Annotated in this window: 48 protein-coding genes (2 of these 48 only partly in view); 30 read left to right on the top strand and 18 right to left on the bottom strand. The window is 73.4% G+C overall.

Features of this window, described 5'->3' with window-relative positions; genetic code table 11:
- From gmd to ACFSBI_RS01300, 4 genes are all read left to right on the top strand, one after another.
- A protein-coding gene (gene gmd, locus ACFSBI_RS01315; protein WP_377931383.1) for a GDP-mannose 4,6-dehydratase crosses the window boundary here: on the top strand, positions 1-76 show its 3' portion. It extends 989 nt beyond the left edge of the window; only the last 76 of its 1,065 coding nucleotides appear in the window; the start codon falls outside the window, past its left edge; its stop codon occupies positions 74-76.
- Complete coding sequence (locus ACFSBI_RS01310) at positions 73-1,056, top strand: GDP-L-fucose synthase family protein (protein WP_377931382.1); 984 nt, start codon at positions 73-75, stop codon at positions 1,054-1,056. Before gmd ends, ACFSBI_RS01310 begins: the two co-directional genes overlap by 4 nt.
- Before the next feature lie 98 nt (positions 1,057-1,154).
- A complete protein-coding gene (locus ACFSBI_RS01305) occupies positions 1,155-2,150 on the top strand; it encodes a glycosyltransferase (RefSeq protein WP_377931381.1) in 996 nt (331 codons plus the stop codon).
- A 71-nt stretch (positions 2,151-2,221) separates the two neighbouring features.
- On the top strand, positions 2,222-3,331 hold the full coding sequence (locus ACFSBI_RS01300) for a glycosyltransferase family 4 protein (protein ID WP_377931380.1): 1,110 nt from the start codon (positions 2,222-2,224) through the stop codon (positions 3,329-3,331).
- Positions 3,332-3,341: 10 nt separating this feature from the next.
- Here the strand turns inward: ACFSBI_RS01300 and ACFSBI_RS01295 are convergent, their stop codons facing one another.
- The 6 genes from ACFSBI_RS01295 to ACFSBI_RS01270 are packed head-to-tail and all read right to left on the bottom strand — an operon-like array spanning position 3,342 to position 11,027.
- On the bottom strand, positions 3,342-4,820 hold the full coding sequence (locus tag ACFSBI_RS01295; RefSeq protein WP_377931379.1) for an oligosaccharide flippase family protein: 1,479 nt from the start codon (positions 4,818-4,820) through the stop codon (positions 3,342-3,344).
- Positions 4,817-6,388 carry a GMC oxidoreductase gene (locus ACFSBI_RS01290; RefSeq protein ID WP_377931378.1) on the bottom strand — a complete coding sequence of 524 codons (1,572 nt, stop codon included), beginning with the start codon at positions 6,386-6,388 and terminating at the stop codon, positions 4,817-4,819. The genes ACFSBI_RS01295 and ACFSBI_RS01290 overlap by 4 nt, the downstream gene beginning before the upstream one ends.
- On the bottom strand, positions 6,385-7,173 hold the full coding sequence (locus ACFSBI_RS01285) for an aldo/keto reductase (protein ID WP_377931377.1): 789 nt from the start codon (positions 7,171-7,173) through the stop codon (positions 6,385-6,387). Before ACFSBI_RS01285 ends, ACFSBI_RS01290 begins: the two co-directional genes overlap by 4 nt.
- On the bottom strand, positions 7,170-8,258 hold the full coding sequence (locus ACFSBI_RS01280) for a glycosyltransferase family protein (RefSeq protein ID WP_377931376.1): 1,089 nt from the start codon (positions 8,256-8,258) through the stop codon (positions 7,170-7,172). Before ACFSBI_RS01280 ends, ACFSBI_RS01285 begins: the two co-directional genes overlap by 4 nt.
- On the bottom strand, positions 8,255-9,610 hold the full coding sequence (locus tag ACFSBI_RS01275) for an O-antigen ligase family protein (protein WP_377931375.1): 1,356 nt from the start codon (positions 9,608-9,610) through the stop codon (positions 8,255-8,257). Before ACFSBI_RS01275 ends, ACFSBI_RS01280 begins: the two co-directional genes overlap by 4 nt.
- 43 nt (positions 9,611-9,653) lie before the next feature.
- Positions 9,654-11,027, bottom strand: a complete 1,374-nt coding sequence (locus tag ACFSBI_RS01270) for a tyrosine-protein kinase domain-containing protein (RefSeq protein ID WP_377931374.1) — start codon at positions 11,025-11,027, stop codon at positions 9,654-9,656.
- A gap of 228 nt (positions 11,028-11,255) precedes the next feature.
- On the opposite strand from ACFSBI_RS01270, the gene ACFSBI_RS01265 reads away from it, so the two are divergent.
- On the top strand, positions 11,256-12,422 hold the full coding sequence (locus ACFSBI_RS01265; RefSeq protein ID WP_377931373.1) for a glycosyltransferase: 1,167 nt from the start codon (positions 11,256-11,258) through the stop codon (positions 12,420-12,422).
- On the opposite strand, the gene ACFSBI_RS01260 is transcribed toward ACFSBI_RS01265, so the two are convergent.
- The 3 genes from ACFSBI_RS01260 to ACFSBI_RS01250 all read right to left on the bottom strand — a co-directional run bounded on the left by ACFSBI_RS01260 (position 12,419) and on the right by ACFSBI_RS01250 (position 16,667).
- Positions 12,419-13,258, bottom strand: a complete 840-nt coding sequence (locus ACFSBI_RS01260; protein ID WP_377931372.1) for a glycosyltransferase family 2 protein — start codon at positions 13,256-13,258, stop codon at positions 12,419-12,421. The genes ACFSBI_RS01265 and ACFSBI_RS01260 overlap by 4 nt on opposite strands.
- Positions 13,255-14,376, bottom strand: a complete 1,122-nt coding sequence (locus ACFSBI_RS01255; protein WP_377931371.1) for a glycosyltransferase family 4 protein — start codon at positions 14,374-14,376, stop codon at positions 13,255-13,257. The genes ACFSBI_RS01260 and ACFSBI_RS01255 overlap by 4 nt, the downstream gene beginning before the upstream one ends.
- 191 nt (positions 14,377-14,567) lie before the next feature.
- Positions 14,568-16,667, bottom strand: a complete 2,100-nt coding sequence (locus ACFSBI_RS01250) for a hypothetical protein (protein WP_377931370.1) — start codon at positions 16,665-16,667, stop codon at positions 14,568-14,570.
- A 140-nt stretch (positions 16,668-16,807) separates the two neighbouring features.
- Here ACFSBI_RS01250 and ACFSBI_RS01245 point away from each other — a divergent pair, with 140 nt between their 5' ends.
- On the top strand, positions 16,808-17,551 hold the full coding sequence (locus ACFSBI_RS01245; protein ID WP_377931369.1) for a GDSL-type esterase/lipase family protein: 744 nt from the start codon (positions 16,808-16,810) through the stop codon (positions 17,549-17,551).
- Between the two features lie 17 nt (positions 17,552-17,568).
- On the opposite strand, the gene ACFSBI_RS01240 is transcribed toward ACFSBI_RS01245, so the two are convergent.
- Entirely contained in the window at positions 17,569-18,558 is a 990-nt protein-coding gene (locus ACFSBI_RS01240) for a glycoside hydrolase family 6 protein (protein WP_377931368.1), read from the bottom strand.
- Between the two features lie 229 nt (positions 18,559-18,787).
- Between ACFSBI_RS01240 and ACFSBI_RS01235 the strand changes: the two genes are divergently transcribed.
- Genes ACFSBI_RS01235 through pelF form a run of 3 tightly spaced genes read left to right on the top strand, consistent with a single transcriptional unit; the run spans position 18,788 to position 22,541 of the window.
- Positions 18,788-20,122 carry a hypothetical protein gene (locus ACFSBI_RS01235; RefSeq protein WP_377931367.1) on the top strand — a complete coding sequence of 445 codons (1,335 nt, stop codon included), beginning with the start codon at positions 18,788-18,790 and terminating at the stop codon, positions 20,120-20,122.
- Positions 20,119-20,868 (top strand): hypothetical protein, encoded by a 750-nt coding sequence (locus tag ACFSBI_RS01230; RefSeq protein WP_377931366.1) that lies wholly within the window; start codon positions 20,119-20,121, stop codon positions 20,866-20,868. Before ACFSBI_RS01235 ends, ACFSBI_RS01230 begins: the two co-directional genes overlap by 4 nt.
- On the top strand, positions 20,865-22,541 hold the full coding sequence (gene pelF, locus ACFSBI_RS01225) for a GT4 family glycosyltransferase PelF (protein WP_377931365.1): 1,677 nt from the start codon (positions 20,865-20,867) through the stop codon (positions 22,539-22,541). Before ACFSBI_RS01230 ends, pelF begins: the two co-directional genes overlap by 4 nt.
- Before the next feature lie 3 nt (positions 22,542-22,544).
- Here the strand turns inward: pelF and ACFSBI_RS01220 are convergent, their stop codons facing one another.
- Both ACFSBI_RS01220 and ACFSBI_RS01215 read right to left on the bottom strand, forming a co-directional pair.
- On the bottom strand, positions 22,545-22,682 hold the full coding sequence (locus tag ACFSBI_RS01220) for a hypothetical protein (RefSeq protein ID WP_377931364.1): 138 nt from the start codon (positions 22,680-22,682) through the stop codon (positions 22,545-22,547).
- Positions 22,683-22,797: 115 nt separating this feature from the next.
- Positions 22,798-23,673 carry an endo alpha-1,4 polygalactosaminidase gene (locus tag ACFSBI_RS01215; protein WP_377931363.1) on the bottom strand — a complete coding sequence of 292 codons (876 nt, stop codon included), beginning with the start codon at positions 23,671-23,673 and terminating at the stop codon, positions 22,798-22,800.
- 295 nt (positions 23,674-23,968) lie between these two features.
- Between ACFSBI_RS01215 and ACFSBI_RS01210 the strand changes: the two genes are divergently transcribed.
- Genes ACFSBI_RS01210 through ACFSBI_RS01175 form a run of 8 tightly spaced genes read left to right on the top strand, consistent with a single transcriptional unit; the run spans position 23,969 to position 32,330 of the window.
- Positions 23,969-24,589: a hypothetical protein gene (locus ACFSBI_RS01210; RefSeq protein ID WP_377931362.1), complete on the top strand. Its 621-nt coding sequence runs from the start codon at positions 23,969-23,971 to the stop codon at positions 24,587-24,589.
- On the top strand, positions 24,586-25,497 hold the full coding sequence (locus ACFSBI_RS01205) for a glycosyltransferase family 2 protein (protein WP_377931361.1): 912 nt from the start codon (positions 24,586-24,588) through the stop codon (positions 25,495-25,497). Before ACFSBI_RS01210 ends, ACFSBI_RS01205 begins: the two co-directional genes overlap by 4 nt.
- 47 nt (positions 25,498-25,544) lie before the next feature.
- Complete coding sequence (locus tag ACFSBI_RS01200) at positions 25,545-26,546, top strand: WecB/TagA/CpsF family glycosyltransferase (RefSeq protein ID WP_377931360.1); 1,002 nt, start codon at positions 25,545-25,547, stop codon at positions 26,544-26,546.
- Entirely contained in the window at positions 26,539-27,666 is a 1,128-nt protein-coding gene (locus ACFSBI_RS01195; RefSeq protein ID WP_377931359.1) for a glycosyltransferase family 4 protein, read from the top strand. Before ACFSBI_RS01200 ends, ACFSBI_RS01195 begins: the two co-directional genes overlap by 8 nt.
- Positions 27,663-28,589 carry a glycosyltransferase family 2 protein gene (locus tag ACFSBI_RS01190; protein ID WP_377931358.1) on the top strand — a complete coding sequence of 309 codons (927 nt, stop codon included), beginning with the start codon at positions 27,663-27,665 and terminating at the stop codon, positions 28,587-28,589. The genes ACFSBI_RS01195 and ACFSBI_RS01190 overlap by 4 nt, the downstream gene beginning before the upstream one ends.
- Entirely contained in the window at positions 28,589-30,025 is a 1,437-nt protein-coding gene (locus ACFSBI_RS01185; protein WP_377931357.1) for an O-antigen ligase family protein, read from the top strand. Before ACFSBI_RS01190 ends, ACFSBI_RS01185 begins: the two co-directional genes overlap by 1 nt.
- On the top strand, positions 30,022-31,500 hold the full coding sequence (locus tag ACFSBI_RS01180) for an O-antigen ligase family protein (RefSeq protein ID WP_377931356.1): 1,479 nt from the start codon (positions 30,022-30,024) through the stop codon (positions 31,498-31,500). Before ACFSBI_RS01185 ends, ACFSBI_RS01180 begins: the two co-directional genes overlap by 4 nt.
- A complete protein-coding gene (locus ACFSBI_RS01175; protein ID WP_377931355.1) occupies positions 31,497-32,330 on the top strand; it encodes a WecB/TagA/CpsF family glycosyltransferase in 834 nt (277 codons plus the stop codon). The genes ACFSBI_RS01180 and ACFSBI_RS01175 overlap by 4 nt, the downstream gene beginning before the upstream one ends.
- A 24-nt stretch (positions 32,331-32,354) precedes the next feature.
- Here ACFSBI_RS01175 and ACFSBI_RS01170 read toward each other — a convergent pair whose 3' ends face one another.
- Positions 32,355-32,477 (bottom strand): hypothetical protein, encoded by a 123-nt coding sequence (locus tag ACFSBI_RS01170; protein WP_377931354.1) that lies wholly within the window; start codon positions 32,475-32,477, stop codon positions 32,355-32,357.
- Between the two features lie 351 nt (positions 32,478-32,828).
- Between ACFSBI_RS01170 and ACFSBI_RS01165 the strand changes: the two genes are divergently transcribed.
- From ACFSBI_RS01165 to ACFSBI_RS01155, 3 genes are all read left to right on the top strand, one after another.
- Entirely contained in the window at positions 32,829-34,211 is a 1,383-nt protein-coding gene (locus ACFSBI_RS01165) for an oligosaccharide flippase family protein (RefSeq protein WP_377931353.1), read from the top strand.
- Positions 34,208-35,092: a hypothetical protein gene (locus tag ACFSBI_RS01160; RefSeq protein ID WP_377931352.1), complete on the top strand. Its 885-nt coding sequence runs from the start codon at positions 34,208-34,210 to the stop codon at positions 35,090-35,092. Before ACFSBI_RS01165 ends, ACFSBI_RS01160 begins: the two co-directional genes overlap by 4 nt.
- 187 nt (positions 35,093-35,279) lie before the next feature.
- Positions 35,280-37,127, top strand: a complete 1,848-nt coding sequence (locus ACFSBI_RS01155) for a tyrosine-protein kinase domain-containing protein (RefSeq protein WP_377931351.1) — start codon at positions 35,280-35,282, stop codon at positions 37,125-37,127.
- A gap of 4 nt (positions 37,128-37,131) precedes the next feature.
- Here ACFSBI_RS01155 and ACFSBI_RS01150 read toward each other — a convergent pair whose 3' ends face one another.
- A complete protein-coding gene (locus ACFSBI_RS01150; protein ID WP_377931350.1) occupies positions 37,132-38,223 on the bottom strand; it encodes a hypothetical protein in 1,092 nt (363 codons plus the stop codon).
- Between the two features lie 132 nt (positions 38,224-38,355).
- Between ACFSBI_RS01150 and ACFSBI_RS01145 the strand changes: the two genes are divergently transcribed.
- Positions 38,356-39,159 carry a hypothetical protein gene (locus ACFSBI_RS01145; RefSeq protein WP_377931349.1) on the top strand — a complete coding sequence of 268 codons (804 nt, stop codon included), beginning with the start codon at positions 38,356-38,358 and terminating at the stop codon, positions 39,157-39,159.
- On the opposite strand, the gene ACFSBI_RS01140 is transcribed toward ACFSBI_RS01145, so the two are convergent.
- Positions 39,090-40,301: a glycosyltransferase family 4 protein gene (locus ACFSBI_RS01140; RefSeq protein ID WP_377931348.1), complete on the bottom strand. Its 1,212-nt coding sequence runs from the start codon at positions 40,299-40,301 to the stop codon at positions 39,090-39,092. The two genes, ACFSBI_RS01145 and ACFSBI_RS01140, sit on opposite strands and share 70 nt — an antisense overlap.
- 258 nt (positions 40,302-40,559) lie before the next feature.
- Here ACFSBI_RS01140 and ACFSBI_RS01135 point away from each other — a divergent pair, with 258 nt between their 5' ends.
- From ACFSBI_RS01135 to ACFSBI_RS01110, 6 genes are all read left to right on the top strand, one after another.
- Complete coding sequence (locus tag ACFSBI_RS01135) at positions 40,560-41,714, top strand: glycosyltransferase (RefSeq protein WP_377931347.1); 1,155 nt, start codon at positions 40,560-40,562, stop codon at positions 41,712-41,714.
- Between the two features lie 68 nt (positions 41,715-41,782).
- Positions 41,783-43,078 (top strand): polysaccharide biosynthesis protein, encoded by a 1,296-nt coding sequence (locus tag ACFSBI_RS01130; protein WP_377931346.1) that lies wholly within the window; start codon positions 41,783-41,785, stop codon positions 43,076-43,078.
- Positions 43,075-44,652: a flavin-containing monooxygenase gene (locus ACFSBI_RS01125; protein ID WP_377931345.1), complete on the top strand. Its 1,578-nt coding sequence runs from the start codon at positions 43,075-43,077 to the stop codon at positions 44,650-44,652. Before ACFSBI_RS01130 ends, ACFSBI_RS01125 begins: the two co-directional genes overlap by 4 nt.
- Before the next feature lie 48 nt (positions 44,653-44,700).
- A complete protein-coding gene (locus ACFSBI_RS01120) occupies positions 44,701-46,290 on the top strand; it encodes a right-handed parallel beta-helix repeat-containing protein (RefSeq protein WP_377931344.1) in 1,590 nt (529 codons plus the stop codon).
- A 79-nt stretch (positions 46,291-46,369) separates the two neighbouring features.
- Positions 46,370-46,588, top strand: coding sequence for an acyl carrier protein (locus ACFSBI_RS01115; protein ID WP_377931343.1), 219 nt, complete (start codon positions 46,370-46,372; stop codon positions 46,586-46,588).
- Between the two features lie 2 nt (positions 46,589-46,590).
- The gene (locus tag ACFSBI_RS01110; protein ID WP_377931342.1) at positions 46,591-47,595 is read left to right on the top strand and encodes a 3-oxoacyl-ACP synthase III family protein; all 1,005 of its coding nucleotides are present in this window, start codon (positions 46,591-46,593) and stop codon (positions 47,593-47,595) included.
- A 174-nt stretch (positions 47,596-47,769) separates the two neighbouring features.
- Here the strand turns inward: ACFSBI_RS01110 and ACFSBI_RS01105 are convergent, their stop codons facing one another.
- Both ACFSBI_RS01105 and ACFSBI_RS01100 read right to left on the bottom strand, forming a co-directional pair.
- On the bottom strand, positions 47,770-48,921 hold the full coding sequence (locus ACFSBI_RS01105) for a hypothetical protein (protein ID WP_377931341.1): 1,152 nt from the start codon (positions 48,919-48,921) through the stop codon (positions 47,770-47,772).
- 83 nt (positions 48,922-49,004) lie between these two features.
- Positions 49,005-50,282, bottom strand: a complete 1,278-nt coding sequence (locus tag ACFSBI_RS01100) for an acyltransferase family protein (RefSeq protein ID WP_377931340.1) — start codon at positions 50,280-50,282, stop codon at positions 49,005-49,007.
- Between the two features lie 185 nt (positions 50,283-50,467).
- Between ACFSBI_RS01100 and ACFSBI_RS01095 the strand changes: the two genes are divergently transcribed.
- The 3 genes from ACFSBI_RS01095 to ACFSBI_RS01085 all read left to right on the top strand — a co-directional run bounded on the left by ACFSBI_RS01095 (position 50,468) and on the right by ACFSBI_RS01085 (position 56,812).
- Positions 50,468-52,780: a glycosyltransferase family 2 protein gene (locus tag ACFSBI_RS01095; protein WP_377931339.1), complete on the top strand. Its 2,313-nt coding sequence runs from the start codon at positions 50,468-50,470 to the stop codon at positions 52,778-52,780.
- Positions 52,777-54,312 (top strand): chitinase, encoded by a 1,536-nt coding sequence (locus ACFSBI_RS01090; RefSeq protein WP_377931338.1) that lies wholly within the window; start codon positions 52,777-52,779, stop codon positions 54,310-54,312. Before ACFSBI_RS01095 ends, ACFSBI_RS01090 begins: the two co-directional genes overlap by 4 nt.
- Positions 54,313-54,736: 424 nt before the next feature.
- Positions 54,737-56,812: a galactose oxidase-like domain-containing protein gene (locus ACFSBI_RS01085; RefSeq protein WP_377931337.1), complete on the top strand. Its 2,076-nt coding sequence runs from the start codon at positions 54,737-54,739 to the stop codon at positions 56,810-56,812.
- Between the two features lie 28 nt (positions 56,813-56,840).
- Here the strand turns inward: ACFSBI_RS01085 and ACFSBI_RS01080 are convergent, their stop codons facing one another.
- Positions 56,841-56,971, bottom strand: partial view of a C1 family peptidase gene (locus ACFSBI_RS01080; protein WP_377931336.1) — the final stretch only. Its footprint extends 1,591 nt past the window's final position; 131 of the gene's 1,722 nt are visible here — the last part of the coding sequence; its start codon lies beyond the right edge, outside the window; its stop codon occupies positions 56,841-56,843.

Below are 56,971 nucleotides of genomic sequence, written 5' to 3'. Positions count from 1 at the left end.
CCGGCCCTGGATCGACACCGTGAAGCTCGACTCCTGGAACTCCAAGCGCAACGCCGCCCTCGGGGTCGGCGCATGACCGACCTGAAGGACGGGCGCGAGTTCGTCCCCGGGCGGCTCGACCGCGACGCGCGCGTGTACGTCGCGGGACACCGCGGGCTGGTCGGCTCCGCGATCGTGCGGAAGCTGGAGGCGGAGGGCTTCACCGACGTCGTCGGCCGCTCGTCGGCGGAGCTCGACCTGAAGGACCGCGACGCGGTCTTCGCGTTCTTCCGCGAGGTGCGGCCGGACGTCGTGGTGCTCGCCGCAGCGAAGGTCGGCGGCATCCTCGCGAACTCGACCTACCCGGTCGACTTCTTGTCCGACAACCTCCGCATCCAGACGAACGTCATGGACGCGGCGCTGGAGCAGCGGGTCGAGCGGTTCCTGTTCCTCGGCTCGTCGTGCATCTACCCGAAGTACGCAGACCAGCCGATCCACGAGGACAGTTTGCTCACGGGTCACCTGGAGCCGACCAACGACTCCTACGCGATCGCGAAGATCGCCGGGATCCTCGGCGTGCAGGCGGTGCGTCGTCAGTACGGGCTGCCGTGGATCAGCGCGATGCCGACGAACCTGTACGGCCCGAACGACAACTTCTCGCCGAAGGGCAGCCACGTGCTGCCGGCGCTGATCCGCCGCTACGACGAGGCGGCGGCGTCCGGCGCTGCGTCGGTCACCAACTGGGGGACCGGGAGCCCGCGGCGCGAGTTCCTGCACGTCGACGACATGGCGGACGCCTGCCTGCACCTGCTCGAGCACTACGACGGTCCGCAGCAGGTCAACGTCGGCACCGGCAAGGACGTGACGATCCGCGAGATCGCGGAGACCATCGCCGAGGTCGTCGGCTTCGAAGGTGCGACCGATTGGGACACGACCAAGCCCGACGGCACCCCGCAGAAGCTGCTCGCCGTCGACAAGCTGGCCGACGCCGGCTGGACCGCGCGGATCGGGCTGCGCGAGGGCCTCGAGCACACGGTCGCCTGGTACCGCGAGCACGCAGGTGCGCTCCGGCGATGACCGGAAGGGCTTCGGCCGTGATCGCGGAGCAGAGCGGCGACGAGGGGCAGGACCCGCTCGTCGTCCTGCACCTGCTCGGAGCGCTGCGACCGAGCGGCATGGAGCGGATGCTCGTCTCGGCGCTGAGCGCCTTCGGCGCAGTCGGCGTGCGCGGTGTCGTAGTCGGGCAGGGCTTGGAACACCCCTATGCCGATGACCTCCGGGTCGCGGGCTACGAGGTCCGCCTGATCCCGTCCGTGCGGTCGGTCGACGGGCTGCGGCACCTGTACCGAACCATCAGGTCCATTCGTCCCGACGTCGTCCACGTGCACACCGAGGGTGTCTTCCTCGCGACCGTTCTCGTCAGCGTGATGGCGACGCGGTCCCGCCGAGTCGTCCACACCGTCCACAACGTGTTCGACGGAGGTCCGGCTTGGAGGATTCGGCGCCGCCTCTCGCGAGCGGTCGCCGATCGGTTCCTCGAACGGGTCGTCGTCTGCTCTCCGGACGTGGCGGAGAACGAGCGCCGCTTCGGCAGGCGGTCGACCCTGATCTACAATTGGGTCGACGACCGGTTCTTCGAGCTGCAGGGACAGCGTCGGCCGCCGCGGGGAGACGAGGACCACGTCCTCCTCCTGGGGAACTGCGGGCCGGCCAAGAACCACGAGATGGCGCTGCGAGCGGTGCTGTCCTCGAACAGTGTCGTCTCCCACGTCGGTGGCGAGGGATCGGCGTCCGAGGGGGAACGGGACATGCTCGACAGACTGCAAGCCGCCGGGCGGCTGCGACGACGCGGGGCGGCGGTGCCCGATGCGGCGCTGCTCGAGGCGACCCGGTTGCTCATGCCGAGTCGGAACGAAGGTATGCCCGTCGCGCTCGCAGAGGCGCTGACGATCGGGCTGCCAGCCGTGATCGCGGACGCACCGGGACTGCGCTGGGCCGCAGGCCAGCACGGGATCACCGTGGTGCCGCTGGAGCAGGACGGCTGGACCCGGGCGCTGAAGGGCACAGCCGTGCCGGCCGCTACCGCCCCGCCCATCGACTTCTCGGCGGAACGTGGGGCGGCCGAGTACACCGCGGTCTATCGGGCAGCTGCCCGGACTCGTCAAAGGTGATGCATGTCGCCATCGTCGGACCTGCGGAACCTCCTGAGCTGCACCGGGACCTGGGCCTGGAGCGGGACGAGGTGCCCTCCGGCCTGAACGGCACGACCGTCAACCAGCTGGTCCGCAGCCTGCTCGACCTCGGGCATCGGGTGACTCTCATCACCGCGGGATCCAGTCGCCGCGAGACCTGGCGCGCTGAGCGCGGGCGCCTCTCGGTCGTCGTCGTGCCCTACCGGGCCCGGGCCCGGGCCCGCTTCCTCGACCAGTACCGGCAGGAGCGCAGGGCGCTTGCCGCGGAGGCCGCCCGCGTCGATGCAGACGTCTTCCACGTCCACTGGACGTACGAATTCGCCGCAGGCGCCCTCGCGTCCAAGCGTCGCCCGCTCCTCGTCACGGCGCACGATTCGCCGTGGACGATCCTGCGCACCGTGCCGGACCTCTACCGGCTGGGGCGTCTCGTGCTCGCGCTCCGGGTGCGGCCTCGGATCCGGCGACTCACGGCGGTGTCGCCCTACCTCGCCGAGCGCTGGCGCTCCACCATGTTCTACCGCAGGCCGATCCGGATCGTGCCGAACGCCGTGCCGCAGCTGCGGATCGACGTCGCGGCACGCGATCTCGATGGCCCGCTGGTGCTGCTCGAGATCGCGGACGACTCGAAGCGCAAGAACATCCCCGGGCTGCTCGAGGCGTTCTCGCTCGTCCGGCAGGCGCTTCCCGACGCGCGCCTGCGGCTGATCGGAGCCGGACTCGAGGACGGCGGGCCGCTCGCGGCGACGGCGCGGGCGAACGGGCTCGCGGAGGGGGTCGCGTTCCTCGGCACCATGGATCGTCGGGACGTCGCGGCCGAGCTGGGAGCGGCGACGCTCTTCGTGCACGCGTCCCTCGAGGAGTCCCAGGGGCTTTGCATGCTCGAGGCGTTGCAGGCGGGACTCGCCGTGGTCGCCGGCGCCGACTCAGGTGGTGTCGCGTGGACCATGCTCGACGGCGAGGCGGCGCGCCTCGTCGACGTGAAGGACCCCCGTGCATTCGCCGACGCGGTGCTGATGCTGCACGCGGACCGCGGTGAGCAGCGGCGCCTCGTCGAGGCGGGGCAGGCCGCCCTCGCGACGCGCTACGCCCCGGAGGTCGTCGCCGGTGAGTACCTCCAGGCGTACGCCGCCGCGATCGACGACCACGCGGCTCGACGCTGACCGGGCGCGATCAATTCCGCTGTCGGCCAGGCAGCAGGCCGTAGCGGCCGATGAGCGCGATGACGGGCAACCTGCTGAGCGGGCGGCGCAGCAGGACCGCGGTGACGAGCACGACTAGGAGGCAGGCGACCGTGGCGGGAAGCGTCGGTCCTACGACCTGCAGCGCACCGGCGAGAACCCCGTAGAGTCCGACCGCCACGACCGTCGTGATGATCGAGCTTCGGAGCAGGCGTCTCCCGTCCAGGTAGCCGGCCCGGCTGCACACGACGCCCTGCCAGACCTGGCGCGCGATGCTGGTGAGCAGCACGCCGGCGACCGTGATCACCAGGGAGTGGGTGAGGACGATCGACGCCGCGATGCCGATCTGGAGCACGAGCAGGACGATCTGCGTGGTCCACACCCATCGGAAGCGACCGATGGCCTCGATCGCGGCGGCGAGCACGGTGCCGACGGCCTGCACGGCGCCGGCGAACATCAGCAAGGGCACCAGCTGCCGCGCGACCTCCCATTGCGGGCCGAGCAGGATCAGCACCAGCGGCGGAACGGCGATCGAGCCGATGACAGCGACGGCCATCAGCACCGCGCCCATCACGACGAGGAGATCGGTCCACACGCGTCGCGCCCGTTCGCTCCCCTCGCGGTCGTGTCGGAACTCGGGATAGATGGTCTGGATGAGCGCCGTCTGCAGCTGCTGGAACGGGATGATGGAGACGACCTCGGCGCGATTCCAGTATCCGAGCGCGGAGGCGCCCAACACGTTCGTGGCGACGATCCGCGACACGTTGCCGACGCCGTAGGAGAGCAGACTCGCCAGCGTCAGCTGCGCGCTGAAGGCGAGTTCGCCCACGGCGCTGCGGATCCGCCCGAGGCCCAGGTACCGACGAGCACTCCATGCGCAGAACAGGGTCGTCAGCAGCGAGCCTGCGATGGGGGAGACGAGCAAGCTCTCGGCGGAGCGGAACAGCACGACCGAGACGACGCCGAGGACCATGCCCAGCAGCGTGCCGACCAGCTGCTGCGCCGCGAGCAGGCGGAACAGCCCGAGCCTGCGGACGAGGCCGGTGACTAAGCCGTAGAACGGGGCCACGAAGGCGCTGATCGCCATCACGGCCACCGCGCTGCTGGCGGACGGGGTCGACCACAGCGCGGCCCAGAGCGGCGCACCGAGCCCGAGCGCCGCGGCGGACGCGAGTCCCAGGAGCAGAGCGAGCGTGCAGAGGGCCCGAACGGTGGCCGGGACCACCTCATGCATCCGGCCGATCGTCTGTCCGAGGCCCCCCGTGGCGATGAGGGTGACGAGCGCCGTGATCGCCAGCGTGATCGCGTAGACGCCGAAGGATCGTGGGTCGACGAGCCGGCTCGTGACCGCGGCGTAGCCGAACTGCGCGACGACCGCGACCAGCTGGCTGCCGTAGGTCCACGCGGCTCCGCTCGCGAGCCGACGAGCCGAGACGGGCGCGTCCGGGGCCGATTCCTCCGGGGTCGTCATCGGGTGCCGAGGTGATCGGCGAGCCGACACGCGAGCGCCACGATCGACAGAGTCGGGTTGCAGTGGCCGCTCGTCGGGAAGACGGCGGAGCCCGCGACCCAGAGGTTCGTCGTCCCGTGCACCCGGCAGTCGGCGTCGACGACGCTCGTCACGGGGTCCTCGCCCATCCGGGTCGTGCCGATGTGGTGCGCGTTGGAGTTGAATCCGCCGAACATGTCCCTCGCGAATGCACGCATGACTGTGGCGGGATCCTGCGTCGATCGATAGCCGAGCCGGCCGAGGAAGCGATGCATCGCCTCGACGAAGACCTCGATCGTCTCGAAGTCGGTCCGATGGAAGTCGACGTCCGTTTCGAGCAGCGGCACGCCGTACCGGTCGGTCTGCGACGACAGCAGGACGCGGCTCTCGGGGTGGGGGAGGTGCTCGGCCTGCACCGTCAGGTGGTGGACCCGTGCATCACGGGGCGGTAGCAGCATCGGCAGCCGGTGCCGGGAGCGGCGACGGACCGCCTGCACCACGACATTCGGCCAGAAGCGCGGGGGTGCGGTGAGCAGCACCCGCCCGTAGACGGCGAGCTCACGGGCCGCGCGTCGAACGGTCCGAGGGGAGCGCACGAGCCGTCGCACCGCCTTGGCCGCCTCCGCCAGCGCAGTCAGCGGGTCGAGGTGCACCGACAGCCCGTGCGCCGGCGGTCGTGCGATGAAGCCGATGACGTTGCCCACCTCGGACTGTCGCTGCGCCTCCGGCGTCAGCTGCCAGCGGTGCCGCCCGTAGGTGCGCCCGAGCCGGAAGAAGCCCGTCGCCCTGGGCAGGGCCGGGCCCGTGTAGGAGACATGACTCGCGAAGACGTGGCTCATGTAATAGCGCCCCAGGGCGGGCAGCGTCGGAGCCAGCACCGAGTCGAGCAGCAGACGCGCGTTCTCGAGTGCACCGGCGGCCAGCACGAAGCGCGCTCCCTCGATGCGGACGCGTTCGTCGCCCCGCCTGCCCTGCAGGGCGACGACGCCGCCCTGCTCGTCGATCTCGAGGCCTGTGACGTGCGTGTCCTGCAGCACCGTCAACCGCGGATGTGCGGCCTTCAAGCGGGCCAGCAGGCGAGCGACGTTGGTGGGCGGGCTCCAGAGCTCGATCGGCCGGCCGTCCACCGTGCCGTCGGTCGAGAGGATCGGGTCCGGTTCGGCCCGATGGAACGCCATTGCGGGTACCTCGAGCAGCCGCGCGGCTTCGGGCAGCCAGCGCGCGTACTCGGCGTAGGAGATCGGCCAGCCGCTGTGAGGGACCCAGTCGCGCTGCTCGAAGTCGATCGGGTCGAGCGGGATGCACCGGCCGCCCCAGGCGGTGCTCGTCCCGCCGAGCACCCTCCGCCGGTTCTCCGTCAGCGGGTCGTGCCCCCACACTCCACGGGGCTCGGCGCCCTCGCTCAACTCCCGGTCGCGATCCCGCTCCCGCGCGACGCCGCCTTCGACGAGGAGGACCTCGTGCCCGCGGCGCAGGAGGCCCTCGGCGACGGCGACGCCCGCGGGCCCGGAGCCGAGCACGACGACCGGTCCGGCGCCGCCGCTCGTCATGCCACCGCCTCGACGGCGGCAGCGAGGTGCGCAGGGTTCCTCGTGCCCACGATGATCACGTCCGGCGCCTGGTCCATCGCCGTCAGCATCTGCAGCGCGGTCGCGGGGTCCGGGTGCAGGTGCAGCGCGCGGTTGATCACGATCTCGATGCCCCGTCCCTTGAGCCGGGCCCGTGCGGCAGCGGGGAGCTCGCGCCACGTGTGTGCGGACAGTTCGACGAGCCCGAGGCCGTCCAGGTCGGGGAGGAGGGCGGCGTCGGCCGTGTCGTCCACGGAGACGCCGACCATGTCGAAGGCGCCGGAGGCGCGGAGGGAGTCGAGCACCTGGACCGCCTCGCCCGCTCGGAGCACGCTCGCGGGCGGGTTGTGCAGGCAGTAGGCGTGCACAGGAAGCCCCTGAAGACGCTCCCTCGAGGCGGACCAGGCGCGACGCAGGTGCGCCGCATCGAAGCGTTGCCGTGGCACGAGTGCGCCGACCAGCTTCTTCGCCGGCTGGTTGAGCGGGCGCAGCGGCATCGGCAGGTCCGGGAACACGTACCCGCCCTTGGTGATGACGCGGAGGTCGCGGGATCCGACGCCGGCCGCGGCCGCGGCGAGCGCGCGTTCGGCCGACCCCGCCCCGTAGGTGTCGGCGGTGTCGATGGTCGTGGCGCCGAGCTCGACGGCCGCTCTCAGGAGGGTCGCGACGTCCCGGATCGAGGACCGACGTCCCAGGGACCGCAGGTTGGCGGTGCCGACGCCGATGTGGATCCGGTCGCGGTCCTCGCTCCGCTCGATGGCGTTCACAGCGCGTCCAGCGGAGCTCGGCGGATGTCCCAGGCCTCGCTCGCCGCTCTCGGATCGATGCCGACGCCGACCGCGTTCAGCATCGTCACGAGGGTGTCGTCCTGTCGCAGGTGCGACCACGCGAATTCGCGCGCGGCCAGCTCCGCATCGAGCCGTTGGTCCACGGTGGTGGTCGCGAGCCACTGCTCGATTCGTTGCAGCAGATCCTGGGGCTGGCTGCTCGTGATGAGGAACCTCCGTGTCAAGTCGGGGGGGAATACCGCTGAGTAGCCGGGGTGCAGCGTGGTGGCGAAGACCGAGCCGGAGGCGAGCGCGATCGCCAGGCGGTCGGAGAAGTAGCAGGGCTCGGCGGCGAAGTGGTCCCAGTTCGCGCTCATCCAGGCGGACCGCAGCACGGTCGTCTGCTCGGAGTAGGGCACCGGCCCCCGGGCTGACGGTCCGGACCAGCCGCGCCCGTGGAGCGCGAGCCGGTCGCCGAGCCGGTCCTGTACCGCCTCGATGAAGCGCACCCTGTCGGCCGCGTTCGGAAGCGGCCTGATCCGTGCCCGACCCCGGTTGGCGATGATCACGACGTCCATGGCGCGCTCCCGCTGCCCCTCGCCGAGGTCGATCCGGTTCGGGTCGAAAGCGCTGGGCGTCCACTCGACCCGCCGTGCTCCGGAGCGCAGGAAGTTGGTGGTGAAGGTGCCCGCTCCGACGGTGAACACCACGTCGGCGGCACGACCTGCAGCCCGTGCGGCCGCTGGCAGCGGATGCACGCGGCGGGTGTACGGGTCGGCCTCGTGGTAGAGCAGCGGCGTGCCGCCGCTGGTGAGCTGCTCGAAATCGCCGTCCGTCAGACCGGTTCGACCGAGGTGCTGCATGAACAGGAGATCGGGCGCGAACTCGCGCGCCGCGGCGAGCAGGTCGGCTCGGTGCGCCGCCGCGTCACCGCCGGCATGGATGCGGTGCTCGAGGCTGAAGACCCGGACCTCGTCCAGCATGCCGGCCGACAGCAGGTCCGCGAAGGCCCGCCGATAGCCGAACTGGCGCGCGTCACCCGTCTCGTTGGGGACGTAGAGGATGCGCCGGATGCTCCGGCTCACCGAGCGGCCCGAGTTCGGACGCCTACTGCCCCACCGGTGGGCACCACCAGCGGGGTCGCCCCGGGGCGCCGCATCGGGCCTCGCACCGGCACCGCCCCTCGTCCTCGCGGAGGCGGCTCCGGCGCACCTGCCGCAGCGATGCCGACCACCGCGACGACGAGCAGCAGGGTGGCGGTGCTGCCCTGCGGGGTGAGGGGGATCTCGGACAGCAGCCGCGCTGACAGCGCAAGAGCGAGCGCGAGCGAGAGCCCCCCGGTCCGGCCCGCAGCGCGCACGCTCGTGGCGTAGACCGCGACCAGGAGCGCGACCAGGCTCGCTCCGCCGACGATCCCCGTGCTGCCCAGGGTCTGCACGAACTGGTTGTGCGCCTGGGCGGCGGCGTCGAAGGAGCCGAGGTAGACCGAGCGGTACTGGTCGTCCAGCAGGTTCGGTCCGTAGCCGAAGACCGGGCTGAGGAAGAAGCCGTGCAGGGCGGCCTGCCAGATGGTCGTCCTGCCCGTGAAGGTCCAGAAGTCGGGCGGGAGGAAGTCGTTGACGACGTTCGGGTCGCTCGCGGCGAGGACCAGACCGCCGAGCGCGAGCGCGAACGCGGCGATGCGGGTGGTGCTGCCGAGACGCCCTGCCAGCACGAGCAGGCCGAGGGTGAGCGCGACCCAACCCGTGGTGGACTGCGCGAGCAGCATCGCGAGCAGGGGCGGCAGGGTCCAGAGCAGGCGGCCTCCGCGCAGCTCGAGGATCACCAGGAAGCACGCGAGGATCGCGAGGGTGTTCGGGTGGCCGGTCACGCCCTGCACGCGCTCGATCCCGAAGATCTCGCGGCAGCACTCCTGGTCGTACGCTACGGACGGCAGCAGCAGCACCGAGGCCAGGCTGAAGATCACGATGGCCCGTAACGCCTTGCGCAGGACGTCCGCCAGCCACGACCAGCGGTAGCCGCCGTGCAGCACGAACGGCACCACGAGCAGGGGAGTGATGAAGTACTCCTCCTTCGGAGGCTCGGGCTGGTAGCCGAAGGCGGACGAGAGAACGAGGCAGGCGTAGAAGAACAGCAGCGCCGCCGTCAGCGCGGTCCGGCCGCGGCGCGGTTGACGCAGGGCGGAGACCAGCGCGACCGCGCCCAGCGACCACGAGGCGACCGTGTTGGCGCGGGCGAGCAGGAGGCCGAGCCCCTGCGGATCGGCTCCGTTCGGGTAGGTCAGCTGGATCAGGACGTTGATCGGACCGGCGAGGTAGATGATGCCCGCCAGAGCCCAGTGCCCGCCCGCGTCGGCGGTGCGCCGCATCCAGGCGGGGCCGAGCGCGATCACCCACACTCCGAACGCGATCGCCAGACCGGCTGCCAGCACGATCACGACCGCGCCCTCCGCGCTCCCGTCCTTCCGATCACGTGGCGGGTCACGACGTCTCGCCGGCGACCGTCGGGAGGGCGAGGCGCTCGTAGCCGTAGAGCGCGGATCGCCTGGACGGGACCATGGTGAGCACCGTGCCGAGCAGGGTGCCGTCGACCTGATGCAGCCGCTCCGCGGCGCGGCGCAGGTCGGGCCGACGCGTCCGGTTCGCCGCTGCGACGAGCAGCGCACCGCTGGTGCGTCGGGTCAGGATCGCCGCATCCGAGACGGGGACCAGCGGCGGCGTGTCGAACAGCACGACGTCGAACCGCTCCTCCAGATCCTCGATGAGGCCCATCATGGCGTCGGACTGCAGCAGCTCGCTCGGGTTCGGCGGGATGCGGCCTGCGGGCAGCAACGTCAGCCCGGTCTGCCCGCCCCAGGCCTGCTGCGCATCGTCGAACTCGGTCGCGCCGATCAGCACGTCGGTGAGGCCCAGCCGGCCTTCGAGCCCGAACATCTCTGCGACGCGTGGTCGGCGCAGGTCGGCGTCGATCAGGATCACCTGCCGTCCGGCCTCTGCCAGCACGACCGCGAGGTTCGCGGCGGTGACCGACTTGCCCTCCTGCGGGAGCGAGGAGGTGACGACCATCGAACGGGCACCTCGGTCGTAGTCGAGGAACTCCAGATTGGTGCGCAGCGTGCGGAAGGCCTCCGCGCGCCGGCTGTCGTCCCCCGCCGCGGTGATGAGGGGCCGTTTGTCGGCTCGGGGGTCGTCCAGGATCTCGCCCAGCACCGGTGCGGCGACCACCTCGCGCATCGCGTCCTCGTCGCGGATGCGGGTGTCGAGGCGCTGACGCAGCACCGCGAGCCCGCCTCCGGCCAGCAGTCCGAGGATGACGGCGACCCCGAGGTTCAGCACGGTGTTGGGGCTGCTGGGCGACGTGGGTGCGGTGGCGGGGTCGACCTGCACGACCTGCGCCGCGGCCTGCGCGCCGCTCGCGTCGGGCGAGAGCTCTGCGACTTCGCGCCCGAGGTTGCGGGTGACCGAGTTCGCGATGCGAGCAGCGTCCCGCGGTGCCCGAGCATCGGCAGAGATCGTGATGAGCTGCGTCTCCGCCGGTACCGACGCGGAGACGTTCTGGCGCAGCTGCGCGACAGAGGTGGAGAGGTCGAGCTCGTCGATGACGCGCTGCAGCACCGCGGCCTTGGTCGCGAGCCCGGAGTAGGTGCTGACCAGGTCCTGGGCGAGCACCGCTCCCTGAGCGCGGTCGTTGACGGTCGCATTGGCGCCGTTCGCCACGATGGCGGTCGCCGAGGCCGAGTAGACGGGACGCTGCAGCAGCGTGTACGCCGACGCGACGCTCAGGAAGAGCGCGAGCGTGGCGACGATCACAGCCCAGTTGCGTCGGAGGGTGCGCAGGAAGTCGCGGATGTCCAAGTGCGTCTCTTCCTCGGCGCGGGTTCGGGTTCCGCAGCCGCGTTCACGACGGCCTGTGCGGTCGCATCCGGCCAGGTCGGGCGCCCGAGGCCAGCAGCGAATATAGCCGCTCATCACGGAGAACGGGTTCTCCCGTCGTACCTCGTTCGGGGCGGCCGCGCCGTTGGATTGCCGTCGCCGCCGTCAGCAGCGTGGCGGATGCGGACGGCTCGCGCAAGACTGAGCGCGATGTCCGACGTCGTCGCCCTGGTCTCCTTCACCATCCATCCCACGGCGGGCAGCGAGGCCGGGGTCGGCTGGTCGGTGCTCGACGCCCTGCTGTCGCGATCGGCGACGGACCGGGTGCACCTGCTCTTCGACGCCCGGGACGACGCCGCGGTCCGCAGCGGGCTCGAACGCCACCCCGCAGGCGACCGCGTGGTCCTCCACCCCGTGCCGGTGCCCGGTCCGGTACTGCACCGTTACGGCGACGCGCGGACGCGTCAGAGCTATCTGGCCTGGCTGCCGGGCGCCCGACGCCGGCTCCGACGGCTCGCGTCGAGCGTCCGCCTCGACGTCGCCCATCAGGTGACCTTCGCCTCCGCGGTACTGCCGCCCGTGCTCGCGCCGGGGGTCGCGAAGCGCGTGGTCTGGGGGCCGCTGTCGGTTCCGGCGTCCGCCTCTGGCGGGGCGGGGCGGGTGGCAGCGGTCGGCGCGGCCGCGGTGCGGATCGCCGAGGCCGTCGCGGCGCGTAACGTACGCCGCGCGGACCTGGTGATCGCGAACAACGACCACTCCCGGGCGTTCGTTGCACGGCACGGGCGCCCCGTCGTGCTCGAGCCCAACATCGTCGTGGAGCGCCGGGACCGGCTCGGCTCCGTGTCCGCCGACGCGCTCGTGATGGCGGGGCACCTGGTCCCGCGGAAGCGGCCGTGGCTGGCCGTGCGCGCGATCGCCGACCAGCGCCTGGCCGGCCTCCGGCTCGTCGTGCTGGGCGACGGACCGCTTCGGGCGGAGCTCGAGCGGCTCGCTTCAGACCTCGGCGTCGCGGACCGCGTCGAGTTCCGCGGTGCCGTCTCGCGCGAGGTCGCGCTCGCGACCATGTCCTCCAGCAGGCTCCTGGTGCACCCTTCCGCGCGCGAGGGGTCGCCGTGGGTCGTCGGTGAAGCCGCGGCCGGCGGGCTGCCGGCCGTCGTGATGCCGGGCAGCGGCGGCGAGGCCACGGTGCGCCTGTGCGACAACGGCGGTGTGGTCGCTCCGGTCCGTCCCGATGTGGTCGATGCCCTCGTCGAGGGCATCGTGGAGGCGCTCGCCCGTCCGATGCCCGAGCCGACGGATCGCTGGAGCGCGGGTCGATTGCCGGGGCTGCTCGACGCGTGGTACCAGCTTCCGGCGGTGCCTTCCGACCGCGACTAGCGGGCCCCGACCCTCGACCGCAGCGCTCGGAGCCACCAGCTCGCGGAGCTCCAGAGGAACCAGAACAGCCAGGTGCGCGGTCGGACGCGGCGCAGGACCTGCCGCATGGACGCCGGGTGGCCGCCGCCCTTGACCGACCGGTACGCCGCCCACTCGGCGCGCAGCGTCCGTCGAGCGCTCGGCCCGTGGGACGGGCAGGTGCCGACCGGACGGGGCGCGAGCAGCGGCGTGATGCCGGCCGCGTTCGCCCGCAGCCCGTAGTCGATGTCCGCGAGCGCGTGGGAGTAGGTGCCCTCGATGCCGCCCAGGCGCCGCGCCGCGGGGACCGGGACGAGCACGCAGTTGCCGTTGAGCGTGTCGAGGGGCTGGGGGCGGTCCCCGAGCTCGACGTGGCGGAACCGCAGCGGGTGAGGGCCGATGTGCTCGTACCCCCCGTAGTTCACGTCGCCGCTGTTCGGGTCCGTCGTCGCGCCGACGGCGATGCGGTCGGTGCGGGCGTCGAGCACCTGGAGCAGCATCGAGAGCGCGTCGGGGTGCAGGTGGACGTCGTCGTTCAGCCAGAGGAGGAGGTCGGTGTCGGCGGCCGTCGAGAGCGCATGCGCCTCCGCGGTCGCCATCCCCTTCGCCCAGAAGGCGTCGCCCGAGCCCTGCAGGACCTCGAGCGACCCGGGGGGCATCACCGCGCGAGCGGCATCGGCCGTGCCGTCCGTCGAGCCGTCGTCGAACAGCACCGCGCGCACGTCGACACCGGCCTCCTCGGCCGCGGTGCGCAGGCTCACGAGCGCGCGCTCGGTGAGCGTCCGCCTGTCGTGGCAGGCGAGGATCGCGATGATCACGGGCGGGCCCGCGCGGCCGCGGCGCCGCCGGCGGCGCGGATCGCGGCCGCGAGCCCGTCGGCCGCGGCCTGCCAGGTGTAGTCGGCCACGCGGTCCCGGGACCCCGTGGAGAGTCGACGCCACTCGTCCTCGTCCCGCAGCAGGCGGACGGCGGCGTCGACCCAGTGCGCCTCGTCGAGCGGGAGGACCAGTCCCCCTTCGCCGTCGCGGATCAGCTCGTCCGCCGCACCCGCCGCGGGGGAGATGATCGTCGGCGTCCCCGCAGCCGCGGCCTCGTTCGCCACCAGCCCCCATGGGTCCCAGGTGGTGGGGAAGAGGAAGACCTTCGCCGACGCGTAGGCCGACGGCAGCTCGTCCTGCTGGAGGAAGCCGCGGAACGTCACATCGAGCGCCGGGAACCGCCGGGCCTCCTCGCGCATGGCCTCTTCGAGCTCGCCGGAGCCGGTGACCAGGAGGGAGACGCGGCGCCCGAGTCGCTCCGCCGTCCGTCCGGCGACGCGCACTGCGAACAGCGGGTTCTTCACGTCGGTGAGGCGGCCGGAGAACAGCAGGTCGAACTCGCGGCCCTCGAGCGGGGGAGCGGGGAAGGCAGTGTTGTCGACCGCGAGCGGCGACCAGAAGACCTGGTGCTCGGTCGCCCCGAACGACCGGAACAGCTCCAGCGACTTCTCGCTCGGTCCCGCGTAGGCGTCGGTCCAGCGGTGCGCCAGGCGCCGGACGAGGCGGTGCACCGGGGTGAGGGTCCGCTCCGAGTCGGGGGTGCCGTCGATCTGGCACACGACGCCTGCGCCGGTGCGCCGTGCGTGAAGGAGGACGAGCAGGTCCGTGACGTTGTACCCGTTGGTCATCACCACGTGCGGTCGGATCCCTCGGAGCGTGCGGCCGACGCCCCAGTTGAGGTGCACGTACTTGTTCTCGCCGAGGTTCAGCAGCCGCTCGGTCAGGTACACGGACCGGGCGCGTCCTTCCGCCACCGTCCAGCGCCGGTTCGGCTCCCGTTGGCTGGAGTAGACGACGGTGACGTCCGCGTCCGGCTGGTCGTCCACCAGGTCGAAGACGGGGACGCGGTAGGGCGTCGGCATCTTGTGCACGAGCGCGACGCGGAGGACTCCGGGCATCGCGCCGCCCGGCAGGGCCCGTCGTCCCGAACGGCTGACACGGTGCATGGGGACCTTCGATCGAGCGGGGCGTGCCGGGACCGACGGGTCCGACCTGGTCGAGGACCGGTCCTCGGCACCGATGGGCGTCGGGCGCCGAGGAGCATACAAGCGGGGGACGGACAGGGGCCGCCCCGCCGCGGCGCTCCGTCTCAGGCGGGCACGTCGACGGCGCGGGCGGTCTCGATCCAGAGCGCCGCCGACGGGTGCCAGGAGAATGTGACGGAGGTCCGCGTGCTCGCGCGCACCCGCCCCGGAGGATCGCCGGCGGCGAAGCGGCAGTCCGACGGCCAGGTCACGGCGCGGTCCTGCCCGTCGGCGACGACCTCGACCACGAGTCGCTGACTCGGGCCGCGCGGCGGGTTGACGATGCGCAGCGCCGTGCTGCCGCTGATCGAGCAGCTGAAGTAGTTGCAGGTGTTCGCGTCGATCTCGACCTCGCCCCCGGCGGAGCGCTCCGCGCGGAAGGCGTCGAGCAGCGCACCGCCGCCCGCGATGCCCGACACGTCGCCGTCCGAAGCGGCGGGGCCGGTCGAGAGCAGGGGCGTCGCGCCCTGACCGCTCCGGGCGACGAGCCGGAGCGGGGTCTGCTCCGCTGCGGGCGCCGCCATGCGGAGGGCGGCGCGCGACGAGCCGTCGCGCAGCAGGATCTTCGCGCCCGCGGCGGGGCCGGCGGTGAGGGCGACCGAGTCCGGCGCAGCGATCGCGACGAGGCGCGGGCTCGAGGTGTCGGCCGTCCCGGAGTTGCGGAAGACGGCGTTGAAGTAGTCCCCGCCCATCACCAGGGACTCGATCACGACCGCCTCGGGGGAGGCGCGGGCGGTCTCGAGCTCGAGGAACGCGGTACCGGCGTCCGGCACCTGGTCGCCTCCGGCGATGACGTAGGCGTCCCGGACCACGACGCCCTCGACCGGGATCTCGAACGGGCTCTCGCCGCGGACCCAGATCATGCGGGGACAGGTTCGCCCGTTGCCGCCCGAGTTGGTCTCGAACCAGGCGGCTTGATCGATCAGGAACTTGCCCGAGTAGAAGGCGCCCCCCACGTCCACCGGCACCCCGAGCCGCGTGCGTCCCGATGCCTTCGCCTCGATCGTGATCGCGGACACGGACGGGTCCTCGAACGAGGACGCGCCGCCGATGTGCCAGTGGGGCGCGCCCTCGAAGACGGCGCCCTCCCGGCACTGGGTGGCGTCGGTCTTGGTGATCTCGAGCTGCTGGCTGCCGGGGCCGAAGTAGAACCCGACGTCGCAGTTGCTGAACACGGCCTCGCGGATCTCCGAGAAGTCCGACCCGTGAGCGCCGCAGAAGCCGTACGACAGGCCGATGAAGGAGCACGAGATGATCCGCGTGCCGCCGCTCCCGTTGTCCTGGACGGCGCGGCCGGTCCTCCGGCCCTCGCTCGAGGTGTTGCCGAAGGCGGGGTTGAGGAACTGGATGTCCCGGAACGTCCAGTCGAAGGCGTTCCCCTGGAACGCATCGCTCGGGTCCGCGTCGAAGGGCGACAGCTGCATCCACGCGCCATCGTCGACGGAGGCGAGGATCGTGCTGAAGCGCCCCTCCCCGGAGACCGTGACGCCGGCCTGCTCGAAGGGGTCGAGCGCGCGGGTGAGGAAGACGCCGCGGGGGAGGTGCACCTCCGTCGTCGGGACCTGGCGGCGGCGCTCCGGCGCCACGGAGGCGGTGGCCGCCTGGGCGGCCCGGAAGGCGGCGTTCAGGGCCGCGGTGTTGTCCGTGCCCACGGCGGCGTTGGTGTTCGGACCGCCGTCCCGCTGCGACGAAGCCGCCGCCGCGGAGCGCAGCACGGCCTCCGTGGGGGACCGGACGGACTCGATGATCCCCGTCGCGACCTCGTCGCCCACGCCGCGCCAGACGACGAGCTTGTCGCGGTCCCGCTCGGTCGACGTGAAGGGTGCGGTAGCCGAGCTCACGGTGGTCGAGCCGGCCTGCGCCACGAGATCGCCCAGCACGATCCCGTCGCCCACGGCGCCGAACACCGGGTCCGTCGGGTCGAGCACGGTCGTCCGCACGCCCTCCCCGTCGAGCACTCGGCCTCCCGCGTAGGGGTCGGCCGTCGGCGCGCGGAGCAGGTGCGCCGCGTTCGCGACCGCGGCCCCGGCGATGGCGGTGCCGAGCACGAACCGTCGCGTCGCGATGATCGGGTTCCTCGGGCCGACGCCCGTCACCGGGGTCGGCGGTACGGAGCGCCCGCGGCGGTCCGGACCGATGCGGCTCGGACCGGGTTCGTCCGTCATCGGCGGCCTCCTCATGGCGTGCGACCCGTCCGGCGGAGCGGATGGAGGGGAAGTCTGCCCGGGCGGAGCCGGCGGGGCAACGCGCCCGGCGGGGCGTTCCGGCCCGGGAGCGGCCCGCCTCGCACCCATATGCTGAAGCCATGGGGGCGGGTACGCGGCGCGGCACGGGACGACGCCGGATCCTGCGCAACACCGTGGTCGCGGTCCTCGTCGTCGTCGCTCTCGCACTCGTCACCGTCACCGTGATGCGGATGCGAGCGGAAGGGGCGGACGCCGACGTCGAGTCCCGGCAGTACACGCCGCCGCCGCTCACGAGGCCGACCGCGAGCGCGCTGCCCCTGGTCGCGGTGATCGGGGACGGCACGACCACCCAGTCGGCGCCGGGCGTCGGGGCGGCCCAGCGCTGGACCTCGCTGCTGGCGACCGACGCGGACGTGCAGGTGCGCACCTTCGCGTCCGCCGGCGCGGGGTACCTCGCAGAGGGTGCGGACGGCCGCACCTTCCTCGAGGAGGCTTCACGGGTCCCGCAGGACTCGGACCTGGTGGTGATCTTCGGTGGGATCGCCGATGTCGGAGCCTCACAGCTGAGGGTCTCGCGGGCGGCCTCGCAGACGATCTCCGCGGTGCAGACGCGGGCGCCGCGGGCGAAGATCGCCGTGATCGGTCCGGTCACGGACGACGACGCGCCCGCCGACGCCGTGACCCAGCTGCGGACGACCCTGCAGAACGCCTCGGGCGCGTTCGGGCTGAGCTTCGTGGACCCGATCCAGCAGGCGTGGCTGAACGGCAGCCCGAACAGCCCCGGCGACCTCGACGCGGGGGACGAGCGCACTCTGGCGGCTCGCCTGCAGACCGTCGTCGTCAGCCAGCTGCCCCAGTCCTGACCGGGCGCCGTCCGTGCTCAGCGGAGCCGGGCGTTCCGCACCAGCATCAGCGCGTACTTCTGGTACCAGGCCCCGGGAGGAGGCCCGCCGTTGCACGCGCCGTCGGAGCCTCCCGGGTCCTTGATCCAGAGGTAGGCGTCGAGCCGGCGCACCCCGGTCCTGGCGGTGGGCGCCCGGCCGAGGCCCTTCCCCGCGGGCCCGCACCACTCCGTGTTCCCGGCGGGCATGCCGTTGCGGCTGGAGTCGATGACGAAGTGCCGGCCGCCGACGCGCTTCGAGATCGCGTTGCCGTAGCGGATGAGCTCGCGGTCCGGGCGGAAGTTCGACACGTTCAGGCTGAAGCCGGAAGCCGCACGGATGCCGGAGGCGCGCAGCCGGTTGACCGCGACCCGCGTGCTCAGCCACTTCGAGTGCCCGATGTCGATGTAGGCCCACGAGCCCTGGGCCCGGACCTGGCGGACGGCATAGGCGACGAGCGCGTAGCGGACGAGACGCTGCCGGATCGGCAGACAGGTGGCCATGGCGACGGAGTCGGGCTCGATGACGACGATGGACCTGCGCTTCCCGAGTCCGCGGACGAAGCCGCGGACCCAGGCGCGGTAGGACCGGGGGGTGGTGACCGCGAAGTGGTCGTCCCGGCCGCAGGTCCGGTTCGGCAGGTTGAACATGACGAGCTGCGCGACGGAGCGCCGCTGCCCTGCCCCGGTGACGATGCGCGATACGAGGTCCTCCGCCTCGGCGGGGCTCTGCCCACCGATCCAGTTCGCCATCGGCCTGCTGGCGATCACGCCGATGGCGGCCTTGACCTTCGCGCTGTGGGGCTTCGCGAGCTGCTGAGCGGCGGTGCTGTGCGGGTCGACGGCCAGCGGAGCGCCGAAGCGGCCGTACGGGCGCGGGTCGTCGGGGCCCGCCGCGTGGGCGGGTCCGGCCGCGAGCAGCGGGACGAGCACCACCAGTGAGGCGATCGCTGCGAGGAGGCGGTGTCGGGGGTCACTGATCAACGGCATCGCGAGCACCGTAGGAGCGGGGTGCTCCGATCTTCGGGCACCGCGCGGAGGTCCGCGCGACGAGGACGGAAGCCGATGTCCGGCAGCGGGGTCTTGCCCCCCGTCCGAGGGCCGTTTATGGTTCTGACGTCTCGGGAACACCCAGCCGGAGGCAGCACCACGACGACGTCTGCGCGGATCGACCCTTCGCGGGCGGCCGTCAGCGGCTCCCCGACGCCCGAGGACCCCGATGACCTCTTCCCCTCGCCAGGACCTGCTGGACGAGCCCTCTGATCTCGATGCGCTCGCGGTCGATCCGCTCGGCACGGATCCGTCGCGCCCGCACCTGCTGCTGGCGTCGAAGCCCTGGGCGATGGTCGTCGCCCAGTTCTTCCCGGTGCTGGCGCTGGGGCTCACCTACCCCTTCGTGGTCGAGCAGCTGGACGCCGCCCGGGTCGCCGGGATCGGGCTGAGCGTCCTGATGGTCAGCTGCGCCGTGATCACGCCGACTCTGGCTCAGGCCGTCGCCGCTCCCGTCTACCTGCACCTCCTCGGTGATCGCGGTGCCGACCCGAACCACGTGGCGCGCACGGTCCTCAGGGTCGCGCTGCCGGCGCTCCTCGTCGTGGGCCCGCTCATGCTGTTCGCGAGCATCGGCGTGGGCGCCGCCCGGCAGCTGCCGCTCTCGCTCTTCGGCGCGTTCTTCGGGCTGCTGGTCCTGCACGTCGCGATGGGGGCGCTGATCGTGCCCGCGTACGCCCTGCGTGCGCCGCTGCTGCTGGTGCTGCCGTGGTCCGCGTACGTGGTGGTCCTGCTCCTGGTGCCGACGTGGCTGTGGGCGCCGCCGGTCGCCGCGATCCTGCTGCAGGCCGCCACGCTCGCGGTCGTCGGGCTCCGGCGGCGGCAGCACCGTCAGGCGTGGGAGCCGCTGCAGGTCGGCTGGCGCGCGTCCGCCGTCGCCGCGCTGCGCGGCGCCGCTGAAGGTCTGCCCCTCTGGAGCATTCCCGCTGTCGTGTGGCTGCTCGACGTGCGGCTCTCCTCGATCGGGTTCGTCTACATCGCCCTGCTGCCGGGCGTCCTCGCCCACCAGCTGTTCTTCGTCCGGACGGTCGACCCCGGGTGGCGGCTGCTCGACGGCGCGCGGGACGCCCTGCACGCCCTGCCCTATCCGGAGGCGCGGGCGAAGTTCGAGCGGTTCACCCGTGGCGTCCGGGCCGGAGTGGGCCAGGCGACCGCGCTGCTGCTGCTGCTGTCGATGGCCATGATCAGCGGTGCGGTGGTCATGCACTGGCGCGACGGGCAGCTGCTCGTCGTGGTGGTCCTCGCCGCCTTCGCCGCCGTCGCCGCCATGATGCAGGGCTACACGCTCGGGATGCTCGGGTCGGCGGTGCCGCTCGGGGTGCTCGGCGCCTGCGCGCTCGTGGTCGTCGTCGGCGGCATCTCGATGGGGCTGCCCGACGTCGCCGTCCTGGGCACGGCCGCCGCGCTCTACGGCGCCTACGCGCTCGTCGCCGTCGGAGTGTCGCGTCGCGTGATGCACCGACCCGAGCACGCGCTCTTCTGGCGGCGGGCGGTGCAGTGGTGAGGCGGGCGCTCATCTACTTCGGCACCGACCAGCCGGATGCGGCGTGGTCCACGGCGCAGCGGCACGCCGACGTGGTGCTGCAGCCGTACCACGCCCTCGCCGCGGAGGGCGGCTACGCCGAGCGCTTCCCGCACGCCCGCCGCTACGTCTACGTCAACCCGACCTCGGTCGACCCCTGGCTGCTCGAGCACGGCGCCCCGGGCGCCCCCGTCGCCGGCTGGGACCAGCGCTGGAACCTGCCGAGGATCGACCCGGCGACGCCCGCCGGGATGGACTGGGCGGTCCGGACGGCGCTCGAGGCTCTGGCGCTCGATGGCGGCCGCAGCCGCGGGCTGTTCGTCGACGACCTCGACCGGCTCCTGCCGGAGGACCCGGCGACCGCGCTGCGCTTCCTGCGTCTGGTGGAGGACGGGGCGGAGCGGCCGGTGCGCTGGTTCGTCAACCGCGCCTTCGCGCTCTGGGACCGCATCGCCGGCTTGGACGCCGTCCTGCTGGAGGACATGGCGCCCTCCGTCACCCGGCACGCGCCGGTCGGCGAGGTTCGCTGGATCCGCGAGACGGTGCTGCCCGCGGTCGACGCGGCCCGCGCCCGCGAGGTGGCCGTGCACGCCGTCGCCTACGCGGACCAGGAGGGGCTGTCCTCCGCAGCGCCGGACCTCGTCCTGCAGCAGGACCTGGGCCGGCGCCTGGACTCTGTCGTCACCGGTCTCGCCCGCACCGCGTCGTCCTGGGAGGTCTACGCATGAGCTCGATCGACGAGGGCCTCGAGCCCACGGCCGCCCAGGTGGCGGCCGACTTCCCGGAGGTCGACATCGCGATCGTGTGCGAGTCGACCTACCCCTACCTGAAGGGCGGGCTGTCCGCGGTCGTCCACCAGCTCTGCGAGGCCCACCCGGACTACCGGATCGGGATCATCCACATCGCATGGGACCGCAGCTCGCCGACCGTCCCGCTCTACGACGTGCCGCCCCAGGTGCAGTGGGTGATGCCGGTCTACCAGAGCCTGCAGGAGCACGCGGGCACCTTCAAGGCCTTCAGGCCGCGGGACTCGCGGGTCCCCGGGCGGCACCGCCGCGCGGTCGTGACGCGGCTCTTCGACGCCCTCGACGCTCACTTCGCCGGCGACGACGGGCCGCTGTGGGCGCTCTGGGACGACGGCGTCAACCCGGTGACCCGGACCTTCCGACTCTGGCCGCTGCTGTCCTCGACGGAGTTCATGCAGGCCGCGACCCAGTACTTCGCGGGCTCGGGGCTGTCCTTCGCCGATCTCTTCTGGCAGGTCCGCGAGTTCTTCTCGCTGGCCTACTGCGTGAGTGACCTGCACTTCCCGAAGGCGCACGTCTACCACTCCCACACCACGGGCGCCGCCGGTCTCCTCGCCGCTGCGGCGGCCCGGCAGCACGGCACCAGCTTCTTCCTGACCGAGCACAACCTCTACGTCCGCGACACGATCAACACGCTGATGAACCGCAGCCTCGCCACCGAGGTGTCGGTCGACGAGTGGCGCACGATCACGGAGTACACGACGGCCGACTTCGAGCCGACGACCGCGGTGGTCGACCCGAAGCTGCGGGGCTGGCTCGGCTGGTTCGCGCGCAGCGGCGTCGTCGCGTACCGGGCCGCGGACTTCATCAGCTACCTGTACCCGGACGCGATCCGAGAGGCCGCCGCCCTCGGGGGGCCGGGGGAGAAGTCGCACGTGCTGCCGAACGGGGTACGACCGGCCGACTTCGCTGCGGCGAGGGACGAGTACCGCAACCGGCAGGAGCGCGACGCGGACGACCGCATCTGGCGGCTCGCGTGCGCCGCGAGGGTGGTGCCGATCAAGGGCCAGATGGACCTGCTCGAAGCGCTCGCGCTGCTGCTCGAGGCGGGGGTGACCAACTGGGAGCTCGACGTGATGGGCCCCGAGAACGAGCAGCCCGCGTACGTCGAGGCGTGCAAGCGCCGCGCGCACGAGCTCGGGCTCGACGGACGCGTCCGCTTCCTCGGCACCGTCAACCTGCGCGAGCGGTTCGGGGGCTACGACGCGCTGGTGCTGCCGAGTCACAACGAGGGGCAGCCCATCGTCGTCCTCGAGGCGATGACGGTCGGGCTGCCGACGATCGGCACCTACGTCGGCGGCATGAAGCAGCTGGTCGAGGACGACATCCGCGTCACGATCGACGATGAAGCCGTCCTGCTCGGCCCCTGCGGCCTGCTCGCCCAGCCGCGGCGGCCGGAGGACCTGGCGGCCAAGCTGGGGCGGCTGCTGCAGGACCGGGTGCTGTACGAGGCGCTCTCGCGCAACGCGCAGGAGCGGGTGGAGCGGTACTTCCACCTCGACAGCGCGATGGGCATGTATCGCGTCGTCTACTCCACGATGCTGCCCGGCGGTCCCGACTTCCTCGAGGCGGCGGTGCCGGCCGACGTCCGCTGACGCCTACGGGCGGCTCACCGCGGCCGGGGCGACCGCGCCGGTGTCGGGCGAGTGCTCGGTCGGCATCAGGAGCGCGCCGGTCGCGAGCATCAGCACGGTCAGGAGCCCGCTGAACAGGGCCTGCTGCCTCGTCACCCGCATTGCGTCCCCCTCGCGTCGCGCGGGACCCGATGGTGGCGGACGAGCATCCCGAGCGCTGCTCGGACGAGCGCGACACGCCGCGTCCGTACCCCCCTCTGGGGCGGTCCGGGCACTGTCAGCAGGCGTCGTACCGGTAGTCCGGCTTCCCCTCCGGCACCACCAGACGGTCGCGCAGAATGATCGAGATCCGACCGCCCCGCGCAGCGCACGCGCGGGGGAACGGGTCGCCCGACTCGTCCGTGTACTCGATCTCGAACACTCGCGCGCCGTAGGCGTCGGTGTACGAGTCGCACTCGTCGAAGACCTCGCAGGACTCCGTGATCGCGAAGTCGAATCCTGCGGTCTCGCGGCCCTCGTCCTTGAGCACCGCTCCGTTCTTCTGCGCTGCGGCGAGCCGATGGTCGTGTGCGACGTCGACGAGGGAGCGCGCCAACGCCAGGTTGTCGGCGACGCTGATGCGATCGTTCGACCGGTACCACGAGTCGAGGTTGTCGAACTCGACGGCGTCAAACCCCTTGGCCGCGCAGCCCCGGATCCAGGCGGACACGATCTTCACGAGGGCCGCACGGTGCTCGGCGGTCGACGTGTCGAGCAGGTACTGTCCCGGCCAGTTCGGATCCTCGACCGGTGACCCGTCGATGCGCAGCAGCAGATCGGGGTGCCGCCGCATCCAGAACCCCTCGTCGACCACCTGGGTCTCGAAGGCGTTGACGTAGCAGACGTTGTAGTGGCGCGGCGCGGGCTTCGTGTCCCGGTCGCGCACGACGACCGCGGCACGGGGCTGCGGGGAGTACGGGCCCCCGATCTGGTAGTCGAACCCGGAGTTCGCGGGCGGGAGCCGCCACGGCGGGGCGGTGCGCGATCCACCGGCGCTCTGCTGCGCCGCAAGGGCGAGCAGTGCGACGATCACGACCCCGGCAGCGGCCAGGATCGCGGCCGCCAGGGGCAGCCGGGGTGATCGACGGCGCGGGAGGCGACGAAGCGTCCCCATCTGCACCTCCGAGTCGGTCCTGCGTGATCGCGCTGTGCCCCGAACGGGGGCGTGGAGGCGACGCTCGCGCCCCTCCGTAGACTGCATACACCCACCTCACCTCCGGAGCGGGCGTCGAACTCGGATGCGCCCGGTCCGATGTCGTCTCGACATCCGGCGATTCCTCGCAGTCGGGCTCGGCGCTTCCGCCCCGATCGAAGGATCCCCGTTGGCCCAGTCCCCGTCCCGTGCCGGCCCTTCTGCACCCGCTCGACGTCGTGCTGCGGACGGACGACGGGCGGCGGCGAGGGCGCGGGTGGTCCAGGTCGATCCGCGGCGCGTGCTGGTGCGCGGTGTCGTGATCATCGCGATCACCCTGGTGCTCGGCCTCGTCTCCCGCTTCCTGCTTCCCTTCGGCACCTTCGCCTACCACCTGCTCGACATGGACGGGGAGCGCAGCGTCCCGGCGGTCGTCAGCGGCGGTCTGCTCCTCGCGGGGGGTCTGGTCGTGTTCGTCGTCGCGCCGCCCGCGCTGCTCTACCGGCTGCTGGGGATCGGGCTCGTCTTCTCGGCCTTCGACGAGGTCCTCGCGATCCACGAGCACCTGCAGCGATTCACGGGGGTGAACTGGATCAAGCTCTACCTGCCCGTGTTCGCCGCCTGCATCGTCGTCGGGGTCCTGCTGCTCAGGCGTCTCCGCACGGAGGCACCGCGCGCGATCCCGCTCTTCGTCGCGGGATCCGCCTGCTGGGTGCTGGCGCAGGGCTTCGAGTGGCTCGAGTGGCGGGGCACCGATGACGCGCAACCCGGCTACCTGCCGATGATGTTCGCGGAGGAGACGCTGGAGGACCTCGGCTCGCTGCTGATCCTGGTCGTGGTCCTGGTCGTCGGGCGGACGGTCGCGACCCCGCGCGTGGAAGGCGGGGCGGGACGATGAGCGTGTCCGTGGTCGTGCCGGCGTACGACTCCTGCGAGACGGTCGAGGCCGCGATCCGCTCAGCGCTGAACCAGACCGTGCCGCCGCTCGAGGTGCTCGTGGTGGACGACGCCTCCTCCGACGCCACGGCGGCCGTCGTCGAACGGATCGCGCGCGATGAACCCGCGGTCCGACTCGTCCGCCTCCCCGCCAACGCCGGTGTGTCGGCTGCTCGGAACACGGGTATCGGGCTGGCCCGGGGGCGGTGGATCGCGCTGCTCGACGCGGACGACGTCTGGCTCCCGGACAAGCTGGAGGTGCAGCTCGCGTTCGCCGCGGACGATCCGCGGCTCGACCTGATCGGGGCCTGGTTCGTCGAGCAGTTCGGCGAGCGGCTGGGAGCCGTGCGGGAGGAGTTGTGGTGGCCCTCGGCGCTGCTCGTCAAGCGCGAGGTCTTCGACGACCTGTTGTTCGACCCGTGTTGGCGCACCTCCGAGCTGCCCGAGTTCTTCTCCAGGTTCGACGAGCGCTTCACCCGCGACGGCGTGCGACGACCGCTGCTGCGCTACCGGATGAACACGACCGGTGTCGCGCACCGCACCTTCATCACCGAGCGCATGGCGTGGCTGCTGATCGGGGAGAACCGGCGTCGCCGCCGAGCGGGTCGGGACGAGATCGCCTTCGACGATCTGCAGCGCTGGTTCCGATCCGCCTACTCGGCTCCTCGACAGCGGAGGCTCCACACCAGGTGGCGGTCGGAGCGGCTGCTGCGCAGCGCGGCGATGGCCGCGTCGGAGCGTCGCTTCGGCCGGGCCGTCGTGCTCGGGGTCGGCGGGGTGCTGCTGGCGCCGACCGCGGTCCTCGCCCACCGGAGGCGGCTGGGGTCGGTGCGCCGCGCGGCCGGACAGCGCAGGGTGACCGGCGAGTGAACCACTCCGGAGGTCGTCGCCGCGGTGCGGGCTCGTGCTCCCGGCCGGTGCTCGACGGGTCCGTCCCGCCTGGCGCCTACGCCATCGGCCGGATCTTCTGCGAGCCGCTGACCTATCGGGAGGCCGAGGCGCGGATCGACGGCTTCGTCGACTCGGACCGGCCGCACCTGGTGCTCACACCGAACATGGCGCAGGTCGAGCAGGCTGACCGCTCGCCCCATCTGGCCGAGGCGTTCCGCTCGGCCAGCATGGCGACCCCGGACGGCTGGCCGCTCGTCGCCGCGCTGCGGCTCCTCGGCGCCCGCTCCGCCCGCACCCGCGTCACCGGCTCGGACCTCACGCCGTTGCTCTGCGCACCAGATCGTCGCGTCGCGATCGTCGGCGGCCGGGACGACTCGGCTCGCCTGGCCGCCGACGAGCTGGTGCGGCGCAACCCCAGGCTGCGCGTCGTGCTGGTGGAGCCGGTGCCGCCCGCGGAGCTCGCCGATCCGCGGGCTCGGGAGGCGCTGGTGGCCCGCATCGCCGACGCAGGCGCCGACCTGATCTTCGTCGGCCTCGGCGTGCCCAAGCAGGAGCGGCTGGCGCTCGAGGTCCTCGACGCGCTCGACCGCGGCGTGGTCCTCTGCGTCGGCGCGACGATCGAGTTCATCGCCGGCACAGTGCCGCGGAGCCCGCTGTGGATGCAGCGCCTCGGCGTCGAGTGGCTCCACAGGACGCTCCGCGACCCCCGATCGATGGCGAAGCGCTACGTCACCTCGCTGCCGACATTCGTCTGGCACGTCGCTGGCGCACTCAGGGCGGGGGCCGCCGCCCGGCGCCGGACCGGGGCCGGGAGCACGGGGGCCGGCGACTCCGCGCAGGTCCTCCGGAACGGCTGGTGGCTGGTTCTGGCCGGGGCCGCGGGTGGCTTCGGCGTCGCCCTGATGATGACCCTCGCCGCCGCGTCCTTGCGGGCCGAGGACTGGATCGACCTGGCGCTCGGCATGGTCGTCGGCGCGCTCGCGGGGCTGGGGCTGGCCGTCCTCCGCTCCCGGTACGTCCATGGATGAGCGACGAGCGACGGGCGACATGGCCGCGGCAGGGGAGCTCTGGCGCAGCGCCGCCGGGGAGCGCCGTGACCCGCGCCAGCGAGTCGTCTTCCTCAGCGGAGCGGCCGAGCCGTGGGGCGCGGAGCACAGCCTCCGCGCGATCGCCTCGCGGCTGCCCGAGCACGGGATGGCCGTGGAGGTGTGGTGCTCGTCCGAATCGACCACCGCGTTCCTCCGGCAGCGGCCGGGCCTCCGCGTGCGACGGATCGCCACGGCGCACGGTCGTGCCGCGACCGTCCTCGCGTTCGGCCGCGCGCTCCTCGCCGAGCGCCCCGCTGTCGCCGTCGTGTTCAGCCTCTACCTGCTGCCGGTGGTGGCGCTCTGCCGTGCCCTCGGCACACCGACCCGCTTCGTCCTGGACCTGCACGACATGCCCCGCGGTCGGGGGGACCTGCTGGCCGTCCACCTGCTCGGGTCCCTCTCCTCGGGCCTGATCGCGATCAGCCGCTCGACCGCCCAGTGGGCCCGCCGCATCAGGGCTCCCCAGCGCATCGTGCCGCGGCCGATGGAGGGCCCCGCGGCGCCCCCGCGTGACGCTCCCCGGGCGCCCTTCCGTCTCGGCGTCGTCGGCCGCCTCGACCCGGAGAAGCGCATCGAGCTCGCAATCGCCGCGGTCGCCCAGGTGCCGCAGGCCGTGCTCGTCGTCTACGGCAGCCCCGGTGTCGACGGCGGTCGGTACGCGGAGGGCCTGCGCGACCTCGCCGAGTCCACGGCGCCCGGGCGGGTCCTGTTCCAGGGGCGGCGCCCGCCCGCCGAGATCTACCCCGACCTCGACGCCCTCATGGTCGCGAACGACCGGGAACCGAGCGGTCGCTCGGTCGGCGAGGCGATGCTCGCCGGCATCCCGGTCATCACGCCGGACCGGGGCGGTGCGGTCGAGTTCCACGAGCCGGATACGAGCGGCATCCAGTTCACGGCGGGCGATGCCGACGGTGCGGCCGACGCGCTCCGATCCCTGATCGACGACCGTCGGCGCTACGCGGCGATCGCCGTCGCCGGGCAGCGGCGGCTCCTGGACGAGCGGGATCCCGCCGCCGTCGCCGCCTGCTACGCCCACGCGCTCAGGGAGCTGGCCGGATGACCGGGATCGGGCAGCTGCGCACCGAGGACGTCACGGCGGTCATCCCGACGACCGGGCGGGCGAGCCTGCCCCGGGCCGTGCGGTCCGTCCTCGACCAGACGTCTCCCGTCGGCGAGGTGATCGTGTGCAACGACGGCACCCGGCCGCTCCCGATGTTCGCGGACGCACGCGTGCGCGTCGTCGAGGTCGGACCTCGGGCGGGCGGGAACACGGCCCGGATGGCGGGCGTCCGCGCCGCGCGGACACCGCTCGTGGCGCTGCTCGACGACGACGACCGGTGGTTGCCCGGCTTCGGCGCGGCGCTGCTCGAGCACGTCGCGCCGCTGGGGGCGGAGGAGGCCTGGGTCGCGGGCTGCCGGATCCTGCGGGAGGACGGCTCGGTCTACCCGAAGAGGCTGAAGACGCCGGACGAGGACCTGCTGGGCTACGCCTTCCGTTTGCGCCGAAGCGGGGGCAAGGGGGCCTTGCCCACCTCGACCCTGCTGTTCCCGCGCCGGTTGGCGCTCGAGGTGCCCTGGCGGACGGACCTCCGGTTCCACCAGGACCTGACCTGGCTCATCGACCTCTACCGCGCGCACCCGCACCTCCGCGTCGCGCAGGCACCGGCAGCGCTCGTGGAGATGGACGACAGCCCGGGATCCATCACCAAGTCCATCGACGTCGGCGCCTCCATGCGCTGGGCGGAGGCGGAGCTGCTCGAGTCGTTCGGCCGCCGCCGCGAGTACGGCGACTTCCTCCTGTCCCGGTATCCGCTCCGGACGGCCGTCGACGCGCGTCGATGGGGCCAGGCGCTCGGAGTCGTGTCGAGGGGCGTCGTCCGCGGCCGGCCGGGCCTGCCGGCGGTCGCCTACGCGCTCGCCTACGCCGTCCGGTCGGGCCTGCGCGGCGCGGAAACGGGCCGCGGGAACGCGAGGACCACGTGATGACGGCGCCGTGGCCCGCGTCCTCGCGCATCCTGCTCGGGCTGGTCCTGGCCGGCTCGGCGAGTGCCGTCGCGCTGCTCGGCGCGCCGCTGCTCGGCAGGGGGGCGGTGCTCGGCTTCGCCGTGCTCGGCTTCGCGGCTGCGCTCGTCGTGCCGATCCGGGTCGTCCCGGCGATCGGGCTCCTCGTCTACGCGCTGGTGCCGTATCGGCTGATGCCGCACCTGCTGGCCGCGGGAGTCGCGCCGGGGTCGGTGCTGCTCGTGGTGTGGGCGTTCCGCCGGGCCGCCGCCGGGCGCCGGACGGGGGCGGAGCGACCGCGGCGTGGACTCGTCGTCCGCGCCGTCCTGCTGCTCCTGGTGCTCGTCGCGGTACTCGCCTGGATCCTCTCCCCCCTCCGCTCGCAGAGCGCGCTGTGGACGGTGAACTGCGTGCTCGCCCTCGTGGCGGTCCTGAGCGTCGCCGATCTCTCGCAGGAGGCCGCGGTGCTGCGGCGCGCCTGGCCCGTCATCGGCTCCGTCGTCGGCGCCTATGCCGTCCTGAACCACCTGCTGCGCAGCAACCCCGTCTACGACGCCGTCTACGCCCTCAACGGCGAGGTGGACAAGCAGGTCTGGTCCGTGTACCGGTCGACCGCCTCGCTCGGCCACCCGATCCTGGTCGGCCTCTTCCTCGCGTGCGGCTGCGTGCTCGCCCTCGGCGCGTTCGCCCGCGGCTCCCGCTGGTGGCTGGTCGCGGTCCTGCTCACCGCGGGCGGCCTCGCGACGACGTCCTCCCGCGGGTCCTTCTTCGCGGTGGGGGTGGCGGTCCTCGTCGGTGCGGTCGTGGCGGTTGCGATGAGCAGGGCGGTGCTCCGCCGCTTCGCGTCCGTGCTCGTCGTCGGCGCGGGCGCCGCAGCCGTCGCGGTGGTCGCGCTGCCCGCGCTCCTCGAGCGGTTCGGCAGCTCCGAGGCGCACGGCTCGTTCGTGCAGCGGACGCGCACGTACGACATCGTCTTCAGCGCCTGGACGCAGCACCCGCTGCTGGGCACCGGTGGCGGTACTGCCGCGGACGCGGTCGGCGACGCGATCCTCAGCCTGCGCTACATCGAGAACTGGTACCTGCAGCTCCTGCTCGGCCTCGGTGCCGTCGGCCTGCTGGTGGTCGCGGCCCTCGTCGTCGCGCTGATCACGACCGCGGCCCGCGACCGCGACCTGCCGGCGGCGATGCTCGCCGTGACGTTCTGCACCGTCATCGCCACGTTCGACGCCGACGATCACGCCGCGACTCTCTTCCTGCTCGCCCTCGTGGTCGTCGTGGTGGTCGGAGGGCACGCGCAGTCGCGGCCGTCGGCGGAAGGGTGCAGCGGGCTCGATCTCCTCCGCGCCGGCCCGTTCGGACAGCGCCGGTCGGCTCGTCCGGCTGGCCCGGCGAAGGCGGACGTCGGGGGTGCGCGATGAGGGTGCCGCGGTCCCCGGCCCTCTGGGCGCCGCTCGCGCTGCTCCTGGGCGGGTTCATGAGCGCCGCGGCGCTCATCGGCGCACCGCTGCTCGGGAGGAGCGCCCCGGTGGACGGCGTCATCGTCATCGTCATCGTCGCCGCGCTCTGGCTCGCCGCGGCGTTCGCCGTGCCGACGAGAGCGCTCCCGACGATGGCGATCCTGGTCTACGCGCTCATCCCCTACCGCGTGCTGCCCGGAGCGGTGCTGCTCCTGATCTGGTCGGTGCGCCGGGCGGCCGCGGCACGACGGGTCGGGCCGTGGCCGTCGCGCGGCGGCGTGGCGGTGCTCGCGATCGTGAGCGCTCTGCTGCTGGTCGCGGTCCTCAGCCTGGTCGTCTCGCCCTACCGCGGGGCCAGCGCGGCGTGGACCGTGAACTGCCTGCTCGCGCTCGGCGCCGTCGTCGTCGTCGGCGACTGCCGCAGCGAGGCCGCGTCACTGCGCCGCGTCTGGCCCGCGGTCGGCGCCGTCGTCGGTGCCTACGCCGTCCTGGAGTACGTCCTTCGCCGCAACCCCGTCTACGGCGCCGTCGACCAGCTCATCGGCGGCGCGGCTGTCCAGAACTGGTCCGGCTACCGGTCGACCGCCTCCCTCGACCACCCCGTCTACCTCGGCATGTTCCTGGCGTGCAGCTGCGCGCTCGCCGTCGGCGCGTTCGCACGGGGTTCCCGTTGGTCGCTGGTCGCCGTCGTGCTCACCGGGGGAGGGCTCGTGACGACGCTCTCGCGCGGCGCCTTCCTCGCGCTCGGAGTCGCGGGCGTCGTCGGGGCGATCTTGGCCGCGTTCGCCGGCAGGGCCGTGCTCCGCCGGTTCGCGGCCGTGCTCGTCGTCGCTGCGGCCATCACGGCCGTCGCGCTGCCCGTGCTCCTCGAGCGGTTCGGCAGCTCGGAGGCGCAGGGCTCGGTCACGCAGCGGACGCGCACGTACGACATCGTGTTCAGCGCCTGGACGCAGCATCCGGTGCTGGGCACCGGTGGCGGCACGGCTGCCGACGCGGTCGGCGACGCGATCCTCAGCCTGCGCTACATCGAGAACTGGTACCTGCAGATCCTCCTCGGCCTCGGCGCCGTCGGACTGCTGGTGGTCGCGGCGCTCGTCGCCGCGCTGCTCACGACTGCGGTTCGACGCCGCGACCTGCCCGCCGCGATGCTCACCGCCGCGTTCTGCGTCGCCATCGCCACGTACAACGCGGACGACCGGGCGGCGACCCTCTTCCTCCTCGCCCTCGTGGTGGTCGTGGTCGTCGGGGGAGGCGGGGCCGCGGTCGCGCCCGGGCGGCTCGCCACCGGCCGGGAGACACCCGCCACCCCCATGAGGGTTCCCGATGCAAACCGGAGTGGGGGTGGCGACGAACTCCTGGTCCTGCCCAGAATGCTCCTCTGGCGCCGCTTCGTGCTCCTCCCCAGACGCCGACCCTTGGAACCGCACCTCTCGTGACCTCTCACTCCCACGGCTTCTACGCCCGCTCCTCCCGCTCGGACAGGTCCGGGCTGCGAGGGTCGGGCCGCACGGCCGTCCCGCACCCCTTCGATGAGGCGTCGGTCGCCGGCGTGCCGGTCGCCGTCACGACGATGGACCGAGCAGTGGAGTGGTTGCAGGACTGGACCGAGCGCCGTCGTGGGGGTATCGACGTGCGGCTCGTCAACGCCTACTCGGTCGTGGCCATGCACGAGGACCACGACTACCTCGCGCTCGCTCGCCGGTCCGGTGTCTCCTTCCCGGACGGGGCGCCGGTCGCCGCCGTCCTGCGACTGCTGCGCGGCCGCCGCGACGCGCGCCGGGTCCGCGGCCCGTCGTTCTTCACGGCCTCGTTCGACCGCTCGGCGGGCACCGGGGTCGGGGAGTTCCTCCTCGGCACCACGGAGGACACCCTGACGGGCATCGAGCGCGCTGCGGCTGTCCGGTGGCCCGAGCTGAAGATCGCCGGCGCCTGGGCCCCGCCGTTCCAGGAGCAGGTCGACGCCGACTACGTGGCGCTCTGCCGCGACCGCATCGCTGCGAGCGGCGCGGACCGGGTGTGGATCGCCCTCGGCACGCCCAAGCAGGACCGGCTCGCCGAGCGGCTGGCGCAGGAGCTGCAGATGCCGTGCATCGGGGTGGGTGCGGCCTTCGACTTCGTCGCCGGGAACAAGCGCGAAGCGCCGGAGCTCCTGCAGCGGCTCGGCGTCGAGTGGCTGCACCGCCTCCTGACCGAACCGCGGCGCCTCTGGCGGCGCTACCTGCTCGGGAACCTGCAGTTCCTCTGGCTGGTCGTCCGTCACCGCTGAGCGGCGACGGCGCAGCCGATCGGGTCAGCGGCCGGCGATCCAGCGCTTGACGTTCCGCTCGAACCTCCACCGCGCGCGCAGCTCGAGCCTCGCGCGGCCGAGCCGCAGCGGTCGGACGTTCCGGATGTCGTTGGGGATGATGCTCATCATCGAGTGCTCTCCGTCGGGCGTCGAGGCGGGCGCGTCGTCGCTGCCCGGTCGCCGCACCGTAATTGATCCGTCGCGGCTCCGCCAGACCTGCCTCGCCGGGGTCGCCGGTGATCGGCCTCCTCGGCGACCGGTGCTCCTCGGCTCGCTCCGCGCGGGAGGGGCGCCGGGAGTCGTCCGTAGACTCCTGTACGGACGGGCGGTCGCTCGTCCGCACGCGGTCACGCTTCCACGCTCGGCCGTCGGAGAGGCGGAGAGGGTGAGCGCCATCCGCACCGCACTCCGGCCGGACCACGCGGGACCCGGGCGGCGCGTGCTCGAACCGCGGTGGGCCTGCGAGGTGAGCGCCGCGTGAGCGCTCGACGACCCGCGGCGGCGTCGAGCGCGGAGCCCGGGGTGGAGCGCCCGCGGACGAGGTCGTTCCGCGGCGGCGTGGTCCTGTCGCTGCTGGGCTACGCCCTGCCGCCCGCCGCGTCGCTCGCCGCGACACCCCTGCTCGCCCGGGCGCTCGGGGTCGACGGACGGGGCTATCTGGCTGCGGCGACCGCTCCGGTGCTGCTGCTGGTGACGATCGGGGCGCTCGGCCTCCCGCAGGCCCTCACCTACTTCGTCGCGTCGGGTGTCGCGAGGGTGCGGTCCCTGGCCTCGAGAGCCCTCCTGCTGACGGCGATCGTCGGCGCGGTGCTGACCGCGGTTCTGATCGCCCTGGCGGATCTGATCTCGGGCGGATCCGTCCCCCGGACCGATCTCGTCGTCGTCGCCGCGCTGTCCATCGTCCCGACCTTGATGATCGGGGTGCTCCGCGGCATCGCGATGGGGCGGCACCAGTGGCGTGCGGTGGCATGGGAGCGCGCCGTCTCGTCGATCGCGCGGCTCGCCGTGATCATCGCGCTCGCGGTGCTGGGCGAGCTGAACCTCTTCACCGCGGTGCTCTGCTCCGTGTACGTGCCGCTGCTCGGCGTGCTCCCGTACGTCGCGCTCGCGGTCTTCGGGCGCCGGCACGAGCACGCACCGGTGGGCGACCCGGTGGGCTGGCGCCGCTTCGGTGGGTACGGGCTGCGGATCTGGGCCGGCTCGCTGACCGGCGTGCTGCTCATGCGGGTCGACCAGGCGCTGATGGCGCCGCTGTCGACCGCCTTCGAGCTCGGCCTCTACGTCGTGGCCGTCAACGTGAGCGAGGTGCCGCTCATCGTGAACGCGGCCTTCCGCGACGTGACCTTCGCGTCCGAGTCGCAGCGGGTCGACGACGGTCGAGTCGTGCGTGCCGCCCAGTCCTCCCTGCTCCTGACCGGCGCGATCGGGCTGGTGATCTGCGGCTCGCTGCCGCTCTGGCTCGTGCCCCTGTTCGGGGCGGAGTTCGCCCCGGCTGCACCCCTCGTGGTGCTGATGACGGCGGCGGTCGTGGTGGGTACGCCCGGGTCCATCGCGGGATCGACCCTGAGCGGACGCGGTGCGCCGCAGCTGCGCAGCTGGTCGCTCGCCATCGCCTGCCTCGTAAATGTCGCGCTCGTCGTCCTCCTCATCCCGGTCCTCGGGGCCTACGGCGCAGCGCTCGCGACCCTCGTCGGCAACCTGGTCTCGAGCAACCTCAACATCGTGTGGCTCACCCGCCGCGCCGACCTCCGATTCCTCGACTTCTATCGCATCTCGCCGGAGGTCCTCGTCGGCGCGGCGCGCGAGATCCCCCGTCTTCACACCCGCCTCCGTCAGCGCGGCGCTCGAGGGCGGCGGTGATCGCCCGGCTCCGGCGGTTCCTCAGACTGACCCGCCGCGCGATCGTCGCGCTCGTCGTCGAGTGGTACTACACCGCGTCCACGCCGCTGCGGGCCCGCCGGCGGTACGTGCCGACCTCGGGGATCGAGGTCTCGCTGACCTCCCACGGTGAGCGCCTCCAGCGCGTGCACGTCGCGGTCGAGTCGATCCTTCGCGGCGCAGCGCGGCCGCGGCGGGTGATCCTCTGGGTCGACGACGCCGTGTGGGCGCGGCATCCGCCGAAGCGGATCCTGTCGCAGCTCGGTCGGGGCCTCGAGGTCCGCCTGAGCCAGGACTTCGGTCCGCACACCAAGTACTTCCCGTACTGCACCCGGGTCGCTGGGCCCTCGGGCACGGCCTTCGTGACGGCGGACGACGACATCATCTATCCCCGGCGGTGGCTGTCGGGCCTCCTGCGGGGCGCAGCGGAGCACCCGGACGACGCGATCGCCTACCTGGTGCGTCGGATCGAGCTGCACGACGGGGAACTCCTGCCGTACCGCCGCTGGGGGCCGGTCCTGGACGGCTCCATCGGCGTCGAAAACTTCGCGCTCGGGGTGTCGGGGGTGCTCTACCCGCCGGCGTTCGCCGCGCTGGTGCAGCAGCTGGGGGAGCGCTTCCTCGTCGTCTGCCCGCGGGCCGACGACGTCTGGATCAACAGCGTCCTCCTGCAGGCGTCGGTGCGGGTGCGCCCCGTCGAGCGCGCCGCGCCCCTCTTCCCGACCGTTTGGAGCACGGACGCGTCCGCGCTGCGGCACGCGAACGTGGCGGGCGGGGAGAACGACGCGCAGATCGCCGGCACCTACACCGCGACCCTGCGGGCACGGCTGATCGAGGCGGCAGGGCCGGGGCGGCACGGCTGACGGGCCGCATCGGTCCGGGCGATGCCGGCACGGAGCGTCGCGTACCGGTGGCGGCACGTCGGGGAAGGCCGTGCTGGCCCCTGAAGTCGGGATGGGCGCAGCGGGCTCCGATTCCTATGCTGGCCGCACCCGACCCCGCTGCCCAGCGCGCCCACCCAGCGCCCGGGGAGCACCTGAGGAAGCACCCGTGGACCTCCGCGCCTATCTCTCGACCCTCCGCCGAAGCTGGTACCTGCTCGCCGCGCCCGTGGTCCTCGGCCTCGTCGCCGCGATCGTCGTCCTCGCCGTGCAGACGCCGAAGTACCTGTCGACGGCGAACGTCTACGTCTCCGTGGGGAACGCGTCGAACGCGAACGACCTGAGCCAGGCGAACAGCTTCGCCCAGTCGGCGGCCGCGAACTTCGCGGCGCTCGCGGAGCAGCCGTACGTGCTGTACGCCGTCAAGCAGCAGCTCGGGCTCTCGCTCACCTCCGACCAGATCGCGAAGGAGATGACGACGAGCGTGCAGCAGAACACCTCGATCATCTCCATCGACGTGCTCAACCCCTCGCCGACGCAGGCGAAGCGGATCGCGGATGCGACGGCGGAGCAGCTGTCGACCGCGGTGTCGGTGCTCAACCCGAGCGCGGCCGACGGCACGCAGAGCGTCAAGGTCACGGTGGTCCGGACCGCGACGGTCGCCGAGTCCGCCACCGTCCCGAATCGACCGCTCGGCCTCGCCCTCGGGCTGCTCGGCGGGCTGCTGCTCGGCGTGCTCCTCGTGATCCTCCGCGAGCTGCTGGACACCCGGGTCCGCAGCACGGGAGACCTGCAGAAGCTGGTCGGGTCCCCGGTCGTCGGACAGATCCCGCGCACCCCTTCGGTGGCGGCTCACCCGCTCGTCCTGGTCGACGACCCGGCGAGCGCGGCCGCCGAGGGATTCCGGCTGCTGCAGCTGAACACCGAGTACCTCCGCGCGCCCGGCGGCGCGGTCACCGTCGGCATCGCCTCGGCGACGCCGTCGGAGGGCAAGTCGACCGTCGCGGGCAACCTCGCGCTCGCGCTCGCGGCGGCGGGGCACCACGTGGCGCTCGTCGACGCCGATCTGCGCCGCCCCCGGCTCCACGAGATGTTCGGCCTCGACAACGGGCTCGGTCTGACGGAGGTGCTGGTGGGCCGCGCCGACGTGCACGACGTCATGCAGACGTGGGGCGCCGGTGACACCCGGCTCGTGGTGGTGCCTGCGGGGGCGACGCCGCCGAACCCCGGAGAGCTGCTGCAGTCGCCCCGGCTCCGCACCGCCCTCGAGCGTCTGGCCGAGGAGGCCGACGTGGTGATCGTGGACGGCCCGCCGCTGCTCGCGGTCGCGGACTCCGCCGTCCTCGCCCGGACGGTCGATGCCGTGCTGCTGGTGGTGTCGCTGCAGCGCAGCCACCGGGCTCCGGTGGCGCGAGCGGTCAGCGCCCTGGAGAACGTCGGCGCGAGCGTGCTCGGCACCGTCGCGACCATGACACGGCCGACCCGGGCCGACTCCGACGCGTATCTGCGCTACACGAAGCACGCCGAGGAGACCCGCTCCGAGCAGGACGGGGCGACCCGCGCCGACGCCCGCCTGCGGCTGCCGCGGCTCGGCCGGCGGGACGGGGCAGCCGGCCCTTCGGCTCGGGACCGCGCGGACGAGTCCGCCGCGGCCACCGTGGACGCGTGGTTCCGGACCGAGCCCGAGCCCGAGCAGGCGCGGGAGCCCGAGCAGACCGTCGCGCCGGAGCACGAGCCGGTGGTCGAGCCCGAGCCCGAGCCCGAGCCCGAGCCCGAGCCCGAGCCCGAGCAGGCGCCGGAGCCGGAGTCGGAGCACGAACCGGTGGTCGCCCGCGCGGAGGAGCCCGCCGTCGAGGAGCGGGCGCCGACGCGCACCGGAGGCCGCCCGACGCGGGTGCCCGCAGCTCGCGACATGGACGCCCGCGCCCTGCGGGCCGTGAAGCGCAGCATGTCGGCGGAGGAGCTGCGGATCCTGCGCGGTTTCTCCGACCGGCGGGACTCCCGCTTCGGAGCCTGAGGGCTCAGTCGACGCGCCGCGGCTGCCGCGGCCGTGCCCAGAGCAGCACGGCCAGCGGCAGCAGCGGCGTCAGGTGCCGCAGCGCCGACCCGTAGTCCGGTTCGAACAGCGCCTGCACCGCCACGAAGGCGAGCAGCAGGGCGGCGCAGGAGCGCTCGACGACGTCGGGCCCCGCCACGAGCGTGCGCCGGACCGCGATCGCGGTCCGCACCCAGAACACGGCGAAGACGAGCGCGAGCACGGCGTAGTAGACGCCGCCCTTCAGCATCAGCGGCAGCGGGACCATCAGTGCGAGCAGCTGCAGCGGTGCGTTGAGCATCCCCGTCAGCAGCGTGCCGCCCGGGACGAAGGCGGTGATCAGCGTCGCGGCGTCGTCGGAGCCGACGCGGTACTCGTTCGACGACGTCCGGATCGAGTCGGCGGAGCCGCCGAGCGCCACGCCGACCGCACCGGCGAGCAGCACCGAACCGGCGAGCAGCGCGACCAGCAGCCAGACCAGGCGGGGACGGCGGGCGAGCAGCACCTGCAGCGCGACCCACGCCCCGAGCACGATGAACCAGTAGGTGCGGAACACGAGGGCGTAGCCGATGATCGCGAGGCCGGTCAGCACCTGCGCGACCCAGCGCCGTCCGGGCAGCACGGCGAGCAGGACGATGGGGAGGACGAAGACGTCCTTGGAGTAGGTGCCGAGGTAGACGGCGGACAGCAGCACCGCGACGAAGAAGAGGACGGTGGCCGAGAGCGCTGCATCGGGTCGGAGCAGGCGGCGACCGGCGACCGCGAGCACGGCGAAGGCGGCGAAGAACCCGAGCAGCGAGGCGAGAGTGGCGTCGTCGATCAGCCCGAGCGCCTTGTAGACGGCGGCGACGGACTCGTAGGCCGGGTCGACGACGTGCAGCGTGCCCTGCCCGATCGCCTGGATGCCCTTCGCGTCGTAGGAGAAGCGCTCCGGCAGCACGGTGTCCCGCAGCAGCACCAGGATCACCCCGGCGATCAGCGTGGCGACGACGATGAGGCCGCGGATGACGGCCGTCCGGCCCGCCGCGCCCTCGTCGACGGGGGGCCGCCCGGGGTCGAGCCGGACGGGACTGGTCATCGCAGCACGCTACGCGCGGCACGCGGCTGCGTCGCGGAGGCGGTCGCCCCGAGACCGGGGGGCGTCGGGGCCTCGTCCACAGCCCTCCCTCTGGGGCGTGTCCGCCTCGGCTGCTCCGAATACGGTCGAGCCGTGGCTGCGATCGATCCGGTGGAGTCGCGACGGCGGCGCATCGCCGACTTCGCGACCTGGTGCGTCGACAGCGGCCGGGGCAGCGTCCGACCGTGGCTCCGCCGGCCGGTGACCGCCCTCCGCGTGGTCGCGGATGCCCGTCGCCTGCCCGTCCTCGACGCGAGGCTGTCGACGTCGAGGGAGGCCGACCTGATCCGTCGGGGTCTGACACGCACCCGACGCACGTTCACCGCGGTCGACTCGCTCGCCGGCGTGCTCGCGCTGCCCACGACGCTCGAGGGGTACGTGCAGACGCCCGCCCGCCGTCCGGTGCGCCGCAAGGTGCGGGTCGCGCACAGGGTGCCGGTCACCTGGCGCCCGGTGTCCGACGAGGCCGAGCGGCGAGCGCTGCTCGAGCTGGCCGATGCGCGCGAGCGCATCCACCCGGACGAGCAGTACCGCCACGAGGTCCCCGACCTCGGCGACCTGCTCGACGTGCGCCTCTGGCTGGTGGCCGAGGGGCCGGAGGGCGCGCTGATGCTCGTCGTGATCCCGGTCGACGGCGAGTGGGCGACGCTGCGCTACTTCCGCACCCTCGTCGACGGCGACGCCGCATCGGTCGCGCGCTACCTGATGACCGAGGTGCTGGTCGGACAGCTGATCGAACGCGGCGTCCGGCATCTCGCCGACACCGAGAGCCCCTTCGTGCTGCCGAACGGGCTGCGGCACTTCCAGCGGATGGTCGGCTTCGAGCTCTACCGCGTGCGGCTGCGTCCCGGGGCCGCATCGGAGGCGCCGGTCGCCTCGCCGTACAGCGTCGCGTAGCGCTCGGCGACCGAGTCCCAGCCGAAGCGCGGCAGCACGTGGTCGCGCGCGGCCCCGCGGATGCGCGTCAGCTCGGCCGGCTGCGCGAAGAGCGCCACGACCGCGTCGGCGATCGCGCTCGGCGAGCGGTCGCTGCTGACCAGCAGCTCGCTGAGCCCCTCGACCACCTCGGCGTTCGCGCCGACGGGGGTCACGAGCGCGGCCGTGCCCGAGGCGAGCGCCTCCGCGGTGGTGAGCCCGAAGCCCTCGAGCTCCTGGGTCGGCGTCACGACGAGGTCGGCCGCGCGGTACTCCTCGACCAGGTCGGCGTCGGGGATGCGGCCGAGCAGCCGCACCTGCTCGCGGAGCCCGAGGCGTTCGATCAGGGCCTCGAGCCGCTCGCGCCGCGCGCCGCTGCCGGCGATCCGGAGCCGGGCACCTGGCAGCGCGGCGAGGATCGCGGGCATCGCCTCGATCAGCTGGTCGATGCCCATCCGGTCGACCAGCCGCCGCGCGGTGAAGAGGCGGGGCCCCTCCGGCCCGCCGGCCGGCGAGCCCGCGGGCCGGAACCGCTCCCCGTCGATGCCGCCGGGCACGAGCCGGTGCCGGGCGGGGTCGACCCCGAGCGCGATCGCCTCGTCCCGGACGAAGCGGCTGAGCGTGATCACGAGCCGCGCGCGCCGCAGCAGCAGCCCCTCCATCCGGCGGAACAGCGCGACGCCCGCGCGGCCGAGCGGCGCGGGGAGGAAGTAGGCGTCGTGGCGCTCGGGGAGGATCTCCCGCCAGACGGGCGCATGGAACGTGTAGACGTACGGGACGCCGAGCAGCATCGGCACGAGCGCCGGCACCGGGTGGTGGACGTGCACGACGACGTCCTCACGGCCCGCTCCGGCGCGGCGCAGCAGGCGGCGCACGTCCGCCGCCACGACCAGGGGGTAGAGGGGCACGAAGAGCGGGTTGCGCTTGGACGGCACGCGGTAGCGGGCCGTGATCACCCCGTCGTGCCCGGTCTCGTGCAGCGGCAGCTCCGGGCGGACCCGCTTGCCGATGACCAGGACCTGGTCGCCGCGCGCCTGCAGCGCTTCGGCGAGCTCGCGGACGTACCGCTCGAGGCCGCCCAGCTTGTCGGGGGCCACCGCGTTGGTGAGCATCACGATCCGCACGGTTCCTCCTGACGGACGCGGCCGCCGCGGGGCGGGTGGGACGCGGCGTCGACCTCGAGCGTGCACCACGGATCGCGACGGCATGACGTGGAGCGGACCCCCCAGTCCGGGTCAGAACGCGCAGGCCCTCTGGCGCTGGGAGATCGCCGGGAAATAACCTGCCCGGGTCGGCAGCGTACCCGCGCAGCTGCCCAGCACGTCGACGCACCCACCCACCGCGCCGTACCCGAACGGCGATGCACCCTCCCCGAGGCACTCGTGTCCATCACTCGCGACCCCGCGCACCGCGGCTCCGCTCCACTGATCCTGCACGTCACCGAGGCGATGGGGGGCGGGCTGGAGGACGCGGTCAACGACTTCGTCCGGTCCGCACCCGGCTACCGCCACGCCCTGCTCTACACGCGGCGCGGCGCCTTCGGGACGGCCGAGCAGCGGCCCGGTCTGGTCGAGGTGATCGACGCCGGCCGAGGCGTCCGATCCCTCCGTCGCGTCTACGGCTCGACCGTGCGCCGGCTGGCGCCGGACGTCATCCACCTCCACTCGGCCTGGGCGGGCCTGATCGGCCGGCTGCAGACGCGGGGCCCGCGGAGCGCGCCGATCGTCTACTCGCCGCACAGCTACTTCTTCGACCGCCGCGACCTGTCCGCGCCGGCGCGGCTGACGGCACGGCTGCTCGAGCGCGTGCTCAGCGCACGCACCGACCTCACCGCCGCCGTGAGCCCGTTCGAGGCGGAGACCGCTCGCCGGCTCGGCAGCGGCGCCGAGTACATCCCGAACATCGCCCGCCTGCCCCGCGACCTGCGGTGGGCGGGCGGGACCGGGGCCAAGGAGGTCGTGCTGGTGGGCCGGGTCACGGCCCAGAAGGACCCCGCGTTCCTGCTCGCGATGCTGCCGCACCTCGACGCCGACGTGCGGCTCACCTGGGTCGGCGCAGGAGACGCTGCGACGGAGGACCGACTCCGCGCCGCAGGCGTCCGCGTGACGGGCTGGGTGCCGCGCTCCGAGTGCCTGACGCTCATGGCCTCCGCCGACGCCTACCTGCACACCGCGGCGTGGGAGGGCAGCCCGATCACGCTGCTCGAGGCGGCGGTGCTCGGCGTGCCCGTGGTCGCCCGGGCGATCCCGGCGCTCGACTCGCTCGGCTTCGACCCGCGCCTGCGCACCCCGCGCGCCGTCGCGCTCGCCCTGACCGAGCTGCTGGCGGGCGGCGTCGCTCCCGTCGCGCCCTCGGCGCCTTCGCCGCAGGAACAGGCGGACGCCATCGGCCGCGCCTACGCCCGCGTGCTGCGTGGTCCGCTCCGCAGCGAGCAGCCCGTGCCCGTGCCCGTGCCCGTTTCCGTCGAGCCGACCGCGACCCGCTCCTCGGTCCGGCGCCCCGAAGAGGGAGTCCCGGCAGGACGGTCGCGGTCCTAGCGTCGCGACAGCGCATGCGTCGAACAGAGGTGGACGAGCCGGGTGATCGGCCCGGGAAGGAGGCCGGCATGGCCGGTGGTGCCCGCTGGGCCTCCCGCCTGTCCGGCTTCGTCCTCGCGACCGCGCTGACCGGGATCGTCGGCTTCGCGACGATCCCGGCGCTGATCGCCGCGAGCGGCGCGGGGGAGTGGTCCCTGATCGCCTTCGGGCAGGCCGTCGGCGTGCTCGGCACCGTGCTGATCGGCTGGGGCTGGGCGGTGTCGGGCGCGGCCGAGGCGGCGCTCGCGACCGAGGAGGAGTCGGACGCGCTGCTGCTGCGCTCGATCGCCATCCGGCTGCTGCTCGTGCCGCCCGTCGCGCTCGTCGGCGGCGGCATCGCGCTCCTGCTCGCGCCCCACGATCCCTGGCTCGCCGCGATGAGCGCGGTCGCGTACAGCCTGAACGGCATGACCGCCGCCTGGTTCTACACAGGGATCCGCGCGCCCCGGCTGCTCGTGCTGCGCGAGGTGCTGCCCCGCTGCGGGGCGATCGTCATCGGCCTGGTCGTCTGCGCGCTGCTGCACTCGGCCTACCCGTTCCCGCCGCTGATGGCGGCGGGGGTGCTGCTCGGCGTGGTGCTGAACGTGCGCGGGGCGGGGGGCTCCTTCGTCGGGCTCCTCCGCCGGCACGGGCGGGCGCCGCTGCCGGAGCTGCGCCGCCAGCTGCCTGCGCTCTGGTCGATGCTGGTGTCGACCTCCTACGTCGCCTCCCCGATGATCCTCGTCGGCGTGCTCGCGCCGCAGGCGCTCGTCGTCTACGCCCTGGCCGACCGCCTGTACCGCACCGCGAACATGGCCGGCCTGCCGATCCTCAACCTGCTGCAGGGGTCCATCCCCGCGCACGACCCGGACGTCTTCCGTCGCCGCGTGCTCCGCGGCCTCCGCACGCTGCTGGTCCTCGGCCTGACTGGTGCCGTCGCCTTCGCAGTCGGTGCGCCGCTCGTCGCCCCGCTGCTCACGAACGGCGAGTACGGCCTGCCCGTCGACCTGACGATCGCCTTCGGCGTCACCCTGATGGCCAGCTACTTCTCGCAGGTGCTCGGGCTCTCCGTGCTGGTCGCGCTCGGGCGCGTGCGCTCGGTCGCGATCAGCTCCACCGTCGCCGCCGTCGTCGGCGTGCCGGTGCTGGTGCTCGGCACGATCCACTTCGGCGCGACGGGAGCGGCGGCCGGCGTCGCGCTCGCCGAGGTCGCGGTCACGCTCTACCAGCTCTGGGCGCTGCGCGACGGGCTGCGCGGCCTGCGGCGCAGCCCGCGGACGCTCAGCGTCGACGCCCCGACCGACCGTCTCGCCGGCGCCGCGGGCCCCCAGGGGGAGGCGGCATGACCGACACCCTCACCCCGGTCGACGACGTCGTCTCGGACTCGAGCTCACCCCGCCTGCGCGTCGCGATCATCGGCGCGGGCGTCTCGGGGGTGGTCGCGGCCCGCACCCTCACCGCGGTCGGCGCCGAGGTGACCGTGTTCGAGCAGGCGCCCGACGTCGGCGGCGTCTGGAGCGCCTCCCGCGCCTACCCCGGCATCGCGACGCAGGACGACCGGCACAGCTACACCTACAGCGGCCGGCGCATGCCGCCCACCGCTGCGGAGCACCCCGCGGGCGCCGACGTGCGCCGGTACCTCGCGGACCACCTCCACGAGGGCGTGCCCGCTTCGCAGGTGCGGCTGTCGACCCGCGTGCTGCGCGCCGACCGGCTGCCCGACGGCACGTGGCGCATCGACAGCGAGGGCCCGGACGGGCAGAGGTCCGAGGACTTCGACTGGCTGGTGGCCGCCAACGGCGTCTTCTCGCGTCCGCACGTGCCCGACTGGGCCGGACGAACCGAGTTCGAGGCCGCGGGCGGCCGGGTGCTGGCGCCGGGGCGGCTGGGCGACGGCGCCGCGCTCGAGGTCGCGCGCACGGTGGTCGTCGGCTGGGGCAAGACCGCCTGCGACGTCGCCGCGCACGCCGCGACCCGCAGCGCGTCGACCGCGGTGATCGCGCGGACGCTGACCTGGAAGTACCCGAAGCGCCTCGGCCTCGCGGGCCTGACCTTCCACCACCTGGTGCTGACCCGGGCCGGGGAGCGGCTGATCGGCACCCGCTACCGCTCCTCGACCGGCCGGCTGCTGCTGCGGCGGGTCCCGGAGCGCCTGCCCCGCGTGCTGCTCGGTCGCGTCATCGCGCGGGCCGTCGACCGCACCTCGAACCTCTCGGCGCTCGGGCTGCTGCCGGACACGGAGATCCGCACGTCGAACAGCCTCGTCACCGACGGCTTCTTCGAGGGTGTCGCCGACGGGCGCATCCGCGTGCACCGCGAGCGGTCCGTCGCCCGGCTGGGCGCCGACGAGCAGGGACCGTTCGTCGAGCTGTCCGACGGCACCCGGCTCCCCTCCGACGTCGTGGTCGCCGCGACCGGGTACGAGCAGGGCGTCGACTTCCTCGCGCCGGCCGTGCTGGAGCGCGCGACGACGCCGGACGGTGCGCTGCTGCTGCACGAGCGGGTGCTCGCGGTCGACGTGCCGAACCTCGCCTTCATCGGGTGGGCGCACACCTTCCGCAGCCCGCTGACCAGCGAGATCGCGGCCGCGTGGCTGGCGGGGGTGGTCACCGGCGCCGTCCGGCTCCCGAGCGCGTCGCGGATGCGGCGTGCCGCGGCCCCCTTCCCGGTCGCCACGGAGCGCGCCCCCGAGCGCCGGACCACCGCGCTGCCCCCCGTCAACCTGCGGGACCTCGACCGGGTGCTCGCCTCCCTCGGTGTCGCGCTGCCGAGGTCCGTGCGCCGCCGCCAGCTGCTGCACCCGATGGACCCCGCCGACTACGCGGAGGCGCTGCGGACGGCGCTCGCACGCATGCCGTCCCTGCAGCGCGCCCGCCCCGAGGCCGCCGATGGCCGAGCCCGTCGATCTTCCGCCGGTTGAGCCGGGCGCCCCGCGCCCGTGTCGAGACCACCCCGGCCGGCTGACCCCATGACCCCGGATCAGGACCGCCGCCGCACCGTCGCCCAGCTCCTCGCAGCAGCGGCGGCGTTCGGCGGCGCCGCGGGCACCCTCGCGGCCGGCGCCCGCGCCCCCGAACCCGTCGTCAGCACCAGCGCGGGCGCGATCCTGCTGCAGGGCGACGGCATCGACCCGACGGGCGCCGCCGACAGCCGTGCCGCCGTCCAGGCGGTCCTCGACGCCGCACCCGTCGGCGCGACGATCGTCAACCCCTCCGGCAGCGTGCTCCGCCTCGGCGGCGGGCTCACCGTCCGCGCCGCGCACACGCGGCTGACGGGTTCCGGCGAGTGGCGCTTCGTCGCAGGCGGGGACTACGGCGTCGACCCGGAGGGGCAGAACGGCTTCGTCGACGTCCGCGCGGACCACTGCTGGGTCGACGGGATCCGCGCGACGAACCCGGACGGCGTGCTGAACCGCGGCCTCTGCTTCCTCGCCGACTTCGGCCGCGTGACCGGTAGCACGCTCGAGGGCTTCGGGCAGGGCATCACGATCTCGCCCGCCGGCGAGTTCCACGACTTCGTCGTCAGCGGCAACCACGTCCTCGACGTCCTCGGCCGCGGCGGCGGCCCGAGCGACACCAGCAGAGCGGGGGAGGACTACGGCGACGGCATCGTCTGCTGGGGCGCCTCGGCCACCGTCACCGGCAACGTCGTGACCGCGCAGCGGGGACGCGACGCCCGCATCGGGATCCACGCCGAGGGCCTCGACGACCAGCGCCGGACCGAGTGGACGCACGACCACCGGATGGTCGTGATCGCGGGCAACGTGATCCACGGGCCGTTCCGCCGCGGGATCGTGTCGGAGGAGGTGCACCACATCGCGATCACGGGCAACGCGGTCGCGGATGCGACCTGGTGGTCGATCGCGCTGATCGGCGCGGACTCCGGCACCGTCGTCGGCAACACCCTGCGGTACACGCGCACCGCGGCGGACACGCAGGGCTCCGCGTGGGGTCCGGTGCACGCGGCCATCACGCTCTACGGGATCGACGCGGCCCGCCCGGTGCGCGACGCGGTCGTGGCGGACAACACGATCGACGTGCCGCGCGGCGCGACGGCCGACGCGGGCGTCGCGGTGCTCGGCAACGTCGGCGACGCGGTCGCCGCCCGCGGCTGCCGCATCGCCGGCAACCGGATCCGCGCCGAGGGCGAGCTGCAGCACGGCGTCTTCGCGCGCCAGCCGAGCGAGGACCTCGAGGTCGCCTCGAACCGCGTCGAGGGCGCGACGACGACCGGGGTGCGGCTGCAGTCCCCGAGCGGCGCGCAGGTGCGGCAGAACACGGTCGTCGGCGCGGGCGGCGGGCTCGGCGTGGACGTCGAGGGCGGCACCGGCCTGCTCTGCGACGCGAACACCGTCCGGGCGGTCGGGACGGCCGTCCACGCAGCGGGGTGCGCGGCCGGCACCCTCATCCGCGACAACGTGCTCCGTGCCGGCGGCATCGGTGTCGACGCCGCCGGCACCACCGGCGCGGTCGTCTGCGACCGCAACCTCGTCACCGCGCCCACCCCGTACACCGGTCTCCCGCCGAGCACGACGGGTGACGCCGCCCCCGCTGGTTGAGTCCGTCGAACCCGCTCACCACCCGCCTGCCGCGAAGCACCACGGGCGATACTGGGGTGGACCGAGGAGAGGAAGGCCGATGCCGAGCCAGGCCGAGCTGAACGACGTGGTGGCGGAGATCCTCGAGCTGCCGCAGGACGACGTCACCGACGGCGCCGACCTGGAGGAGCTCGGCTGGGACTCGCTGTCGAACATGACCTTCATCTCGATCGCCGACGAGCGGTACCGGACGCTGATCGACCCGCAGGCGCTCGCCCGGAGCGAGACCCCGGCGGACCTGCTGAAGCTCTTCGGCTGATCGTGCCCGCCGCGATCGCCGCGATCGGCGTCCACCTGCCGGAGCGCGTGCTGACGAACGAGGACCTCGCCGCCGAGTTCCCCGACTGGACGGTGGCGAAGATCGCCGGCAAGACCGGGATCGACGGGCGGCACATCGCCGCCGACGACGAGTTCTCCTCCGACCTCGCCGTCGGTGCCGTCCGGGCGCTGCAGCGGGACCACGACGTCGACCTGTCGACGATCGACCACCTGATCGTCGTGACCCAGACCCCGGACCACCCGATGCCCGCGGTCTCGTCGATCGTGCACGGCGCGCTCGGCCTGCCGACCGACTGCGGCACGGTCGACCTGGCGCTCGGCTGCTCGGGCTACGTGCACGGCCTCGGGCTCGCGTCGGCGCTGCTCGACGCCGGGCAGGCGTCCCGCGTCCTGCTCGTCACCGCGGACACGTACAGCAGGCTGCTCAACCCCGCGGACCGCGGCGTCCGCACGATCTTCGGCGACGGCGCGACCGCGACCCTGCTCGAGCCCGCGGCGCCCGGCAGGGGCGCCTCCGCGTTCGTCTACGGCAGCGAGGGCAGCGGCGGCGGTGCGCTCTGCGTGCCCGGTGGCGGCCTGCGGGACGGCGGGCTGCCGGAGGCGGCCGACCCGGCCCGGCGCGGCCTGACCGCGAGCGGCGCGGACCTCTACATGGACGGGCCTGCGGTGTTCGAGTTCACGCTGCGGGTCGTCCCGCCGGCGGTCGAGCGGGTGCTGGCGAAGGCGGGTGTCGAGCGCGATGCGATCGACACGTGGGTCTTCCACCAGGCGAACGCGTTCATGCTCGGCCACCTGCGACGGAAGCTCGGGGTGCCTGAGGACCGGTTCGTGGTCGACCTCGCGGACGTCGGCAACACCGTCTCCTCGACGATCCCGATCGCGCTCGCGAGGGCGAAGGACCGCGGAGCGCTGGCCGAGGGCAGCCGCTCCCTCCTCCTGGGCTTCGGCGTCGGCCTCGCCTGGTCCGGCGCGATCATCGACTGGTAGCCCCTCTCGCCTTCGCCCCGCCTCCTCCCGCCGGTCGAGGTGCGAGCGCAGCGAGCCTCGAGATGACTTTCCCCTCTTCGCTGGTTGAGGTGCGGAGCGCAGCGGAGCCTCGAAACCACCCTGCCCCTCCCGCTGGTCGAGGTGCGAGCGCAGCGAGCCTCGAGACCACCCCCGCTAGCTGTCCTGTCCCGCGCGCTCCCGCACGATCCTGCGGAACGCGTCCTCGAACCGGTCGAGGTCGAACCGCCCGCTCGTGCTGTGCACGGAGACGTGCACCGCGTCCTTCGTCTGCCAGGCGAAGCCGAACGTCGGGGAGCCCCCGATGGAGGTCGCGAGCGCCGCTCGCACGGGCACCGGGAAGGCCCGTTGCGTCGCCGCGAGGGTGAGCACGACCTCCTCACCCGCGACCGGCCGCCGGCCGAGGGCGCTGCGCAGCAGCCATCCCGTCGTCGACCACACGAGCGACAGGGCCTGCCCGGGGCCCTTCATGGCGACGAGCCGCGCTGCCAGCGCTCCGGGCGCCCACTGGTCGCCGTGCAGGGTGCCGATCTGCTCCCGCCCGATGAAGTTGCCGTCGACGCGGCCGTCGACGAGGTGCCGCAGGTCCGTCGTCATCCACACGGGGACGTCGCCGTCGCCGACCTGCACCTCGCGCAGCGCGGTGACGATCAGCCCGGCGATTCGGCTGAGCAGCGTCGGCCGGCCGGCGCGGTCCGGCTCGCGGTACCGGCGGATCGCCACGAGGTCGGCGCGGTCGAGGGCGAAGGCGGCGGTCGAGGTCCGCGGCACGATCGTCGCCCCCTCCGCGGGCGCTGCGCCCGGGTCGCGGTGCCGACGCGCGTCCACGAACCGGCGCACGTCGGCGAGGCGCACGCGCCGCAGCGCGGCCCGGACCGGCGCGCGCGCCGCGACCGGCTCGGGCGCGAGCGGCAGCCCTGCGGCCGCGTCGAGCAGGTCGTGGACCAGCTCGAGCGAGGCGGTGCCGTCGTAGACGGCGTGCGCGGTGGCGACGACGCAGCGGTCGCCGGAGCGGGTCAGCGCGAAGGGCAGGCCGTGCAGCCCCGCCGCGTGGGCAGCCGCGATCAGGTCGGGATCCGAGAGCCCGGCCGGCAGGTCGCGCACGTTGCGCGGCACCGCGGACTCGGCGCGCGCGGCGGGGGAGAAGCGCGGTCGCAGGACCGGCCCGGGCCAGCGGCGTCGCGCAGCGGTGCGCGCACGGACGACGGTGCGTGCTGCGGCGGGCAGCGCATCGAGCGTCGCCTCGTCGAGCCCGGCGACCAGGAACACGGACACCAGCGGTTCGAAGAGCACGTCGCGGTACGCCATCGGTGACCTCCTCGCCTGCCCGGGTGTCCTCGAGTCTTCCTCACGGTCGGCTCGTGCTCAGCGTGCCGGTCACGAGCGACGGCTCAGCGCAGCGCCGGCTCTTCGGCCGTCGCCGGTCGCGCGACGGCAGCACCGCGGACGACCACGGGCACGGAGCTGGTGACGGGAGGCCCATCAGCGCGGGTCCGCTGCGACTGCACGAGCTCGCGGGACGCGGCCGCCACGGCCTTCCCGGCGCGGCGGGCCAGCCGGTGGAACGGCTGCTCGACGATCCAGGCGAAGAGGACGGCGGCGAGCAGCGCGAGCGGGATGGCGATCGCGATCGACACGGCGGTCGGGACGTGGTGCCGCACGAGCAGGAAGCGCACGGCGATGACGATCGGTTCGTGCACCAGGTAGAGGCTGAACGAGATCCGGCCGAGCCACTGGAGCAGGCGGGTGTCGAGCAGCCGGACGGCGGGACGCCAGAACGCGGCCGCGAGCAGCAGCGCCACGACGCCGGGTACCGCGATCCACGACATCCGCTCGGCGCGCCCTGCGGACACGCCGAGGCCCTGTGCGCTCCACACCGCGCTGGTGCACAGCAGCGCCGCCAGCACCACGACGGGCCACGCCCAGCGGCGGGTCGACATCCGCCGACCGAGCCGCGCGACGCGGTCCCACAGCCCGACCAGCACCGCGCCGATCGCGAACATCGCGAGGTAGAACATCGCCTTGCCGGAGTAGAAGGATCCGAGCACGAGTGCCGCGGTGACGACGGCGAGGACCGTCCTCGGACGGCGCCGCACCAGCAGCGCGATGGCCACGAAGAACGGCAGGAACGCGGAGAAGAGCATCTCCCACTGCAGCGACCACAGGGGGCTGACCGTGCCGGAGGACCCGTCGACGAGCACGAGGTCCTTCAGCACGTCTCCGACGCTCACCGTGTTCGGCCGCGAGTTCATCCAGTGCCCGAGCACGTGGTCGTTGAACCGCGGCACGAGCAGCGTCAGGACCAGGCCGAAGGCGAGCGCGGCGGCGACCGGACCGTAGATCCGCACGATGCGGCGCGGGTAGAAGGCGACCCAGTCGAACCCGGGGCTGCGGAGCGCGGGCAGCGTCACGACGACGCCGCTCAGCACGAAGAAGAGGAACACCGCCTCCCTGCCCGCCCACGCGAGGTGGAGGGGGGAGTAGGCGAGCCACCACGCGAGGGTGCCCTCGGGCACGGAGGCACCGGAGTCGGCGTAGGCGCGGGCCAGCAGCGGCACGGTGAGCAGCGCGTGGTGCACGAGCACGACGACCGCCGCGACGCCGCGCAGCCCGTCGAGGGAGCTGAGGCGCTCCGGCAGTGCGGGGCTCAGCGGACGAGCGGGTGCCATGTCCCACAGCCCAGCAGAGGCTCGCGCGAGCAGGAGGAGGCGGCCGGGCGTGTCCCCCGAACGGGGGACCGGCGCGATCGGGAGCACCCCCGGAACGGGGTCTGGTCGGCAGCGGCCGGCTCCAGCAGCCTGGATGAGCGCGGACCACCCATCCGTGCAGCCCCCAGCCCGAGGTCTCCACCCCCATGCGAACCCCTCTGCAGGGGCGCGCTCCCGGGCGCCCCGCGACCAGTCCTTCCGCCGCCACTCCGCGCCGCATCCGCCGGCAGTGGGGCTCCGAGCGCAGCCGCGCGGCGCTGCCGATGGTGCCGCCGCGCCCCTCCGACCGCCGGATCACGCTGAGCCGCCTCGCGCCGGTGGTCACCGTGCTGCTCTGGCTCGCCTACCTCGTGACGACCGTGCTGCAGGAGTTCCTGAACCACGGCCAGCTCGGCTTCCGCTTCACGATGGAGGAGATCAGCTACGTCCTCGTCGTGACGCTGCTGACCTTCTCCGCGCTCATGTACCTGGTGCAGCGCAAGGGCGCGCTGGAGCGGTTCCGCGACCACCACCGCGCGCCGCGTGCGGAGCTGGACCGGCACTTCGCCGGCCGCAGCGGCTCGATGACGGTGCTCGTGCCCTCCTACGCGGAGGAGACGGAGGTGATTCGCACGACGCTGCTGTCGGCGGTGCTGCAGGAGTACGACGGTCTGCGGGTCGTGCTGCTGGTCGACGACCCGCCCTTCCCGACCGCCCCGGCGGTGCGCGAGCGCCTGGACGCGACGCGCGCCCTGCCCGGTCGGCTGCAGGCCCTGCTCGCCGAGCCGCTGACGATCGCGCGGGAGGCGGCGGCCCGGTTCGGGCTGCAGGTCGACCTGGACGGCCGGGCCGACGCGGCGCTGCTGCGGCCGCTCGCGGACGCCTACTCGGCGTGCGCGGCCTGGCTGCACGCGCAGGCCGACCGCGAGGACGTCGCCGACCACGTGGGCGAGTTCTTCGCCGAGCGGGTGCTGCGCGACCTCGCCCGCGACCTGCAGGTCACGGTCGACGCGCTCGAGGCCGCGATGGGGGAGGGCGCGAGCCTGCCCGTCGAGCGGGCCGCGGAGCTGCACCAGCGGCTGCTGCGCGTCTTCGCCTGCGAGCTCGAGGTCTTCGAGCGGAAGCGGTACGCGAACCTGTCGCACGAGGCGAACAAGGCGATGAACCTGAACGCCTACCTCGGCCTGATGGGCGGCGCCTACCGCACCGTGCAGACCCCGGAGGGCCCGGCGCTCGTGCCGGCCGGCGCGCGGCGGGCCGAGCTGCTCGTGCCCGACGCGGAGTACGTGCTGACCCTCGACGCGGACTCGGTGCTGCTGCGGGAGTACTGCCTGCGGCTCGTGCACCTGATGGAGCAGCCGGGGAACGAGCGGGTCGCGGTCGTGCAGACCCCGTACTCCTCGTTCCGCGGCGCTCCGACCCGCCTGGAGCGGCTCGCGGCGGCGACGACCGACCTGCAGCACATCCTCCACCAGGGCATGACGGCGCACGGCGCCACGTTCTGGGTCGGCGCGAACGCGGTGATCCGCAAGCGCGCGCTCGCCGACATTGAGGAGGTGGGGACCGAGCGCGGGCACGTGGTCCGCCGGTACATCCAGGACCGCACGGTGATCGAGGACACGGAGTCGAGCCTCGACCTCGTGTCGCACGGCTGGTCGCTCGTGAACTACCCGGAGCGCCTCAGCTACTCCGCCACCCCGCCGGACTTCGGGGCGCTGGTCGTGCAGCGGCGCCGCTGGGCGAACGGCGGGCTGCTGATCCTGCCCAAGCTGGCGCGCGAGGTGCTGCGCCGTCGGCGGCAGGGGGAGTCGCCCCGCCCAGTCGAGGTGCTGATTCGCGTCAACTACATGGCGTCGATCGCGTGGGCGAGCTTCGGCCTGGTCTTCCTGCTCGCGTACCCCTACGACAGCCGGCTGCTGAGCCCGATCATCGTGCTCGCGGCGCTGCCGTACTTCCTCGCGCAGGCGTCGGACCTGAAGGCGTGCGGCTACAAGCGCAGCGACGTGCTGCGGATCTACGGCTTCAACCTGATCCTGCTGCCGGTGCAGCTGGCCGGGGTGCTGAAGAGCCTGCAGCAGGCCGTGACGGGCAAGAAGATCCCGTTCGCCCGCACCCCGAAGGTGAAGAACCGGACCGCGACGCAGGCGCTCTACGTGCTGTCGCCGCTGCTGGTCGTCGGCTTCTCCGTCTTCACAGCGGTGCGGGACGCGCGGCTGGAGCACTGGCCGAACGTCGCGTTCGCGTCGTTCAACGCCCTGCTCGCGCTCTACGCGGTCGTCGCCTTCATCGGCGTCGGGCACGGGATCGCGGACGTCGCACGCGGCTTCGTCGGCCTGTTCCTCGTGGAGCGCGAGCCGGAGCGCCGCGCTGAGGAGACGGCGGCGGACGCGTCCGTCGACTGGGAGGGCCTGCTGTACCACGGGGCGCCGGGGCTGCCCGCGCCCGTGCTGACCGGAGTGGTGAAGGAGGCGCAGCGATGAGCGTCATGGAGGGCAAGCGCCTGTCGGCGCCCCGGGTCGTGCTGGGTGTCGCGGTCGCCTCCGCGCTCGCCGCGGGCGGCGTGGTCGGCACGCAGTGGTGGTCGGCCCGCGCCGACACCCCGCACGCCGCGCCGTGGACCGCCGGCTACGTCGACGTCACGGCGACCCCGACCTACGCGTTCGAGGAGGGCCGCTCCGCGGACCACCGCGACGTCGTCCTGTCGTTCGTGGTCGCGGGGAAGGGCGGCGGCTGCACGCCCACGTGGGGCACCGCCTACACGATGGACGAGGCCGCGGACCGGCTCGACCTCGACCGCCGCATCGCGCGGCTGCGGCAGCAGGGCGGCGATCTCGCCGTCTCCTTCGGCGGCCAGCGCAACCGCGAGCTCGCGATCACCTGCACCGACGCGACCGAGCTCGCCGCCGCCTACGGCGCCGTGCTCGACCGGTACGACACGGACACGATGGACCTCGACCTCGAGGGCGCGGCTCTCGCCGACGAGGCGTCCTCCGTCCGCCGCGCCGAGGCGGTCGCCGACCTGCAGCGGCAGCGCCGCGCCGCGGGGGAGTCGCTGGCGGTGTGGCTGACGCTGCCGGTCGCACCGACCGGGCTGACCGAGGAGGGCACGACCGCGGTCGACCGCTTCCTCGCCGCCGGCGTCGACCTGGCCGGCGTGAACGCGATGACGATGGACTACGGCGCCGCCCGAGGCGATGCCTCGATGCTGCGGGCCTCCGAGGACGCGCTGACGGCGGTGCAGCGCCAGCTGGGCGTGCTGTACGAGCGTCGCGGCACGCACCTGTCGGACGGCACGCTCTGGTCGAAGGTCGGCGCGACGCCGATGATCGGCCAGAACGACGTGCGCGATGAGGTGTTCACCCTCGACGACGCGAAGGCGCTGAACGCGTTCGCCCACGACCGCGGCGTCGGCCGCATGTCGTTCTGGAGCGCGAACCGCGACGCGACGTGCGGCAGCAACTACGTCGACGTCCGCATGGTCTCGACCGCGTGCAGCGGGGTGGCGCAGGGCGAGGCCACGTTCACAGACGTGCTCGGGGAGGGCTTCGACGGCGCGCTGAACGCCGGCGCGGGTGCGCGCACGACGCCGGAGCCGACCGAGACGGCGCAGCAGGACGACCCGGCGACGAGCCCGTACCCGATCTGGCAGCAGTCGGCCGCGTACCTGAAGGGCACGAAGGTGACGTGGCACCGCAGCGTCTACGTCGCGAAGTGGTGGACGCGCGGCGACCTGCCTGACGACCCGGTGCTGAACGCGTGGGAGACGCCGTGGCAGCTGGTCGGCCCGGTGCTGCCGGGCGACCGCCCCGCTCCTGCGCCGACCCTGCCCGCCGGGACGTTCCCGGAGTGGAGCGGCAAGACGGAGTACCGCAAGGGCGACCAGGTGCTGCTAGAGGGAGTGCCCTATGAGGCCAAGTGGTGGAACCAGGCTGCGTCCCCTGCGGCGGCGAGCGTCGACCCCGACGGCTCACCCTGGCGGCAGCTGACGATCGAGCAAGCGGACGCGAGGTAGGCGTCAGCCAGACGCCGATCGAATGCGCCCGCGGGCGCGTCGCGCAGCTGCGCCAAGGGCTTCTATTGAAGGAGAAGTCGACCTCGCCGAGGTCTGCAGCCCCTCGGGTTGACCCCTACCACCACCTGGCGACGAATGTTCGTCCTTGTGGTGCCCGAGCGTCCTCACTATTGTTCGGGCACCCCTCTCGCGAGCACCCACTCGCGTGAACAGCCGCGAGCGCCCACTCGCGGTCCCCCTAGCGAGCACCCACTCGCGCCCAGGAGTACCCGTGACCTCCCCCCGTCGTGCCGTGGCGCACGTCTTGATCGCTCTCTCCGTCATCGGTGGCGTACTAGTCACTCCATACGTCGGGCCTGTGGAGTCAGGCACCGCGGCGTTCGCTGCGCCCGTCGCTGCCTCGGCGTCTACTGACTGCGACGCGATGGCGCACGAGATGATGGACCCGGCCGCTCACGGCGGGATGCTGATGCCGACCGGCGCCTCCTGCACGGCGTTCCGGCCCGCGCTCAGCACGAAGGGCTGGTCGATCGCCGCCACCAGCGCTGTGAAGGGGCACCTGGCGAGCGCGGCGCTGCGCCCCAGCACGCGATCCTGGTGGCAGTCGAAGAGCAGCCGACAGGGCCGCCCCTTCAAGACGCAGACGCTCACCTTGCGGACGCGCTCGCCGAAGATCGTCAGCGGGCTTCGCTACCTGCCGGCCGCGAAGCGGGGTGCGATCGGCCGCTTCGAGGTGCGGGTGTCGCGCGACGGACGCCGCTACGGCGGTGTGGTCGCCAAGGGGCGCTGGGAGCGCAACAGCATGACGAAGCAGGTCGCCTGGTCGCCGAAGCGCGTGCGATCGGTCAAGGTGACCATCCGCTCGGTGTCCCCGGCTCGCTCGCGCAGCGTCACCGCTGCCTCGATCCGTCTGCTCGGTGCTCCGAAGGCGGTGGCGGCACCCGCGACGTCCGTACCCGCCGCCGCTCCGGCGGCACCTCCATCGGACACGTCCACGACGGCGGCACCGGTGCCCGCCTCGTCCGCACCGACGGCGCCCGTGCCGACGGTACAGGGGGACCCCTCGGTCGTCGGCCGCTGGGGGCCGACGATCGCGTTCCCGCTGGTGCCCGTGGCTGCCGCCGCCATCCCCGGCAACCGGCTGGTGGTGTGGGCGGCCGATGAGGACCTCAACTTCGGCCAGACCGGCGCCGCCGCCACGCAGACTGCAGTGGTCGACCTCACAACCGGCGCGGTCAGCGCTACGCGGGTCAGCAACACCGGCCACAACATGTTCTGCCCCGGCATCTCGATGCTCGCCGATGGGCGCATCCTCGTCACCGGCGGCATCAGCAACACCGAGACGAGCATCTACGACCCTACGACCGACCGCTGGTCGGCCGGACCCCGCATGAACATCGAGCGCGGCTACCAGGGGCAGACGACGCTCTCTGACGGCCGCGCGTTCACCGTCGGCGGCTCCTGGTCCGGGCCCATCGGCGGCAAGGTTGGCGAGGTCTATACGCCTGGAGGTGCCTGGCGGACCCTGCCCGGCGTCCCGGCCGAGCCGATGCTCACTGCGGACAACGGCGGCGTGTACCGCTCGGACAACCATGCCTGGCTCATCGCGTCCTCCGGCGGCACCGTGCTGCAGGCCGGGCCGTCCAAGCAGATGAACTGGATCTCGACCTCGGGCGACGGTGCCGTCTCGCCCGCCGGCTCCCGCGGCGACGCGGGCGACCAGATGAACGGCAACGCCGTGCTCTTCGACGTGGGCAAGGTCCTCACGGTCGGCGGCGCGACCTCGTACCAGGACGTCGACGCGACCGGCGCCGCGTCCGTCCTCGACCTCACCGGCGGCTACGGGCGGCCGGTCTCGGTCGAGCGCACCGGCTCGCTGGCGCATCCCCGCAGCTACGCGAACAGCGTCGTGCTGCCCGACGGCAGCGTCTTCACCGTCGGCGGAATGCAGCACCCGGTGCCGTTCAGCGATGCCGGCTCCGTGCTGACGCCCGAGCTGTGGAACCCGGCGAGTGGTGCGTGGGCCGAGATGGCCGACGCCGCCGAGCCGCGCAACTACCACTCGGTCGCCACGCTGCTGCCCGACGGCACCGTGTTCTCGGGCGGCGGCGGGCTGTGCGGCAGCGGGTGCGCGACGAATCACCCGACCGGGCAGATCTTCTCCCCGCCCTACCTGTTCGACGCGGACGGGACGCCGGCTGCCCGGCCCATCATCACCGGGGTCCCGGCCGCTGTGCGGCCCGGGCAGACCATCACGGTGACCACGGGAACGACCGCCTCCTCGTTCGTGCTCATCCGTGCGGGCGCCTCGACCCATTCGGTGGACAACGACCAGCGCCGCGTGCCGTTGACCGTCAGCAGCCGGAGCGGCAGCGCGGTGACGCTCGCCGTCCCGAGCGACACCGGTGTGGTGCTCCCCGGGCGGTACATGCTCTTCGCGGTGACGGACCGCGGGGTGCCGAGCATCTCGGCTCCGGTCAGCGTCAGCCTCGGGGAGTGAGGGGCCGAGCAGCAGGCCGGGGCTCCGGTCACCCGGCGCGGTAGGTGATCGTCCGCGAGGGCCGCTCGTGCGCGTCCACCTCGGCGGTGACCCGGAGGCGGTAGCGACCCGCGGCGAGCCGCGGAAGCGCGATCGACATGGCGGCGGCGGGCTGCTTGC

The sequence above is a fragment of the Amnibacterium endophyticum genome (assembly GCF_042680685.1).
GTDB lineage: Bacteria > Actinomycetota > Actinomycetes > Actinomycetales > Microbacteriaceae > Amnibacterium > Amnibacterium endophyticum.
Note: the sequence above shows the minus strand (reverse complement) of the source record. Positions and strands in the feature narration are given on the sequence as shown.

Excerpts from the sequence above, each read along its gene's own strand:
- ACFSBI_RS01105 (WP_377931341.1), bottom strand. The coding sequence starts at position 48,921 with ATGGCGTACCGCGACGTGCTCTTCGAACCGCTGGTGTCCGTGTTCCTG.
- ACFSBI_RS01130 (WP_377931346.1), top strand. The coding sequence starts at position 41,783 with ATGGCCGGTGGTGCCCGCTGGGCCTCCCGCCTGTCCGGCTTCGTCCTC.
- ACFSBI_RS01180 (WP_377931356.1), top strand. The coding sequence starts at position 30,022 with ATGAGGGTGCCGCGGTCCCCGGCCCTCTGGGCGCCGCTCGCGCTGCTC.
- ACFSBI_RS01250 (WP_377931370.1), bottom strand. The coding sequence starts at position 16,667 with ATGACGGACGAACCCGGTCCGAGCCGCATCGGTCCGGACCGCCGCGGG.
- ACFSBI_RS01295 (WP_377931379.1), bottom strand. The coding sequence starts at position 4,820 with ATGACGACCCCGGAGGAATCGGCCCCGGACGCGCCCGTCTCGGCTCGT.
- ACFSBI_RS01090 (WP_377931338.1), top strand. The coding sequence starts at position 52,777 with ATGAGCGTCATGGAGGGCAAGCGCCTGTCGGCGCCCCGGGTCGTGCTG.
- ACFSBI_RS01215 (WP_377931363.1), bottom strand. The coding sequence starts at position 23,673 with ATGGGGACGCTTCGTCGCCTCCCGCGCCGTCGATCACCCCGGCTGCCC.
- ACFSBI_RS01255 (WP_377931371.1), bottom strand. The coding sequence starts at position 14,376 with ATGCCCGGAGTCCTCCGCGTCGCGCTCGTGCACAAGATGCCGACGCCC.
- ACFSBI_RS01235 (WP_377931367.1), top strand. The coding sequence starts at position 18,788 with ATGACCTCTTCCCCTCGCCAGGACCTGCTGGACGAGCCCTCTGATCTC.
- ACFSBI_RS01265 (WP_377931373.1), top strand. The coding sequence starts at position 11,256 with ATGTCCGACGTCGTCGCCCTGGTCTCCTTCACCATCCATCCCACGGCG.
- ACFSBI_RS01190 (WP_377931358.1), top strand. The coding sequence starts at position 27,663 with ATGACCGGGATCGGGCAGCTGCGCACCGAGGACGTCACGGCGGTCATC.
- ACFSBI_RS01310 (WP_377931382.1), top strand. The coding sequence starts at position 73 with ATGACCGACCTGAAGGACGGGCGCGAGTTCGTCCCCGGGCGGCTCGAC.
- ACFSBI_RS01125 (WP_377931345.1), top strand. The coding sequence starts at position 43,075 with ATGACCGACACCCTCACCCCGGTCGACGACGTCGTCTCGGACTCGAGC.
- ACFSBI_RS01205 (WP_377931361.1), top strand. The coding sequence starts at position 24,586 with ATGAGCGTGTCCGTGGTCGTGCCGGCGTACGACTCCTGCGAGACGGTC.
- ACFSBI_RS01185 (WP_377931357.1), top strand. The coding sequence starts at position 28,589 with ATGACGGCGCCGTGGCCCGCGTCCTCGCGCATCCTGCTCGGGCTGGTC.
- ACFSBI_RS01195 (WP_377931359.1), top strand. The coding sequence starts at position 26,539 with ATGGATGAGCGACGAGCGACGGGCGACATGGCCGCGGCAGGGGAGCTC.
- pelF (WP_377931365.1), top strand. The coding sequence starts at position 20,865 with ATGAGCTCGATCGACGAGGGCCTCGAGCCCACGGCCGCCCAGGTGGCG.
- ACFSBI_RS01220 (WP_377931364.1), bottom strand. The coding sequence starts at position 22,682 with ATGCGGGTGACGAGGCAGCAGGCCCTGTTCAGCGGGCTCCTGACCGTG.
- ACFSBI_RS01120 (WP_377931344.1), top strand. The coding sequence starts at position 44,701 with ATGACCCCGGATCAGGACCGCCGCCGCACCGTCGCCCAGCTCCTCGCA.
- ACFSBI_RS01290 (WP_377931378.1), bottom strand. The coding sequence starts at position 6,388 with ATGACGAGCGGCGGCGCCGGACCGGTCGTCGTGCTCGGCTCCGGGCCC.
- ACFSBI_RS01115 (WP_377931343.1), top strand. The coding sequence starts at position 46,370 with ATGCCGAGCCAGGCCGAGCTGAACGACGTGGTGGCGGAGATCCTCGAG.
- ACFSBI_RS01150 (WP_377931350.1), bottom strand. The coding sequence starts at position 38,223 with ATGACCAGTCCCGTCCGGCTCGACCCCGGGCGGCCCCCCGTCGACGAG.
- ACFSBI_RS01170 (WP_377931354.1), bottom strand. The coding sequence starts at position 32,477 with ATGAGCATCATCCCCAACGACATCCGGAACGTCCGACCGCTGCGGCTC.
- ACFSBI_RS01085 (WP_377931337.1), top strand. The coding sequence starts at position 54,737 with ATGGCGCACGAGATGATGGACCCGGCCGCTCACGGCGGGATGCTGATG.
- ACFSBI_RS01305 (WP_377931381.1), top strand. The coding sequence starts at position 1,155 with ATGGAGCGGATGCTCGTCTCGGCGCTGAGCGCCTTCGGCGCAGTCGGC.
- ACFSBI_RS01100 (WP_377931340.1), bottom strand. The coding sequence starts at position 50,282 with ATGGCACCCGCTCGTCCGCTGAGCCCCGCACTGCCGGAGCGCCTCAGC.
- ACFSBI_RS01245 (WP_377931369.1), top strand. The coding sequence starts at position 16,808 with ATGGGGGCGGGTACGCGGCGCGGCACGGGACGACGCCGGATCCTGCGC.
- ACFSBI_RS01240 (WP_377931368.1), bottom strand. The coding sequence starts at position 18,558 with ATGCCGTTGATCAGTGACCCCCGACACCGCCTCCTCGCAGCGATCGCC.
- ACFSBI_RS01095 (WP_377931339.1), top strand. The coding sequence starts at position 50,468 with ATGCGAACCCCTCTGCAGGGGCGCGCTCCCGGGCGCCCCGCGACCAGT.